Annotated in this window: 55 protein-coding genes, 2 tRNA genes and 1 riboswitch (1 of these 58 running past the window's edge); of the genes, 25 read left to right on the forward strand and 32 right to left on the reverse strand. The window is 56.4% G+C overall.

Going from position 1 to position 56,315, the window contains the following annotated elements; translation table 11 throughout:
- The first annotated feature begins 477 nt into the window (after nt 1-477).
- Nucleotides 478-2,097 carry a GMC family oxidoreductase gene (locus ACR0BK_RS13775; RefSeq protein ID WP_480555070.1) on the forward strand — a complete coding sequence of 540 codons (1,620 nt, stop codon included), beginning with the start codon at nt 478-480 and terminating at the stop codon, nt 2,095-2,097.
- Nucleotides 2,098-2,102: 5 nt separating this feature from the next.
- On the opposite strand, the gene ACR0BK_RS13780 is transcribed toward ACR0BK_RS13775, so the two are convergent.
- On the reverse strand, nt 2,103-2,948 hold the full coding sequence (locus ACR0BK_RS13780; protein ID WP_480519731.1) for an SDR family oxidoreductase: 846 nt from the start codon (nt 2,946-2,948) through the stop codon (nt 2,103-2,105).
- An 87-nt stretch (nt 2,949-3,035) separates the two neighbouring features.
- Between ACR0BK_RS13780 and ACR0BK_RS13785 the strand changes: the two genes are divergently transcribed.
- The gene (locus ACR0BK_RS13785; RefSeq protein ID WP_480474626.1) at nt 3,036-3,668 is read left to right on the forward strand and encodes a class I SAM-dependent DNA methyltransferase; all 633 of its coding nucleotides are present in this window, start codon (nt 3,036-3,038) and stop codon (nt 3,666-3,668) included.
- Between the two features lie 22 nt (nt 3,669-3,690).
- Here the strand turns inward: ACR0BK_RS13785 and ACR0BK_RS13790 are convergent, their stop codons facing one another.
- Nucleotides 3,691-4,680, reverse strand: coding sequence for a sterol desaturase family protein (locus ACR0BK_RS13790; protein ID WP_480555071.1), 990 nt, complete (start codon nt 4,678-4,680; stop codon nt 3,691-3,693).
- 20 nt (nt 4,681-4,700) lie between these two features.
- Nucleotides 4,701-5,456, reverse strand: a complete 756-nt coding sequence (locus ACR0BK_RS13795) for a class II aldolase and adducin N-terminal domain-containing protein (RefSeq protein WP_480474622.1) — start codon at nt 5,454-5,456, stop codon at nt 4,701-4,703.
- Between the two features lie 114 nt (nt 5,457-5,570).
- Between ACR0BK_RS13795 and ACR0BK_RS13800 the strand changes: the two genes are divergently transcribed.
- From ACR0BK_RS13800 to ACR0BK_RS13820, 5 genes are all read left to right on the forward strand, one after another.
- On the forward strand, nt 5,571-6,440 hold the full coding sequence (locus tag ACR0BK_RS13800) for a LysR family transcriptional regulator (RefSeq protein WP_480555072.1): 870 nt from the start codon (nt 5,571-5,573) through the stop codon (nt 6,438-6,440).
- Nucleotides 6,441-6,579: 139 nt separating this feature from the next.
- Nucleotides 6,580-8,382: an adenine deaminase gene (gene ade / locus ACR0BK_RS13805; RefSeq protein WP_480555073.1), complete on the forward strand. Its 1,803-nt coding sequence runs from the start codon at nt 6,580-6,582 to the stop codon at nt 8,380-8,382.
- Nucleotides 8,379-9,842 carry an AMP nucleosidase gene (locus tag ACR0BK_RS13810; RefSeq protein WP_480555074.1) on the forward strand — a complete coding sequence of 488 codons (1,464 nt, stop codon included), beginning with the start codon at nt 8,379-8,381 and terminating at the stop codon, nt 9,840-9,842. Before ade ends, ACR0BK_RS13810 begins: the two co-directional genes overlap by 4 nt.
- Before the next feature lie 130 nt (nt 9,843-9,972).
- Complete coding sequence (locus ACR0BK_RS13815; RefSeq protein WP_117871130.1) at nt 9,973-10,260, forward strand: HU family DNA-binding protein; 288 nt, start codon at nt 9,973-9,975, stop codon at nt 10,258-10,260.
- A 216-nt stretch (nt 10,261-10,476) separates the two neighbouring features.
- A complete protein-coding gene (locus ACR0BK_RS13820; protein WP_480555075.1) occupies nt 10,477-10,950 on the forward strand; it encodes a GNAT family N-acetyltransferase in 474 nt (157 codons plus the stop codon).
- Nucleotides 10,951-11,030: 80 nt separating this feature from the next.
- Here ACR0BK_RS13820 and ACR0BK_RS13825 read toward each other — a convergent pair whose 3' ends face one another.
- Complete coding sequence (locus ACR0BK_RS13825) at nt 11,031-12,233, reverse strand: BCCT family transporter (RefSeq protein ID WP_480555076.1); 1,203 nt, start codon at nt 12,231-12,233, stop codon at nt 11,031-11,033.
- A 176-nt stretch (nt 12,234-12,409) separates the two neighbouring features.
- Here ACR0BK_RS13825 and ACR0BK_RS13830 point away from each other — a divergent pair, with 176 nt between their 5' ends.
- From ACR0BK_RS13830 to msrA, 3 genes are all read left to right on the forward strand, one after another.
- Entirely contained in the window at nt 12,410-13,294 is an 885-nt protein-coding gene (locus ACR0BK_RS13830; RefSeq protein WP_480474612.1) for a DMT family transporter, read from the forward strand.
- A 125-nt stretch (nt 13,295-13,419) separates the two neighbouring features.
- A complete protein-coding gene (msrB, locus tag ACR0BK_RS13835) occupies nt 13,420-13,869 on the forward strand; it encodes a peptide-methionine (R)-S-oxide reductase MsrB (RefSeq protein ID WP_480474611.1) in 450 nt (149 codons plus the stop codon).
- The gene (gene msrA, locus ACR0BK_RS13840; RefSeq protein WP_480474609.1) at nt 13,866-14,378 is read left to right on the forward strand and encodes a peptide-methionine (S)-S-oxide reductase MsrA; all 513 of its coding nucleotides are present in this window, start codon (nt 13,866-13,868) and stop codon (nt 14,376-14,378) included. Before msrB ends, msrA begins: the two co-directional genes overlap by 4 nt.
- A gap of 39 nt (nt 14,379-14,417) precedes the next feature.
- Here the strand turns inward: msrA and ACR0BK_RS13845 are convergent, their stop codons facing one another.
- The 8 genes from ACR0BK_RS13845 to ACR0BK_RS13880 all read right to left on the reverse strand — a co-directional run bounded on the left by ACR0BK_RS13845 (nt 14,418) and on the right by ACR0BK_RS13880 (nt 26,626).
- Nucleotides 14,418-16,421: a hydantoinase/oxoprolinase family protein gene (locus ACR0BK_RS13845; RefSeq protein WP_480555077.1), complete on the reverse strand. Its 2,004-nt coding sequence runs from the start codon at nt 16,419-16,421 to the stop codon at nt 14,418-14,420.
- A 72-nt stretch (nt 16,422-16,493) separates the two neighbouring features.
- Nucleotides 16,494-17,531 (reverse strand): tRNA epoxyqueuosine(34) reductase QueG, encoded by a 1,038-nt coding sequence (queG, locus tag ACR0BK_RS13850; RefSeq protein WP_480519713.1) that lies wholly within the window; start codon nt 17,529-17,531, stop codon nt 16,494-16,496.
- Nucleotides 17,532-17,607: 76 nt separating this feature from the next.
- Nucleotides 17,608-18,273: an FtsZ-binding protein FzlA gene (gene fzlA / locus ACR0BK_RS13855; protein WP_480474603.1), complete on the reverse strand. Its 666-nt coding sequence runs from the start codon at nt 18,271-18,273 to the stop codon at nt 17,608-17,610.
- A 58-nt stretch (nt 18,274-18,331) separates the two neighbouring features.
- Nucleotides 18,332-19,066, reverse strand: coding sequence for a monofunctional biosynthetic peptidoglycan transglycosylase (gene mtgA / locus ACR0BK_RS13860; RefSeq protein ID WP_480474601.1), 735 nt, complete (start codon nt 19,064-19,066; stop codon nt 18,332-18,334).
- 39 nt (nt 19,067-19,105) lie between these two features.
- Nucleotides 19,106-20,020 (reverse strand): Hint domain-containing protein, encoded by a 915-nt coding sequence (locus ACR0BK_RS13865; RefSeq protein ID WP_480519709.1) that lies wholly within the window; start codon nt 20,018-20,020, stop codon nt 19,106-19,108.
- 181 nt (nt 20,021-20,201) lie between these two features.
- Nucleotides 20,202-24,734 carry a glutamate synthase large subunit gene (gene gltB / locus ACR0BK_RS13870; protein ID WP_480555078.1) on the reverse strand — a complete coding sequence of 1,511 codons (4,533 nt, stop codon included), beginning with the start codon at nt 24,732-24,734 and terminating at the stop codon, nt 20,202-20,204.
- Nucleotides 24,731-25,168 carry a GFA family protein gene (locus ACR0BK_RS13875; protein ID WP_480474595.1) on the reverse strand — a complete coding sequence of 146 codons (438 nt, stop codon included), beginning with the start codon at nt 25,166-25,168 and terminating at the stop codon, nt 24,731-24,733. The genes gltB and ACR0BK_RS13875 overlap by 4 nt, the downstream gene beginning before the upstream one ends.
- 24 nt (nt 25,169-25,192) lie before the next feature.
- Entirely contained in the window at nt 25,193-26,626 is a 1,434-nt protein-coding gene (locus tag ACR0BK_RS13880; RefSeq protein WP_480555080.1) for an NAD(P)-dependent oxidoreductase, read from the reverse strand.
- 231 nt (nt 26,627-26,857) lie between these two features.
- On the opposite strand from ACR0BK_RS13880, the gene ACR0BK_RS13885 reads away from it, so the two are divergent.
- Nucleotides 26,858-27,661 carry an undecaprenyl-diphosphate phosphatase gene (locus ACR0BK_RS13885; RefSeq protein WP_480555081.1) on the forward strand — a complete coding sequence of 268 codons (804 nt, stop codon included), beginning with the start codon at nt 26,858-26,860 and terminating at the stop codon, nt 27,659-27,661.
- On the opposite strand, the gene ACR0BK_RS13890 is transcribed toward ACR0BK_RS13885, so the two are convergent.
- Complete coding sequence (locus ACR0BK_RS13890; RefSeq protein WP_480519699.1) at nt 27,662-28,645, reverse strand: complex I NDUFA9 subunit family protein; 984 nt, start codon at nt 28,643-28,645, stop codon at nt 27,662-27,664.
- A gap of 201 nt (nt 28,646-28,846) precedes the next feature.
- On the opposite strand from ACR0BK_RS13890, the gene ACR0BK_RS13895 reads away from it, so the two are divergent.
- Nucleotides 28,847-28,933 (forward strand) — tRNA-Leu (locus ACR0BK_RS13895).
- Nucleotides 28,934-29,161: 228 nt separating this feature from the next.
- Here the strand turns inward: ACR0BK_RS13895 and dxs are convergent.
- From dxs to ACR0BK_RS13925, 6 genes are all read right to left on the reverse strand, one after another.
- Complete coding sequence (gene dxs, locus ACR0BK_RS13900; RefSeq protein ID WP_480555082.1) at nt 29,162-31,090, reverse strand: 1-deoxy-D-xylulose-5-phosphate synthase; 1,929 nt, start codon at nt 31,088-31,090, stop codon at nt 29,162-29,164.
- Between the two features lie 16 nt (nt 31,091-31,106).
- Nucleotides 31,107-31,973 (reverse strand): polyprenyl synthetase family protein, encoded by an 867-nt coding sequence (locus ACR0BK_RS13905; RefSeq protein ID WP_480555083.1) that lies wholly within the window; start codon nt 31,971-31,973, stop codon nt 31,107-31,109.
- Entirely contained in the window at nt 31,974-32,216 is a 243-nt protein-coding gene (locus ACR0BK_RS13910) for an exodeoxyribonuclease VII small subunit (protein WP_120634800.1), read from the reverse strand.
- Nucleotides 32,213-33,139 carry a histone deacetylase family protein gene (locus ACR0BK_RS13915; protein ID WP_480474583.1) on the reverse strand — a complete coding sequence of 309 codons (927 nt, stop codon included), beginning with the start codon at nt 33,137-33,139 and terminating at the stop codon, nt 32,213-32,215. Before ACR0BK_RS13915 ends, ACR0BK_RS13910 begins: the two co-directional genes overlap by 4 nt.
- Before the next feature lie 67 nt (nt 33,140-33,206).
- Entirely contained in the window at nt 33,207-33,908 is a 702-nt protein-coding gene (locus tag ACR0BK_RS13920) for a response regulator (protein WP_480474581.1), read from the reverse strand.
- Nucleotides 33,905-34,417, reverse strand: a complete 513-nt coding sequence (locus tag ACR0BK_RS13925) for a MarR family winged helix-turn-helix transcriptional regulator (protein ID WP_480474579.1) — start codon at nt 34,415-34,417, stop codon at nt 33,905-33,907. The genes ACR0BK_RS13920 and ACR0BK_RS13925 overlap by 4 nt, the downstream gene beginning before the upstream one ends.
- Before the next feature lie 159 nt (nt 34,418-34,576).
- On the opposite strand from ACR0BK_RS13925, the gene ACR0BK_RS13930 reads away from it, so the two are divergent.
- The 4 genes from ACR0BK_RS13930 to ACR0BK_RS13945 all read left to right on the forward strand — a co-directional run bounded on the left by ACR0BK_RS13930 (nt 34,577) and on the right by ACR0BK_RS13945 (nt 37,359).
- Nucleotides 34,577-35,443 (forward strand): branched-chain amino acid aminotransferase, encoded by an 867-nt coding sequence (locus ACR0BK_RS13930; RefSeq protein WP_480474578.1) that lies wholly within the window; start codon nt 34,577-34,579, stop codon nt 35,441-35,443.
- A 109-nt stretch (nt 35,444-35,552) separates the two neighbouring features.
- Entirely contained in the window at nt 35,553-36,503 is a 951-nt protein-coding gene (locus ACR0BK_RS13935) for an AraC family transcriptional regulator (protein WP_480519691.1), read from the forward strand.
- A 111-nt stretch (nt 36,504-36,614) separates the two neighbouring features.
- Nucleotides 36,615-36,980, forward strand: coding sequence for an SPW repeat domain-containing protein (locus ACR0BK_RS13940; RefSeq protein WP_480519689.1), 366 nt, complete (start codon nt 36,615-36,617; stop codon nt 36,978-36,980).
- A gap of 172 nt (nt 36,981-37,152) precedes the next feature.
- Nucleotides 37,153-37,359, forward strand: a complete 207-nt coding sequence (locus ACR0BK_RS13945; protein WP_480519687.1) for a hypothetical protein — start codon at nt 37,153-37,155, stop codon at nt 37,357-37,359.
- Between the two features lie 34 nt (nt 37,360-37,393).
- On the opposite strand, the gene cobO is transcribed toward ACR0BK_RS13945, so the two are convergent.
- The 5 genes from cobO to ACR0BK_RS13970 all read right to left on the reverse strand — a co-directional run bounded on the left by cobO (nt 37,394) and on the right by ACR0BK_RS13970 (nt 41,345).
- Entirely contained in the window at nt 37,394-37,993 is a 600-nt protein-coding gene (gene cobO, locus ACR0BK_RS13950; RefSeq protein ID WP_480519685.1) for a cob(I)yrinic acid a,c-diamide adenosyltransferase, read from the reverse strand.
- 56 nt (nt 37,994-38,049) lie between these two features.
- Nucleotides 38,050-38,985, reverse strand: a complete 936-nt coding sequence (locus ACR0BK_RS13955; protein ID WP_480555084.1) for a DMT family transporter — start codon at nt 38,983-38,985, stop codon at nt 38,050-38,052.
- 45 nt (nt 38,986-39,030) lie between these two features.
- Nucleotides 39,031-39,693, reverse strand: coding sequence for an HD domain-containing protein (locus ACR0BK_RS13960; protein WP_480519682.1), 663 nt, complete (start codon nt 39,691-39,693; stop codon nt 39,031-39,033).
- Nucleotides 39,677-40,777: a chorismate synthase gene (gene aroC, locus ACR0BK_RS13965; protein WP_480474567.1), complete on the reverse strand. Its 1,101-nt coding sequence runs from the start codon at nt 40,775-40,777 to the stop codon at nt 39,677-39,679. Before aroC ends, ACR0BK_RS13960 begins: the two co-directional genes overlap by 17 nt.
- A gap of 127 nt (nt 40,778-40,904) precedes the next feature.
- On the reverse strand, nt 40,905-41,345 hold the full coding sequence (locus tag ACR0BK_RS13970) for a 6,7-dimethyl-8-ribityllumazine synthase (protein ID WP_480555085.1): 441 nt from the start codon (nt 41,343-41,345) through the stop codon (nt 40,905-40,907).
- A 128-nt stretch (nt 41,346-41,473) separates the two neighbouring features.
- A riboswitch (FMN riboswitch) is annotated at nt 41,474-41,621 on the reverse strand.
- A 54-nt stretch (nt 41,622-41,675) separates the two neighbouring features.
- On the opposite strand from ACR0BK_RS13970, the gene ACR0BK_RS13975 reads away from it, so the two are divergent.
- Nucleotides 41,676-42,287, forward strand: coding sequence for an FMN-binding negative transcriptional regulator (locus ACR0BK_RS13975; protein ID WP_480555087.1), 612 nt, complete (start codon nt 41,676-41,678; stop codon nt 42,285-42,287).
- Between the two features lie 19 nt (nt 42,288-42,306).
- Here ACR0BK_RS13975 and ACR0BK_RS13980 read toward each other — a convergent pair whose 3' ends face one another.
- Nucleotides 42,307-42,753 carry a c-type cytochrome gene (locus ACR0BK_RS13980; RefSeq protein ID WP_480474561.1) on the reverse strand — a complete coding sequence of 149 codons (447 nt, stop codon included), beginning with the start codon at nt 42,751-42,753 and terminating at the stop codon, nt 42,307-42,309.
- A gap of 460 nt (nt 42,754-43,213) precedes the next feature.
- On the opposite strand from ACR0BK_RS13980, the gene petA reads away from it, so the two are divergent.
- From petA to ACR0BK_RS14010, 6 genes are all read left to right on the forward strand, one after another.
- Nucleotides 43,214-43,798, forward strand: a complete 585-nt coding sequence (gene petA, locus ACR0BK_RS13985; RefSeq protein ID WP_267363183.1) for a ubiquinol-cytochrome c reductase iron-sulfur subunit — start codon at nt 43,214-43,216, stop codon at nt 43,796-43,798.
- 15 nt (nt 43,799-43,813) lie between these two features.
- Complete coding sequence (gene petB / locus ACR0BK_RS13990; RefSeq protein ID WP_209506969.1) at nt 43,814-45,145, forward strand: cytochrome b; 1,332 nt, start codon at nt 43,814-43,816, stop codon at nt 45,143-45,145.
- A 17-nt stretch (nt 45,146-45,162) separates the two neighbouring features.
- Nucleotides 45,163-45,954, forward strand: coding sequence for a cytochrome c1 (locus ACR0BK_RS13995; protein ID WP_480474560.1), 792 nt, complete (start codon nt 45,163-45,165; stop codon nt 45,952-45,954).
- 199 nt (nt 45,955-46,153) lie between these two features.
- Nucleotides 46,154-46,405 carry a PepSY domain-containing protein gene (locus ACR0BK_RS14000; RefSeq protein ID WP_480519674.1) on the forward strand — a complete coding sequence of 84 codons (252 nt, stop codon included), beginning with the start codon at nt 46,154-46,156 and terminating at the stop codon, nt 46,403-46,405.
- Between the two features lie 5 nt (nt 46,406-46,410).
- Nucleotides 46,411-46,986 carry a cytochrome b/b6 domain-containing protein gene (locus tag ACR0BK_RS14005; RefSeq protein ID WP_480555088.1) on the forward strand — a complete coding sequence of 192 codons (576 nt, stop codon included), beginning with the start codon at nt 46,411-46,413 and terminating at the stop codon, nt 46,984-46,986.
- The gene (locus ACR0BK_RS14010; RefSeq protein ID WP_480519670.1) at nt 46,983-47,528 is read left to right on the forward strand and encodes a helix-turn-helix transcriptional regulator; all 546 of its coding nucleotides are present in this window, start codon (nt 46,983-46,985) and stop codon (nt 47,526-47,528) included. The genes ACR0BK_RS14005 and ACR0BK_RS14010 overlap by 4 nt, the downstream gene beginning before the upstream one ends.
- Here the strand turns inward: ACR0BK_RS14010 and mtaB are convergent.
- Both mtaB and dapF read right to left on the reverse strand, forming a co-directional pair.
- The gene (gene mtaB, locus ACR0BK_RS14015; RefSeq protein ID WP_480555090.1) at nt 47,510-48,766 is read right to left on the reverse strand and encodes a tRNA (N(6)-L-threonylcarbamoyladenosine(37)-C(2))-methylthiotransferase MtaB; all 1,257 of its coding nucleotides are present in this window, start codon (nt 48,764-48,766) and stop codon (nt 47,510-47,512) included. The genes ACR0BK_RS14010 and mtaB overlap by 19 nt on opposite strands.
- Nucleotides 48,763-49,596, reverse strand: a complete 834-nt coding sequence (gene dapF / locus ACR0BK_RS14020; RefSeq protein WP_480555091.1) for a diaminopimelate epimerase — start codon at nt 49,594-49,596, stop codon at nt 48,763-48,765. Before dapF ends, mtaB begins: the two co-directional genes overlap by 4 nt.
- Before the next feature lie 220 nt (nt 49,597-49,816).
- Here dapF and ACR0BK_RS14025 point away from each other — a divergent pair.
- A tRNA-Lys gene (locus tag ACR0BK_RS14025) sits at nt 49,817-49,892 on the forward strand.
- A 159-nt stretch (nt 49,893-50,051) separates the two neighbouring features.
- Here the strand turns inward: ACR0BK_RS14025 and ACR0BK_RS14030 are convergent.
- The 5 genes from ACR0BK_RS14030 to ACR0BK_RS14050 form a co-directional block, all read right to left on the reverse strand.
- Nucleotides 50,052-52,514 carry a DUF4062 domain-containing protein gene (locus tag ACR0BK_RS14030; RefSeq protein ID WP_480555092.1) on the reverse strand — a complete coding sequence of 821 codons (2,463 nt, stop codon included), beginning with the start codon at nt 52,512-52,514 and terminating at the stop codon, nt 50,052-50,054.
- A gap of 152 nt (nt 52,515-52,666) precedes the next feature.
- Nucleotides 52,667-53,818 (reverse strand): hypothetical protein, encoded by a 1,152-nt coding sequence (locus ACR0BK_RS14035; protein WP_480555093.1) that lies wholly within the window; start codon nt 53,816-53,818, stop codon nt 52,667-52,669.
- A 182-nt stretch (nt 53,819-54,000) separates the two neighbouring features.
- On the reverse strand, nt 54,001-54,225 hold the full coding sequence (locus ACR0BK_RS14040; protein ID WP_480555095.1) for a hypothetical protein: 225 nt from the start codon (nt 54,223-54,225) through the stop codon (nt 54,001-54,003).
- A 132-nt stretch (nt 54,226-54,357) separates the two neighbouring features.
- Nucleotides 54,358-54,582 (reverse strand): helix-turn-helix transcriptional regulator, encoded by a 225-nt coding sequence (locus ACR0BK_RS14045; protein ID WP_480494946.1) that lies wholly within the window; start codon nt 54,580-54,582, stop codon nt 54,358-54,360.
- A gap of 114 nt (nt 54,583-54,696) precedes the next feature.
- On the reverse strand, nt 54,697-55,389 hold the full coding sequence (locus tag ACR0BK_RS14050) for a hypothetical protein (RefSeq protein ID WP_480555097.1): 693 nt from the start codon (nt 55,387-55,389) through the stop codon (nt 54,697-54,699).
- A 287-nt stretch (nt 55,390-55,676) separates the two neighbouring features.
- Here ACR0BK_RS14050 and ACR0BK_RS14055 point away from each other — a divergent pair, with 287 nt between their 5' ends.
- Nucleotides 55,677-56,315, forward strand: the 5' portion of a protein-coding gene (locus tag ACR0BK_RS14055) for a thermonuclease family protein (RefSeq protein ID WP_480555098.1). Its footprint extends 39 nt past the window's final position; only the first 639 of its 678 coding nucleotides appear in the window; the start codon lies at nt 55,677-55,679; the stop codon falls past the right edge of the window.

Genomic DNA, 56,315 nt, shown 5'->3' on the forward strand with positions numbered 1-56,315 from the left:
CTCAGATGCCCACCGTCTCTCCGGTGCGTCTCAACCGTCTTTCCAGTCCGTCAGGCCAACCTCAGCTGCGCCGGTGAAGGGGTATTTACGGATTAGACTCCCTACCCGCAACCCCCATTTTGAAAAAACTTTGCTTTTCTCACTAAATTCTAAATTAATTATTATAACTCAAATACTTAAACGTTTATTTTGCGATTTCCGCCAGCCACTTAAGGTGCAGGCTCATCAGAAGAAGTGGGTGAAATCTGCGCTTTGGCTGGAATCGTCGGCCCCGACAGCAAACGACGACATTGATATCCGTCTTGAGTCTTTCGATCGACGCGGGCGTACCGTTTCGCTGAATGTCGAAGAACACTTGGAAACTGACTTCAGGTCACAATTGTTTTTTCACTCAATTGACGCAGTCTCAGGGAAGCCTGGCTCGGATGGCGAACAGCGGACCAGCGCATCAATGGTTCTGATAGTAGGGAAGCCAGCATGCAGTTCGACTATATCATCGTGGGCGGCGGGTCGGCAGGATCCGTTCTTGCAAACCGCCTCAGCGAGAACCCGGCTTCACGCGTTTGCCTGCTCGAAGCAGGCGGGAACGGAAAGGGCCTGACTGTCAGGGTGCCGGCAGCTGTCGTGGCAACCCTTCCGGGACGCCCCAAGATCAACAACTGGGCTTTTGAAACCATACCGCAACTCGGGTTGAACGGACGCCGGGGGTATCAACCCCGCGGTAAAGCACTGGGTGGTTCGAGCGCGATCAACGCGATGCTTTATGTCAGAGGTCAGCGGCAGGATTATGATGGGTGGGCCGATCTGGGCTGCGACGGCTGGGATTGGGACAGCGTATTGCCGTATTTCAAACGGTCCGAGAACAATGAGCTTGGTGCAGACAGCTGGCATGGTGACAAAGGCCCGTTACAGGTGTCACAGCAAAAAGAACCTCGCCCGATCACCCGCGCGTTCATTGAAGCCGCGCAGCAACTCCAACATCGCCACACTGAAGATTTCAACCGAGGCGATAACGAAGGTGTCGGGGTGTACCAGGTAACGCAGTATCATGACCCTTCAAAGAATGGAGAGCGGTGCTCAGCGGCTGCGGGTTACCTGTTCCCGATTGCCAACCGCCCGAACCTGACGGTCATTACACATGCCTATGCGAAAAGGCTGGTCTTTCAGGGTAAGCGCGCAACTGGCGTTGTTTTCAGGGTCAAAGGCAAAAAGGCAGACACCACCGTTACCGCCACGCGCGAGATTCTCCTGTGCGCGGGAGCATTAAAAACACCTCAACTGCTGCAAGTCTCAGGGATTGGAGCAAGCGCTGATCTTGAAACGCACGGGATCGCTGTTCTGCATGAACTGCCGGGTGTGGGGCAGAATTTGCAGGACCACCTCGACTTTACGCTGACCTACCGAACCAAAGACACGAACAACTTTGGGATCGGCGCGACAGCAGCGGTGCGACTGCTGAAGCACATCCGTCAGTGGCGCAAGACCGGTGTGTCAATGGCGGCCACACCGTTTGCCGAAGGGGCGGCGTTTCTGAAGACCTCACCCGAGTTGAAACGCCCGGATATCCAGCTGCATTTCACCATCGCAATGGTCGATGATCACGCCCGCAAGCTGCATTACGGTTACGGGTACAGCTGTCATATCTGCAAGCTTCGCCCGGAAAGTCGGGGAACCGTTGGCCTGAGCAGCGCGGACCCAATGGCAATGCCTGTCATCGATCCGGGGTTTCTTTCAGATGCACGAGATCTGGACACCATGATCAAAGGCGCGCGAATGACGCGAGACATCCTGCAAGCGCCGGCTTTAGCCAAATATCGGCACAAAGAGATGTTCGGAACCGATACGGCGAAATCCGACGCCGATTGGGAGGGGCATATCCGCGCCCGTGCCGACACGATCTATCACCCGGCTGGCACCTGTAAGATGGGCACCGACGATCTGGCGGTTGTGGATCCTGAACTCCGGGTGCGGGGGATCGAGGGGCTGCGTGTGGTTGATGCGTCGGTAATGCCAACGCTGGTATCGGGAAACACAAACGCGCCAACAATAATGATCGCGGAAAAAGCCTCGGATATGATTAAAGCAGCCGCGCAGTAAAGAACCTATCGGTCCTTCATCAGCGCCTCCAACCCCACCCGGTAGTTTGGATAGATCAATTCGACACCCAACTCATCCTTGATCCGGTCGTTTCGGACGCGTTTGTTCTCGTTATAAAAACTGCGCGCCATCGGTGTCAGGTCAGCCTTGTCAAATGAAACCGCCGGGGGCAGAGGAAGCCCCTGCAATTCGGCGGCATACCCGATGACATCCTGTGGCGGGACAGGTTCATCGTCGCATACGTTGTAAACACTGCCCGGATTCGGCCTTGTCATCGAGGCTTGCAGAACCTGCGCAATGTCATCCACGTGGATACGCGAAAACACTTGCCCCGGCTTGATGATGCGCCGCAGCCCACCGCGTGTGAGCTTGGAGAACGGCCCACGACCTGGGCCGTATATCCCTGCCAGACGGAAGATGTGAACAGGCAGGCCCGGCACAGCCGCCCATTGCTCTTCAGCCAGCATGCGCCACTTTCCACGCTTGGCGGTCGGTGTTGGCGGGGTGTCTTCGTCAACCCAGCCGCCCTGATGATCGCCATAAACAGCCGTTGTCGATAAATAGCCCACCCATGTGAACTGACTTGCCCGTTTTCGGATCTCATCGCCCAGCGCCGCCAGTACCGGATCGCCCGCCTCGCCCGGTGCCGTTGAGATCAGCAAATGCGTCACCCCATCCAGATTTGGGACCTCACCGGGCCAGATCAGCGGGTCCGCGCCAGAGGCACGTATCGCATCTGCGCCTTCGCCATCTCGTGTGGTGCCAAAAATCTGCCAGCCTTTCGGGGCAAGAATTCGGGAAAGGGCCTGCGCAGAATAGCCGTGGCCAAATGAGAAGAGTGTCTTGGTCATGCCCCGTTGATGGGCTTCAGCGCATCGGGATGCAAGCGCCGCATGGACGCACTTGAATCGAATCTTCTGATGCGCCTTTCTGTGGATATGAGCAAAAAGAAACCAGACCTGCATTCTGCCTACGCGCTGAGCTCTCCGGACGAAAACAAACGCCTTTATGCGGAATGGGCCGGGGATTATGACGACAGCTTTGCCGCGCGTGAGGATTATCAGCTTCATATCCATACCGCACGGGCGTTTGTGGGCGCGGGCGGTCAGGGGCCGGTTCTGGATGTCGGTGCGGGAACGGGCCTATGCGGCGCGGTGTTGTCTGGGCTTGGCGTTGGGCCGATTGATGCCACGGATATCAGTTCGGAAATGCTGGAACAGGCTATGCGCAAGGATATCTACCGGGACGCGATCGAGGCTGACCTGACCCATGGCATCCCGGTTCCGCCTGACAGCTACTCCGGCATCGTGTCATCTGGCACGTTCACGCATGGCCATCTGGGTCCCGAAGTATTACCCGCCCTGCTTCGCGTCGCACGGTCAGGCGCGACGTTCGCCCTGTCAATAAACGCCCACCATTTCGAAAAGATGGGCTTCAAGGGCAAGCTGCACGAACTGGAACAGGATCAGATTCGCAACCTGACCCTGCCCGAGGTTCGCATCTACGGTGATCTTGCCGCGGGTCCAAACAAGGATGACACGGCCTTCATTGCATTGTTCGAACGGGTTTAGGCCCCGGACAGGTCCAGCCGCGTCAAGTATACATCTGCTTTTTGTAAGCGCGCGTGCGCGTCGTCGCCTCGGCCGAGCCATCGTGATAGGTGCCAAACCACTTGTCGAAAGGAATTTCGGATGTGCCGTAGTTGCACTCGAAATACCGGTGGTGGAGCTGGTGAAAAAAGTCGCCCGCCCGCGCGGCTTCGGTCTCACCGGCCTTTATCTTCTCGAACCCAGAATGGGACAGTATCGGGCTGACCTGCTGGAACGAGCTGTGAAACAACACATGCAGCGGATGGGATGGCACGATCAGGTGGATGAAATACGTCGTGAAATACAGCATGTTTTCATACCAGTGATTCGAAATCCCTGACCACGGCCCGGTATTGACATTGCGGTGATGGACCGCGTGCACATGTTTATAAAGCCTGGGATGATGTTCCAGCCGGTGCACCCAGTAAAAATGCAGGCCGGACCACATGGGAATGAACAGCATCCAAACCACAAACCACACCGGCGCGCTGGCCCAGGTAATCGTCGGAACCCAGCCATTTGCCATCGCCCAAAAGATGACCCACTGGTAAATGGTCGCCACCGTCATGGCGCTGCCCAGCGTCCACCAGATATTATCCCAGACCTGATTGCGGAATGTGAATGTTCCGTTGTCCCGCGTCAGGTCTCTTCGATCGAACTTTTTGTGCATCCCCTGCCCTTTGCGCATGTACAGCCACCAGTGCAGGCTTCCTGCTATCAGAGTTTGCGGCACCATGTTCAGCAACCAAATCCTGAACATCCAGCCGGGTGCAAAGCTCTTCGTCGTCTCTAACTCAGGGAAAAAGAACGCATAGGCGATGACGGCCAAAGTCATGCACAGGGTCAGGGCGGTGATTTGCAACCACGCTCCGCCGTACCATTTCAGCACGGCGGATGGGCGCGGCGGCCAACTGAACAGCGGATTGAGGCCTACTGGCCCGTCGGGGTGGTAATGCCAGCGGGCGGCTTCGGGGTCCTGCGCGGTATCTCGCATGTCGGTCACTCTGTCTTGCATCAGGTTGCGTAATCCGAGCCTTCTGCATCGAGTATTGCCTTGATCTCTCGCAGATGCGCTTCGGCCTGATCGGGGTAGTCGTCCAGTTCCTGCGCTGTTTTCTCGGCAATCTCATCCGACAGCACCCGCAGGGGCAGACCTGTTTGCAGTGCCCGGATGTATGTTTCGGCAGCGCGCTCGAAATAGTAGAGCCTGTTAAAGGTATCCGCCGGGTCACTGCCCGTAATTAGAACCCCGTGGTTGCCCATGATCATGACCTTCTTTTTCGGATCAGCCAGCATCCCGGCGCACCGCTCTCCTTCGCTTTCAAAAGCCAACCCGCCAAATTCTTCGTCAACAACGTAGCGATTGTAGAAGGTCGCAGTGTTCTGATCGATTGGCGGAAGCGTACTGTCGGCCAGTGAGGCCAGAACAGTTGCAAAGATCGAATGCACATGCATGACGCAGCGCGCGTGTGGGCAATGGCGATGGATCGAGCCGTGCAGGCCCCAGGCCGTGGGATCAGGTGCACCGGGCTGTGACATCACATCCGGATCGTTGGCGTTCAACAGCAACAGATCAGACGCGCGAATACGCGAGAAATGCGCCTGATTGGGGTTCATAAGGAACTGCGTCCCGTCTTTGTTCACAGCAAGACTGAAATGGTTGGCAACGGCTTCATGCATATTCAGCCGGGCTGTCCAGCGAAAGGTTGCGGCCATGTCCACACGTTCTGACCAATGGTCGATATTGGGGCGAAGGCTAGTGAGGCTCATGTGTGGAGTCCTTTGACAACTGCGAATGACCAAAGCCTGCATTTGGTCCGGCAATTTGACCAACGAAAAAAACGCAACTATCCCATTAGCTGAACTTATGCCGGAGTTATGTCGATGCAAAACAGGCTTCCCCCGCTGGGCTGGCTGCGCACATTCGAAGCCGCAGCCCGCCATCTGTCATTCACCGACGCGGCACGGGATCTGAACATGACGCAAAGTGCGGTCAGTCAGCAGATCAAATCGCTGGAAGGTCATCTGGGTCAGCCATTGTTCCTGCGACGCCCGAAGGCGCTTGAGCTGACAGAGGCCGGGATCACCTATTTGCCGGTGGTGCGCGAGGCGTTTCGGACGCTGATACGGGGCACTCAGGCGGTTACTGGCGCGCAACAGAACGCGGTACAGGTGCAGTGCAACATCAGTTTCGCCGTGAACTGGCTGGCCCCGCGCCTTCCGTTATTTCGGGCGGAACACCCGGATGTTCAGCTGAACATCTTCACCGAGTTGTGGGAGCCGCGCGAGATGGCCGAAGGCGCAGCGGTCGAGATCAGGTTTTCCCTTCGACCTTCGGATACGACCAGAACAGAAATGCTGCGCTCTGAATATTACTATCCCGTCTGCGCGCCGGGATATCAGGTGTGTCTGCAAGACCTTCAGGAAAAACCCCTGTTCGACTGTTCCAACCTTTTGATCAACTGGGCGACATGGGCGGAAGATCAGGGTCTGAATTGGCAGAATCCTTCTATTACCTACGCAACAACCTATTTGGTTTGTTTGTCAGCCGCGATGGCCGGAGGTGGCCTGTGCCTGGCCCATGACACCATCGCGGGTCACCTGATCGATCAGGGGCGGCTGATCGCACCATTTGAGCATCGCGCCCCGATGCCCGAGGCGTATTATCTGCTGCTCTCCCCTCAGGCTGAGGATACGCCCGGGGCCGTCACCTTTGCGAACTGGATACGGCGAGAATTCGGGTCCGAAACGTAAACTCGACGGGTTCCTGGGCGCTGTCGGCACCTATGTCAGCTTTCGATGGCCGGGTTGGGCAGATTTGCAGGATTGTGATCCGTCGGCAGTAGTGAAGAACCGGGGTTGCACCCGCGCGCGCATTCGTGAAAGTTGAGCCATGGAAAACACACCCTTCCCAACTTGGCCCGATGTCGCCCCCAAATTGATCGCAGTTGCTGCCGGACGTGAGGCAGCAGATACGGTAATAACGGGTGGGACTTGGGTAAATGTGCACAGCCGCGAACTGCTGCCGAACCATTCTGTTGCAATCGCCGCAGGCCGGATTGCATTTGTCGGTCCAGACGCCTCGCATTGTACCGGACCAGAGACACAGGTTATCGACGCGCAAGGCCGCTATATCCTGCCCGGCTTATGCGACGCGCATATGCACATCGAATCGGGGATGCTGACCCCCGCCGAGTTTGCTCGCGCGGTGATCCCTCATGGCACAACCAGTATGTTCACCGACCCGCACGAGATCGCCAATGTGTTGGGGCTGGATGGTGTGCGCATGATGCATGACGAAGCAATGATGCAGCCGGTCAACATCTTCACTCAGATGCCCTCCTGCGCGCCGTCTGCACCGGGGTTAGAGACGACAGGCTATGAAATCACCCCCGAAGACGTCGCCGAGGCGATGAAATGGCCCGGGATCATCGGCTTGGGTGAAATGATGAACTTCCCCGGCGTGATTCACGGCGATCCCAAGATGCTGGCCGAGATTGCGGCCACGCAGCGGGCAGGAAAGATTGTTGGCGGGCATTACGCATCCCCTGATTTAGGGCCTGATTTTGCGGCTTACGTGGCTGGCGGACCTGCCGATGACCACGAAGGCACCTGCGAAGCGGATGCCATCGCACGGGTTCGTCAAGGAATGCGTTCGATGATGCGGTTGGGCTCGGCCTGGTATGACGTTGAAAGCCAGATTACCGCAGTAACCGAGAAAGGCCTGGATGCGCGCAATTTCATCCTGTGCACGGATGACTGCCACTCTGCAACGCTGGTCAATGAAGGGCATATGAATCGCGTCGTGCGCCACGCCATTGCCTGCGGCTGTGACCCGCTTGTTGCCGTGCAGATGGCGACGATCAACACCGCCACGCATTTCGGTCTGGAACGCGAGATTGGATCGGTCACGCCGGGACGACGGGCGGATATCATCCTCAGCTCTGACCTGACCGAATTGCCGGTCGAACTGGTCATAGCGCGCGGGCAGGTTGTCGCGGAAAACGGGGTGATCAAGGTTGATTGCCCCCATCTAAACTGGCCCGACAAGGCACGTCGCACGGTTCATCTGAAGCATGCGCTGACCTCGACCGATTTTGAGATCACGGCGCCGAAGGGCGCAAACAAGGTAAGGGCCAACGTCATTGGCGTGGTAGAAAACCAGGCCCCCACTAAAGCGCTGAAAGCCGAATTGCCGATTATCGGCGGGCTTGTTGAAGGTGAGGGTGACGTATGTCAGATCTCACTGGTCGAACGACACCGGGCGACAGGGGGCGTCACCAATGCCTTTGTCTCGGGGTTTGGATATCAGGGAAAAATGGCCATGGCCTCGACCGTGGCACATGACAGTCACCACATGATCGTCGTCGGCACGGACCGTGAACAGATGGCGCTGGCCGCGAATCGACTGGCCGAGGTGGGTGGCGGCATCACGATCTTCCGGGACGGCCAGGAACTGGCGATGGTCGAACTTCCCATTGCCGGTCTGATGTCCGACAGCCCGGCCGCTGAAGTTGCGGCCAAGGCGGACAGGATGGTTCAAGCCATGCAGGAATGTGGCTGCAATCTGAACAACGCATATATGCAACATTCGCTGCTGGCGTTGGTCGTCATACCGGAACTCAGGATCTCTGATCTCGGGCTGGTTGACGTGCGCACATTCAAAAAAATTGATCTTCTGGAACCCTTGGCATGACGACACTCCTGACACCTGAGGCCCTTTCGCCAGAACAGTTCACCGATCCCGCAGCCGCAGTTGCGCGACTGGAGGAGCTTTACACTCAAGCAACAGAATTTCTGTGCGACAGCTTCTCGAAGGTACTGCAAAATGGAGCACCAACCGCCAGATACAGGGCCTATTACCCCGAGATTCGCATAATGACGTCGACCTATGCTCAAGTCGACAGCCGCCTGAGTTTTGGGCATGTGGCGGAACCCGGTGTTCACGCTACAACCGTAACGCGCCCGGATTTATTCCGGTCCTACCTGACCCAGCAGATTGCCCTGTTGATCAAGAATCACGACCAACCGGTGACGATTGCAGCGTCGGACACACCTATTCCGGTGCATTTTGCCGTGGCGAATACGTCAGGTCTGGTTGTGCCGCATCAGGGGGCGGCTGCTTTCACCCTGCGCGATGTGTTTGACGTGCCGGATCTGACCACCACGAATGACGACATCGTTAACGGCGTGCACGATCATGAAGACGCCGTCGGGCCCTTGTCATTGTTTACTGCCCAGCGCGTCGATTATTCACTTGCGCGACTGGCACATTACACAGCGACAGATGCCCGGCATTTTCAGAACCACGTTCTGTTCACGAACTATCAGTTCTATGTTTCGGAATTCGAGAACTACGCCCGTGAGCAGTTGGCTGATCCCAGCAGCGGGTATACCAGCTTTGTCTCGACCGGGAATGTTGAGATCACGGAGCCGGACGCAGAAATCGAGCAACCGCTGAAACTGCCGCAAATGCCAACCTATCATCTGAAGCGTGAAGATGGTTCGGGTCTTACTTTGGTGAACATCGGTGTTGGCCCCTCGAATGCGAAAACTGCGACCGACCATATCGCGGTTCTGCGCCCCCACGCGTGGTTGATGGTTGGCCATTGCGCCGGATTGCGCAACACGCAGGCATTGGGTGATTTCGTTCTGGCCCATGCATATCTACGTGATGACAAGGTTCTGGATGATGACCTGCCGGTCTGGGTGCCCATCCCGCCCCTGGCCGAGGTTCAGGTCGCGCTGGAACGCGCCGTGGCCGAAGTGACCGAGCTGGAAGGGTATGAACTGAAGCGGATCATGCGGACGGGAACAGTTGCATCGGTCGACAATCGCAACTGGGAACTGCGCGATCAATCCGGACCGGTTCAGCGCCTCAGCCAGTCGCGGGCCATCGCGTTGGATATGGAAAGCGCCACAATCGCCGCGAACGGCTATCGCTTTCGCGTTCCTTACGGCACTTTGCTGTGCGTGTCGGACAAGCCCCTGCACGGCGAACTAAAGCTGCCGGGCATGGCCTCGTCCTTTTATACCACTCAGGTGGGGCGTCATTTGATGATCGGGATACGCGCTATGGAGCACCTGCGCGGCATGCCGTTGGAGCGTCTGCACAGCCGGAAATTGCGTTCCTTCGACGAAACTGCCTTCCTCTGACGCAAAAAAGCAACGTTTTCCCCATATTTTTAGGGGTTTCTGCGCTACTATTCGTTGTGTTTGGCCACAATATCCCGTTACAGTTACGCGGTGAGGCCCTATAGATCGGGCACGTTAAGGAGACCAAGAAATGGCAAAACCTATGACAAAGACTCAGCTGGTTGCTGCTCTCGCTGAGGAAATGGGAACCGATAAGAAATCCGCGAACTCTGCGCTTGAGGCCATCACCGGCCTGATCACGCGCGAAGTTTCCGCAGGTGGTGCAGTGACCCTGCCTGGCGTCGGCAAAATCTACTGCCGCGAACGCCCTGAGCGTCAGGTCCGCAACCCGGCAACCGGTGAAACCTTCACCAAAGAAGCCGACAAGGTTGTGAAAATGACCATCGCGAAAGCACTGAAAGACAGCGTGAACGGCTGATCTCAAGCGCTTGGAACCATACAAAGGGGTGGCGGTTACGCGGCCCCTTTTTTGTGCCTGAGCTTCACAATTTAAAGCCTGCGCACATGTGTCCTAAGGCATCAGCGTTCTTATTCAGACTGTAAATATGGGCTACAATCCAACACCGGATGTCCTTGGCACGTTTTTTACGGACAACCCTTTGATTTCCTGCTTGGCCCGCTAAATCCCAGTTCTATGGAACAGGATATTACATTCACGCGACTGCCCCTCGTCTCAGCACCTGAGATACTGGCGCATATGAGAAATCCAATTCTTGCCGAACACATGCCTCTCCTGACGCAGGATTGGGATGAGGAAACAGTCGCCAGTTTCGTTCATGCGAAAGAGTCGTGTTGGGCGCGGGACGGCCTTGGTCATTGGGCAATTCTGCACCGCGGACAATATGTGGGATGGGGCGGTTTTCAAAAAGAAGGTGAAGAGTGGGATTTCGGGCTGGTCCTGAAGCCCAGTGCATTTGGACTGGGTGCCAAAATAGCGCGTCAGGCCATCGCATTCGCAAAGCAGGACAATCGTATTCCGTTCGTGACATTCTTGCTGCCGCCTTCACGCACGAAACTGCGCGCAATGACTAAACTCGGCGCGTATTTTGTTGGGCAAGTAGACTACTCTGGCCACAGCTTCCTCAAATATCGTCTCGACACGGAATGAGGCGCGAACCGGGCAGCGCCAAAACACGGCTGCGGGCCCCGATGTCGAGGCCCGCTTTTGTTTTGGTAGGTTAGAAACAATCAGTGAATCGTCTCAACCTTGTGGAAGTCCAGATCACGATCTTCCGGCATGGCGTCGATACTCATCACCTCTTTGCGCTTGGTTACAAGGATATAGACCACGCAAGCCAGGTAGAGACCGACTACGACGGCTCCGATCCATTGGATTTGCAGCCACTGGCTCTGGAACAGCAGGGTCAGGACAAACAGCAGCGCGACGTTGCCGGCGACATAGGTCGCCTTGCCAAACCGCTCGGCGGTCATGTTCAGGTTGTCCGTATAGAGCCTAATCAGAGAGTCCAGCGAGTTGATCACAAAGGTCACGCCCACGATTACCATCGCGATATTGGTGATCCCTGCGGTGCTGATACCGTTCAGATGATAGTAGTAGAGAACGGTGAACCAGATCCCCAGCGGGATCGACGGGAAGATCAGCAACGCCGCCAGCAACTGCCAGGTCTTCAACCCGCCCACAAAGCGCGAAGTAAACTGGCCAATCATGATTGACCACGCAAACCACCAGAACAGGTAGAAGGCATGGTAGTCAGTCAGCGGCAGGACAAATTTGTGCATATTGGTGAAATAGGCGCCAATGTTACTGCCGGTTTCGACAAACCCGGTCATTCCCATACCAGCGGCCGCCCACATTCCCAGGATCAGGGCCATGAACAGGAAGGTCGAGCCCACCGACAGGATCCGCACATATTTCAGGTCGGTCGACGAGTATGCCGCCGCCAATATGACCACAAACACGATGACGTAGAAGGTGGTAACGACAGATTCGCCATCTCCGACCTCTGGCAGGTAGCCAGGCAGGTAGATCAGGAACAGGCTGGCGGTAAAGGCGCAGGTGCCAATAATGACCACGTTGTTGATCAGTTTGACCAGCGGGATCTCAAAGAATTTCACGCGCGGTTCGATCACGCAGAAATAGAAGGCTGTCAGGAAGTAAAACGCCCAGATCAGAAAACCCCAGAAACCGAATTCGATCGCCAGTGGATTAGCAAAGGCATATGCCGGATCTTCGGCATACCCACCAAATTCTGTCAACGGGAACATGATCAGGCCAACATCCAGACCGGACGTAAACAGGATCGCGATGAATGTGAAAAGGTGAACAGGTGTCACGCCAACGCAGCGCAGGTTCCACCATTTCACGACGAAGAACGCGACCAGGCCCAACGCCAGTAGGACGCCAAAAGGTAGAATGTATTCCAGAAGCACCGACAACCCTCCCTTGATATGTCAGATCCCGGAGCTGATAGCTTTAATTGGTCAGTCAATCAACGAAAACATAAGGGCGACTTTCCTGTCATCACATATGCGTCTTTTATGACGCGCAGCGCTTGCGACCGATCACAAAATCGGGGACAGTCCGCGCATAGTGACAGGGGGTCTCCATGGATCTGCGCGCCATAGCCATGGGGCTGACATTTGCCCTGATCTGGTCGTCCGCCTTTACCTCGGCGCGGATCATAGTGGCAGACGCCTCTCCTTTGTTTTCGCTGGCTCTGCGGTTTTTGATCTCAGGGGTTCTGGGGGTTCTGATTGCCCGGGCGATGGGGCAAAGCTGGCACCTGACTCGGAACCAATGGCGGGCGACAATTCTGTTCGGTATCTGCCAAAATGCCCTGTATTTGGGTCTGAATTTTTACGCGATGCAAACGGTCGAGGCTTCGGTTGCGGCGATTATCGCGTCCACAATGCCCTTGCTGGTGGCACTGGCAGGGTGGCTTATTTTTGGCGAGAAACTGCGCCCTCTCGGTATTTTGGGTTTGTTTGCCGGATTCACCGGCGTCGCCCTGATCATGAGCAGCCGGATCAGTTCTGGTGTCGACATGTTCGGCGTCGCGCTATGCGGCATCGGAGCTTTGGCGCTGACCTTTGCCACCCTCGCGGTTCGCGGCGCAACCTCAGGCGGCAATTTCATGATGGTCGTGGGCCTGCAGATGCTTGTAGGTTCCGCCACTTTGTTCGTGGCCGCTCCGATCTTTGAGACCATTTACATCCACCCGACGCTGCCACTGGCATTGGCGTTCACTTACACAACCCTGTTTCCTGGGCTGCTGGCCACGCTGATCTGGTTCCTTCTTCTGGATCGCATCGGCGCGATCCGCGCAGCCACGTTCCACTTTTTGAACCCGGTATTTGGTGTCACGATTGCGGCCATATTATTGGGCGAAAAACTGGGCGCGATGGACGCAATTGGCGTTACCGTCACGACGCTGGGTATTCTTGCGGTTCAGCTGTCACGCCAACCTTCTGGCAAAACGGCTTCGGCCTAAAGCAAGGACCCAAATGTTTGCGTCTGACCGACTGCACGACTGTGAGAGCTGTTTGAAATATCGCTTTGCTTTCTACCCTGCAGCCCCCAGATAATGGCTCAAACGTCAAATCAGCCGGAGGATCCATGACACGCTACACCAAAGACCCCACGGTTATCGCGGCGCTTTCGCCCGAAGAATTTCATGTCACCCAACGCAACGGCACCGAACGACCGGGGACAGGCAAGTATTTGGGGAACAAGGAACCGGGCATCTACGTGGACATCGTGTCAGGCGAGCCGCTGTTTGCTTCGACCCACAAATACGAATCCGGATGTGGCTGGCCCAGCTTCACCAAGCCGATCCTCCATGAGCATGTGGAGGAGTTTCGCGATACGACGTATGGTATGATCCGGACCGAGGTTCGCTCGAAACACGGCGACAGCCATCTGGGGCATGTCTTCCCCGACGGCCCGCGAGAACATGGTGGCCTGCGGTATTGCATCAACTCGGCCTCGCTCAGGTTCATCCATCGGGATGAGATGGAGGCTGAAGGTTACGCCGAATTCCTGATCCACGTGGAGGAAATCCAATGACTGAACAACGTGCTGTACTGGCCGGAGGCTGCTTTTGGGGTATGCAGGACCTGATCCGCAAGCTGCCGGGCGTCTTGCGAACCCGGGTGGGCTACACCGGAGGCGATGTGCCCAACGCAACCTATCGCAACCATGGCACCCACGCCGAAGGGATCGAGATCTGGTTTGACCCGTCGCAGATCAGTTACCGCGACCTGCTGGAATTTTTCTTCCAGATTCACGACCCGACCACGGTGAACCGGCAAGGCAACGACCGAGGCATGAGCTATCGTTCCGCGATTTACCACGTCGATGAAGCCCAAAGAGCAACTGCGCTGGATACTATCGCAGATGTGAATGCCAGCGGCATGTGGCCGGGAAAAGTCGTAACCGAAGTCGAACCCGTCGGCGATTTCTGGGAGGCCGAACCCGAGCATCAGGATTATCTTGAGCGCATCCCGAACGGATATACCTGCCACTTCCCGCGCCAGGGCTGGGTTCTTCCCAAACGTGCCAGCGCCGCAGAATAATGCACCACCTGCCATGCCCCTCTGTACAAGTCAGAGGGGCTAGCCCGTCGCAACCCGCGGTCGCCCGCTTGCCTCGACCGTGATCATTGCCTCGACAAACACATCATTGGCCTCGACCCGCGCGGTTTTGATGTCGCGATCCACGATCACGCGGATATCTTCTGCACCGGCTTCGCGCACCGCGCCTTCAGCTTCCGACCTCAGAACATTTTCCAGCAAAGCCAACGCGTCTTCTGATGCGGAAAAATCCTTGGGCCCGCCCTCGAGATGTACACGGTACCGCCCTTCGGCAGGGCTTGTCACCGTGCCCGATCGCCGTAAGGTCAACCGTCCCACGACGGCGCCAATCGCATTGGCTACGCCCGCATGTTCCGGCAGGATCATCCGGCAGTGCAGCCGTTCACCAACCGCCGGGTAATAGCTGGGGGCTGATGCCCCAAGCCCCACAACATCAACGTTTAGAGCTGCGGTCAGCGACAACAAACCGCGATGCCGCGCCAATCCGCGCTGTGTCAGGACATGCCGCGCCAACTCCTGTGGCGGCAGCCCGAAACTGTCCGGTTCCTCATCAAAAGCAGCCTCTAACAAAATCAAACTGGTCTGTTCCGTCAACTGGTCCACGATCATTTGCGCCAGCGCCTCGGCGGAACTTGCCAACATATCTCCGGACCCGACCCGTTTGCGCGCGACCAATTCAAGTGCCTTACGGGCGGCGTCCGAATCCCAGGCATCCACCCGCCCCAGTACATGGCTGGCATCCGACGGCGTCACGCCCGAGATCTGAACGATCCCGCGATCCACCAACCGGGTCAATGCGCCGCTCTCCATTCGGGACCTAAGCAAGGAACCAATCGGCAGAACCTGATCTCCCAACCGCTCCAACAGGGCTTCTTCGCGCACATCTATACCGTCGTCACGTATTCCCGGCACGCGTCGGGCAAAGCGCGTATCGTGCTCACCCACCGTCGTGGCCCGCAATTGCTCGTCCAGAACGGCATGAACGATCTCGGGCGCTTCCGAGGCGATCAGGGACACCGGAAGAACGCGGCGCGGCCCCAGAAAAACACCGCCCTGCAACCCCTCGGTCACGACATGCACCTGACTGTCACCTCCAAGGCCATGGGTGCGCATCGCAACTGCCTCGACCATTGTGCGGAACCCGCCCACCTGTGCCCCTGCCGTGTCGATCGCGGGCTTACCGTCACGGATCAACGCCACGTCAGTTGTCGTACCGCCAATATCCGACACCAACGCATTCTCTGCGCCAGTCAACCAGCGCGCGCCGACAATTGACGCGGCAGGTCCGCTCAGGATCGTTTCAATGGGGCGTTCACGCGCCTGTTCAGCACTCATCAACGCCCCATCACCGCGAACAACCATCATCGGGGCCATAATCCCCAACTCGCGCAGCCGGTCCTGCGCCCGCTCGATCAAACGGTCGATCATCCCGATCAGCCGCGCGTTCAACACTGCCGTCACGGCGCGTTTCGGCCCATTCAGCTTTGCCGACAAGTGATGCGAACATGTTACCGGAGCCCCGGTTCTTTCCGAAACGATTCGCGCGGCTTCAAGTTCATGCGCGGGATTACGGGTGGCAAACTGAGCGGCTATGGCAAAGCCTGAAATCCCCTTGTGAGTGTCTAAAAACTGCTCCAGCGCGGCAACATCCAATGGTGCAGCTTCGCTGCCAGAATGGGAATGCCCACCAGACATAACCAGGGCCGGGTCCCCTTTTAACGCGTCCTTCAAACCGTGCTTTTCAAGGTCGCTGTCTTTGAACCCGATATAGATCAATGCAACGCGCCCGCCCTGCCCTTCGACCAAGGCATTTGTCGCCAATGTAGTGGACAAAGAGGCCATTGAAATCTGATCCGGCGCAACTTTTGCCTGCTCCAAAACGGCAGAAATCGCCTTGCCTACACCAATTGCCAGATCCGCACGTGTGGTCAGGGACTTGGCCGAGGCTATTACCTCTTTTTCATCCCGGATCAGTACCGCATCGGTATAGGTTCCACCCGTATCCACCCCCAAAGCCAGCGCCATCGGGTTCTCCTTACTGTTCGCTGCAGATTGGTGTAGCGATTGGGGCCGACACGTCCAGCCTGTTTGCGGCAATTATGAAAGTTGTTCCACCGCCCAGCGCGCTGCGTCGGCCACGGTTTCATCTGGGTCATCTGTCAAACTTTGGGCCGCGGCCCTCAGTTTCGACTGCCCCGAGTTTCCAATGGCATAAAGCACGTTGCGCACAAACCGGTCGCGCCCGATCCGTTTGATGGGTGAGCCCGAGAATTTCGCTCGGAACGAAGTATCATCAAGCGCCACCAGCTCTTCCAGCGCAGGCGCCGCCAGATCTTCGCGCGCTGCATAGCGCAGGTCGCTTGCGGCAACCGCAAACTTGTTCCACGGGCAAGCCGCAAGGCAATCGTCACAGCCGTAGATTCGATTGCCCAGCTTTCTGCGAAGCTCAGGCTTCACAGGGCCTTTATGCTCGATGGTCAGGTAGGAAATGCACCGCCGTGCGTCCAACTGATACGGGCCCGGAAAGGCGTCCGTGGGGCAGCTGTCCAAACAGGCCCGACAAGACCCGCAGCGATCAATCTCAGCGGGATCCGCGGGTATATCCAAAGTTGAAAAAACAGACCCTATAAAGGCCCAATTACCCCACTCCCTGCTGACCAGATTCGTGTGTTTCCCCTGCCAGCCCAACCCGGCGGCCTGCCCCAAGGCTTTCTCCGGCACGGGTGCAGTGTCAACAAACACCTTAACCTCGCCGCCCGCCTCGGCAATCAGCCACCGCGCCAGGCGCTTCAGTCGCTTTTTGACCAGATCATGATAGTCTTTGTTCTGCGCATAGACAGAAATCGCCCCGTGGGCGCGTTGCTTCAAGACGTCTGTAGGATCATGTTCCGGCGTGTAACTCTCGGCCAGCATGATCACTGATCGCGCCTCGGGCCAAAGGGCCGCAGGATCACCGCGCCAATGCGTCCGCTCGGCCATCCATCCCATCTGCCCATGATACCCTGCGTCCAGGAACGCTGCCAAACGCTCGGGAACTTTTGGAACATCCCAGGGGCGGCAGACACGGCACGCAACAAACCCCTCTTCAAGGGCCTGCTGTACCAGCTTTTCCTTCAAATCTGATCCGCTCTTCATCTGGCCAAAAATATCCTCGGGGGGAATCGCGCAGATGCGCGATGGGGGGGGCAGACAGCCCCCCTGGCACACCCTATCAGAAATCCAGATCCGCGTAATGGGGCGGCGGCCGGAAACCCGGCACCTGATCCGCCAGAATAGAGCGAAAAGCAGGGCGCGATTTGATTTTTGCATACCAGTCCTTGACCACCTGACTGCGGTTCCAATCCACATCCGAGATATAGTCCAGCGACGACAGGTGCGCCGCTGCCGCGAAATCAGCCAGTGTCATCTGATCACCGGCCAACCACCGGCGGTGATCCAACAGCCATGCCATATAATCCAGATGGTACTTGATCGCTTTGGCACCCTGTTTGACGTTCTTGCTGTCAGGATAGCCCTGACCCGTCACTTTTTTGTTCACCCGTTCGTACAGCAGCTTCGACGTCACCTCATGATGGAATTTGTCGTCAAACCAGCCGACAAGGCGCCGTACTTCGTATCGGGCTTCGGGACTTTTTGGCATTAATGATGGTTCGGGGCGGGTTTCCTCAATATATTCGCAGATCGCCGCGCTTTCCGACATCATTTGTCCGTCCAGACGCAATACTGGTACTTTACCCGCAGGGTTTCGGCGCAAAAAGTCGGGATCCTGCTCCCAGTATCGCTCTTCGACAAGCTCAACCTCGATCTTCTTTTCCGCCAAAGACAGCCGAACCTTGCGGCAATACGGAGAGAGGGGAACATGAAACAAACGCGCCATGGGCTTCCAATCGAACCAGTGAGTACCCGACAGATTTAGCCTTGGCAGGCGACGGGTTTCAATCCTCGAAACAATCTGCGCGACCATCTGCGCGGATGGTGGCCGCCCCATCCAGAATAGATGCCGCCCGTCTGCGCGTACGCGCCGTCGGATCTGTGACTGACCTGTTGCGCGGTGACGGCAGAATGGCGGCAATCCGCGCTGCCTGAACTGGGGTCAGTTTCGATGCGCTGGTGTTGAAATACTGTTGCGCGGCAGCCTCGACCCCAAAAACGCCATTCCCGGTTTCGGCAACGTTCAGATAGACCTCAAGGATGCGCCGCTTGCTCCAGAAAATCTCGACCACAGGTGTGATCGAAGTTTCCAGCGCCTTGCGTATCCAACTGCGCCCCTGCCAAAGGAATACGTTCTTTACCACTTGCTGTGTAATGGTCGAGGCACCGCGATTTCCGCCATCCTCAAGCGCATCTCGAATGGCCTCTACATCAAATCCCCAATGCAGGCAGAAATTCGCATCCTCTGCTGCCACAACCGATCGCGCCATGATCGGGGCCATGTCCTCGATCGGTACCCATTCACGCTCAACCTTTCCCAATCGGCGCCATTCTGACCAGATCGTATGGGTTACAGGTGGGTTCACAACCGAATACAACAGGATTATCGCAAGCAAAGCTCCTGCAATTGCCGCAACCGCACGAGTCAGCCAACGGCGTATCTGACGCACCGTTGGTGATTTCCTGCTGGATGCCTTGTTTTTCTTACCGCTTGATTTGCGGGCTGCTTTCTTCGCCATACTTCAGCTATACGACGCGCGGTCCGGGTTTGAAACGGCCTAAATTGCGAAGGCGCGCGCTTCGCGCGGGTGAACAACCGGGCGTGCGGTTTCTACCGACATCGGATCATGACCTGCCAGTTCAGGGAACAGATGCAGGACCTCGCTCTGCGTTTCGCGGTCCGAGGCCGACAACGCATGCCCCGGATAATAGCTTTCGCTTTTGGCGCCATTGGCGATGACGATCTCGTGCTGCTTGAACAAAAGGTGGAAATACTCCACCTCACCGCCTTCCACGCGGGTCACCGTTTTTCCATTGACCAGAGCATGTGCCGGAATCAGCGCTTCAGCGTGCCCGGACAGATACGAGGCTCGCCAGTCTTCAATCAGCATCCTATGCTGAGGCGAAACAAGCAGCGGACGATCCAGGTCGAACACTCCGGCCTCAAACCGGATCGGGGCCAGCTTTCCTTCGGCGGCTACCACTGTACGCCCAACCCAGATCAAAGGCTGAGGGCCATGATCCACGGTCGTGACCAGATCACCGACCTTAAGATCTTCCACCGTGCGTTCCCCATCCGGGGTCATTATCATGGTGCCCGGCGTGAAACAGGGCGGACCCAAATTGCCGACATTCAGCGGCCCCTGTGTGTTGACGAAGGTGGCTGAAACAAACGTTCCCGGCTGCAAGACCTGGCCGTCTGTCGGTGTAAAAACCCGAGATCCATCAGCCAGATAAAACGTGGTGCCGGTATAGGTTACATTCCCGACGCCCGCGACGTTGATGGTAACAGTGTCTCCCGGCCAGGAATTCGTAACGTCCTGGCCATTGACTGTATCACCACTCGGTGCATCAATTTCGTTGTCATCATCTGCATCGATCAAAGTGAAACTGCTAACCGCGACAGCCGTTCCCGCAGGCGGCGGGTTTGCTGGATCGAAAGTATAAAACTGATCCTGATACGGTGTTGGCATCCGGTTGCCCCTGTCTGCTTATCATCTGGTGCCTAGATCGGCCCATGATTATCGCCTGAGTGTGAAGAAAGATTGGCGATTTTCGGATAAACGGGCAAGACCAGCACTGAAACGTCGTTAATATACGAACCCCGCGTGGTGCAAATGACACGCGGGGTTTCGCGAGGTAAAAAGTTTCGGCTTATTCCGCCGGAACTGCTTTGGCTTCAACACTCAGTGGGTGGCTAAGTTTGTTCAGCATTTCCTTCGGGCAAACCTGCAGGAAGTTGCCTTTTTCCACATCCCAATGCTGAAGAATATCAGCAGCCTTGCGGCTTTGTGATTCAGAAGCGTGACGCATGATAAGTGTTTTTAACTGCTCTTCCCAGTGGTCCACAGTGACCGGGCAAGTGACTAGCGTTTCCCTGTTCATCAGCGCCTCTGCCTTGCCTTCGGGATCATACAGATAGGCCATTCCGCCTGTCATGCCCGCACCAAAGTTGGCTCCGATCGTTCCAAGGATAACAGCGACACCGCCGGTCATGTATTCACACCCGTTGGAACCGCACCCCTCGACAACAACCTTGGCGCCAGAGTTCCGCACCGCGAACCGTTCACCGGCGCGACCGGCGGCAAACAGATACCCATCAGTGGCCCCATAGAGAACCGTATTGCCAATGATCGTATTGTCATCTGCTTTCAGCGGGCTGACCTGCGGTGGGCGCACGACGATCATACCCCCGGACAGGCCCTTACCAACATAGTCATTGGCATCGCCCGACACTTCCAGCTTCAGACCCGGGGCCGCAAAAGCTCCCAGCGATTGCCCGGCAGAGCCTTGCAACTTCACATGCAGATGGTCGTCCTGAAAGGTGTTCCGCATCCCGAAATTCTGCACAATATGGCTGGACACACGGGTTCCAACGGTCCGGTGCGTGTTCTGCACGGCATAAGACAGCTGCATCTTTTCACCATCCTTCAGGAACCGGGCCGCATCACGAACGATTTCGGCGTCCAGCGTATCCGGCACCGCGTTGCGCTCTTTGTCGCGGTTGTAGACGATGTTATGTGCCCCATCGACAGTGATCAGCAGCGGATTGAGGTCCAGATCGTCCAGATTCGCCGATCCCCGGCTGACCTGAGCCAACAGGTCGGCTCGGCCGATGATCTCGTCAACCGAGCGCGCACCGAGGCTGGCCAGCAACTCTCGCACTTCCTGGGCATAGAAAGTGATCAGGTTCACCACTTTATCCGCATTGCCGGTGAACTTGGCGCGCAGGGATTCATCCTGCGTACACACGCCCACCGGACAAGTGTTCGACTGACACTGACGCACCATGATACAACCCATGGCGATCAGCGCGGCGGTACCGATGCCGTATTCCTCGGCCCCCATCATCGCGGCCATGACAATGTCGCGACCGGTACGCAGACCACCGTCGGTCCGCAGGGTGACGCGATCCCGCAGGTTGTTCATCGCAAGAACCTGATGCGCCTCGGTCAGGCCCATCTCCCACGGCAAACCGGCATATTTGATCGAGGTCGCAGGCGACGCGCCTGTACCGCCATTGTGACCCGAAATAAGGATAATATCCGCTTTCGCTTTGGCTACACCGGCAGCAATCGTGCCAACGCCCGAGGACGCTACCAGCTTGACCGTCACCTTGCAGCGCGGGTTGATCTGCTTCAGATCGTAGATCAGCTGCGCCAGATCCTCGATCGAATAGATATCGTGGTGCGGCGGCGGCGAGATCAGCGTCACGCCCTTGGTCGAATGGCGCAGGCGCGCGATCAGGTCGGTGACCTTCATACCTGGCAACTGACCACCTTCGCCGGGTTTTGCACCCTGAGCGACCTTGATCTCAAGCTCTTCACACTGGTTGAGGTATTCCGCAGTCACGCCAAACCGGCCCGAAGCCACCTGTTTGATCTTGGCCGAAGGGTTGTCGCCATTGGGTTCAGGCACGAAATGTGCCGGATCTTCGCCACCTTCGCCACTGTCGGATTTCGCACCGATCCGGTTCATCGCCACGTTCAGTGTTTTATGCGCTTCGGGCGACAATGCACCCAGCGACATACCTGGCGTGACAAAGCGTTTGCGGATCGAGGTGATCGATTCCACCTCTTCGATCGGCACCGGCTTGCCCAACGGTTTGAAATCCATCAGATCGCGCAAATGAATTGGCGGGTTCGACTGCATCTTGGCCGAATACTGTTTCCACAGCTCATACGAAGCCTTGTTGCAGGCCATCTGCATCATGTGCATCGAGGTCGCTTCCCACGCGTGGGTCTCACCTGACTTACGCGCCTTGTAGAAACCACCGATGGGCAGCACATCCAGACCGCTGTTCCAACCCTTGGCATGGATTTCTTCGGCCTTGGCCTGAATACCTTTGATACCGATACCGGAAATCCGGCTGGTCATACCGGGGAAATACTCGGCCACCATGGCACGGCTGAGGCCGACGGCCTCAAAGTTCAGACCACCGCGATAGGACGAAATGACCGAGATGCCCATCTTGGCCATGATCTTCAACAGGCCCTGATCGATCGCCTCGCGATAGCGCGCGACGTTTTCTGTCAGGGTTCCGTCCAGCAAACCGCGGTCGATGCGGTCGGCCAAAGAATCTTCGGCCAGGTAGGCGTTCACCACAGTCGCACCACATCCGATCAGAACGGCAAAGTAATGCGGGTCCACACATTCGGCCGAACGAACGTTCAACGAACAGAAGGTCCGCAAACCCTGACGCGTCAAATGGGAATGCACAGCGCTGGTCGCGAGAATCATTGGTATCGCAATCCGATCCTCGCCCGACCGCATATCAGACAGGACAATATGCCCGGCACCAGATCGCACCGCCTCTTCGGATTCGGCTCTGATACGGGCCAAAGCTTCGCTCAATGCGCCTTGACCAGCCTCGAAGCTACAGTCGATTTCCGCCAGCGGCGCATCAAAGTTCTCAACCAGTTTGTCCCATTGCGCGTTGCCGACAAAGGGGCTTTCCAGAACCACGATCTCGGTCTGGCTGCTGTCTTCGTCCAGCACGTTCTTGAGGTTGGCAAACCGGGTTTTCAGCGACATCACGCGGTATTCACGCAGGCTGTCGATCGGCGGGTTGGTCACCTGGCTGAAGTTCTGACGGAAAAAATGGCTCAGCGGGCGGTATTGTTTTGACAAAACAGCCGAGGGCGTATCATCACCCATGGATGCCAAGGCTTCCTTGCCATCCTCCGCCATCGGAGCAAGGATTTGCTCCAACTCTTCTACCGAGTATCCCGCGGCAATCTGGCGCTTGCGCAACTCGCCACCCACAAAGATCGGAGCTTCGGTCACACCAGCAAGCGTTTCGTCCAGGTCGTTTATCTTGCCCACCCATTCGCCGAATGGAAGCGCGCTGGCCAGTTTGTTCTTGATTTGGGTGTCGCGGTACAGCTTGCCTTTTTTCATGTCGACCGCCAGCATCTGACCCGGCCCCAATGCGCCTTTTTCGGTCACGGTGGCTTCGTTGATCGGCACCATTCCTGCCTCCGACCCTGCGATGACAAGGCCATCGCCAGTCACGACGTACCGCATGGGGCGCAGCCCGTTCCGGTCCAGACCAGCGCAAACCCAGCGTCCATCGGTCATCGCCAGCGCGGCCGGACCATCCCATGGCTCCATCACCGAGTTGCAGTAGGAATACATGTCGCACCACGCTTGCGGCAGCTCGACCGCCTGCTTGGACCAGCTTTCCGGAACCAGCATGGTTTTCGCCATCGGGGCCGACCGCCCCGCACGCACCAACACCTCGAAAACGGAGTCTAATGCGGCGGAATCTGACGAACCACCAGCGATGATCGGCTTGATGTCTTCGGCATAGTCACCAAAAGTTCCGCTAGCCATCCGGATTTCATGGCTTTTCATCCAGTTGACGTTGCCCTTGAGGGTGTTGATCTCGCCGTTATGGGCCAGCATGCGGAATGGTTGTGCCAGCCACCATTGCGGGAAGGTGTTCGTGGAATACCGCTGGTGGTAAATCGCAAACGCCGATTCAAAGCGGTCATCCATCAGATCGGGATAGAATACAGCGACCTGTTCAGCCAGCATCATGCCCTTGTAGATGATCGACCGGCAGGACAGCGACGCAAGATAAAGGCCCGAAATGCCCGACGCCAAGGCCGCTTTTTCGATGCGACGACGGATGACATAGAGTTCGCGCTCAAAAGTTTCTTCGTCCACACCCTTGGAGTTCGAGATCAGGATCTGCTCAATCTCGGGGCGGGTCGCGTTGGCCTTTTCCCCCAGGCAAGTCACATCGACAGGCACGTGTCGCCAGCCATAGATGTAATACCCCATACGCAGAACTTCGCTTTCGACGATGGTCCGGCACCGCTCCTGTGCGCCAAAATCGGTGCGGGGCAGGAAGACCTGACCAACTGCAATCAGTTCATTCAGCTTGGGTTCGTGGCCTGTGCGGCGGATCTGATCATAGAAGAAGGGAACTGGAATCTGCACATGGATGCCCGCGCCGTCGCCGGTCTTGCCATCCGCGTCCACGGCTCCGCGATGCCAGATCGCTTTCAGGGCATCAATCCCGGCATCCACCACCTTGCGAGACCGTTTGCCATCAACGGACACAACAAGGCCCACACCGCACGAAGAATGCTCTTCTGCCTCGGAGTAGAGACCATTTTCGGCCATCCACTTGCGTTTTGCTTCTTCCGCCCGCACCCAATCGGCATCATATTTGGTCATTGGCTGTCTCCTTCGTCAGAGAGGGAATACATGGCTTCGACCTCGGCTTTGGTCATTTGCCGACGTTCGCCTGCGAACGCGTATCCCTCGGGCTTTTTGTCGATATAAAGTTCAAGTTTCAGCGGGTTGCCTGTTGCATTTTCAAACAGGCCAGCCGCCATTTGTGTCTGTCCGTGCATCTCACCCGGTAGCGTGATCCGGTACCAGAGCGAGGATCCGCATTCGTCGCAAAAGGCACGTTCTGCCCAGTCGGACGAGGTAAATGTCTTGACCGGGCCTAGCGCGGCATAGCCTTCTTTCGCCTGAAACGTCACCAGCATCGAACTGGTCCACCGACGGCATTGGTCACAGTGACACGCCCCCAGCGCATCCCGCGCCGGTGTAGCAGTTACAGTGACCGCACCACACATGCATTGGCCTTGAAGTTCCGACATTTCGAACCCTCCTGAAAGCTGGGGTTATTCCGCTGCGACGGCAGTCTTGGCATTAAACCGGTCGATGATCGCGTCGGCGCAGTCGCGCCCGTCACGGATCGCCCATACAACCAGCGAAGCACCGCGCACGATGTCGCCAATTGCGTACACACCTTCCATTTCGGTTTCCCCGGTCTGGAATGCTGCCCGGACCGTTCCCCATCGGGTGACGGGCAAGTCGGGCTGCCCGAACAGCGTTGGCAGGTCTTCGGGCTCAAAACCCAGCGCCTTGATCACCAGATCGGCGTCCTCGACATAATCCGCGCCTTCGATCACTTCGGGGGCCTGGCGACCAGATGCATCGGGTTGCCCCAGGCGCATTTTCTGCACCATCACGCCGGAAACCTTGTCGTCGCCCGTGAACCCCTTGGGTGCACTGAGCCATTCGAATACCACGCCTTCTTCCTCGGCATTCTGTGTCTCGCGCTGCGAACCCGGCATGTTTGCCCGGTCACGACGGTACAGGCATTTGACTGACGTCGCGCCCTGGCGGATCGACGTGCGCACACAATCCATCGCAGTGTCGCCACCACCGATCACGACAACCTTCTTGCCCTCGGCATTCAGCCGTCCGTTGTCGAAATCCTCAACAACGTCACCAAAGCTTTTACGGTTTGATGCGGTCAGGAAATCGATTGCCTTCTCGATCCCGGCAAGACCACTGCCCGGCATGGACAGATCCCGCGACTTGTAAACGCCCGTCGCGATGATGACCGCGTCATGCTTGGCGTGAATTTCCGCGAATTTGGCAGCGTCCACGTCGCAGTTCAAAACGAACTCGACACCGCCGTCAGCCAACAGGTCGTTGCGCCGCTGGACGACTTCTTTTTCAAGCTTGAAGCCCGGAATGCCATACATCAGCAACCCACCCGCACGGTCGTAGCGATCATAGACCGTGACCTGAATACCGGCCCGACGCAGCATGTCTGCCGCGGCAAGACCGCCCGGCCCGCCACCGATGATGCCGACGCTTTCACGGCGCTCTGCCGCAGGGACCACTGGCTTGACCCAGCCTTTTTCCCACGCCGTGTCGGTAATGTACTTTTCGATCGTTCCGATGGTGACCGTTCCATGACCGGATTGTTCGATCACGCAATTTCCTTCGCACAAACGGTCCTGCGGGCAGATGCGGCCGCAAATCTCGGGGAAGGTGTTTGTCGCCTGGCTGGTTTCGTAAGCTTCTTCCAACCGTCCGGTTGCAGTCAGCCGCAACCAGTCGGGAATGTTGTTATGCAGCGGGCAGTGCGATTGGCAGTAAGGCACACCGCACTGACTGCAACGGCTGGCCTGTTCTGCTGCTTTCTCGGCAGCGAATTCTGCATAAATCTCGTTAAAGTCTTCTCTGCGGTCATTGGCGGCACGCTTTTCCGGCATGACGCGGTCGATCTGCACAAATTTCAGCATCGGTTGCTTGGCCACGGGTCAGACTCCATGAATTGGCTTGGTTCGATTTCTTTATGCGATGCGCAAACGGATGAAAAGTCATATATGCTGACCTAATATGAGAATTTTTCGCCCTCCCGCTCGAAATCGACAAATTATGGAGGGAATTTTAGGTACGATCCGGACCTATATGAAGACTTTCCTTTTCCCCACTGCCCTTATAGCCATACACCACAAGAAAATCGTGGCGACAGCACGGCAGGGCAGATGAGTCTTTTCCACCTGATTCTCGTGGCAATCATTCAGGGAATAACTGAGTTTTTGCCCATTTCGTCTTCGGGTCACCTGATCCTGCTGCCGAATTTGTCAGGCCTTCAGGATCAGGGTCAAGCCATAGACATCGCGGTGCACGTCGGAACCCTCGGAGCGGTCGTTCTGTATTTCTGGACGGATGTGAAGCAGGCCCTTGCCGGGTTGCCGCGCGCCTTGACCGGCCGGACAGATACGCCGCAGGCCCGTTTGGCTCTGGGCCTCATCATTGCAACAATTCCAACCGTGATTGCAGGTCTGATCCTGCATCTGACCGGGTTAAGCGAGGCCATGCGTTCGATCGCTGTAATCGGATGGACAATGCTGGGCTTTGGCCTGCTGCTTTATTGGATTGACCAGAAAGGCCCCCAGACGAAAGGGGCGGCCGATTGGGGTGTGCGCGATGCTTTCATCATGGGGCTGTGGCAGGTTCTTGCGCTGATCCCCGGAACATCGCGATCCGGGATCACCATTACAGGAGCACGTCAACTGGGCTATACCCGAGCAGACGGCGCACGGATTGCCATGCTTATGTCAATCCCAACCATTCTGGCCTCAGGCACACTGCTGGCACTGGATGTGATACGCGACGCTGATGCGCAACTGGCACGGGACGGGGCCATTGCCGCGGCATTTGCTTTTGTCTCGGCACTTCTGGCGCTTAGCCTTATGATGCGACTGCTGCGCAGTGTCAGCTTCACGCCCTATGTGATCTACCGCGTCATACTGGGCGCGGCATTGTTGTTCATGGCCTACAGCTGATCAGATACGCAGGTTCTTCGCCGAGTTCTGAATGTCGTCATACTGCCCCGATGGGCGGAATTTCCAAAGATATTCCGGCAGCACCGATTCCAGAGTGGTCGGCGCAATGCCAAGATCCGCAAAGGACTTGGCCCCGTCAGATACCACGTTGTCATGACGCAGATTCCTGACCTGGTCGCGGGTCAGAATGTTGTTCGGGAACAGCTGGAAGCTGACGAATTTCGCAATATCCAGCACGCCCGCCATAATCCGGGCAGCAAAAAACGGAAGACCGACAATGATGCGCCGCCGGTGGATCACTTCAAGCATCTGTTGCATCAGGGCGCGGAAGGTTTTCACTTCCGGCCCGCCAAGCTCGTACACGCCCGGCTCAGCCTGCCCCAGAATACCTTTGACCGCTGCCTGGGCCACGTCGTCCACGTAGACGGGTTGGAATTTGGTCTCAGCACCAACCACCGGCAGGAACGGACCCATGCGGGTCATCCCGGCAAATCGGTTAAAGAACTGATCCTCGGTACCGAAGATCACAGATGGGCGAAGGATCACTACATCCGGCATGTGCTTCAGCACACCCGCCTCGCCCAGCGCTTTGGTCCGGGCATAATCGCTGGCCGCGTTTGCATCTGCACCTATAGCCGAGATATGCACCATTCGACCAATGCCCTGCTGTGCGGCCAAGCGCGCAATACGCTCGGCCCCTTCGGTCTGAACGGCATCAAACGCGTTCTTGCCCAGTTCATTCAGCACACCCACACAGTTCACCACGACATCGGCGCTCTGCATTGCCAGCGCGACCGAGGCGTCATCGCGGATATTGCACAGCACAGGCTCAACCTGTCCCACGGCGCCGTAGGGTTTCACGAACATGGCTTCGTTCGGGCGTCGTACAGCCACCCGCACACGCCACCCCTCTCTCGCCATGCGCCGCGCGATGTAGCGACCGACAAATCCCGATCCGCCATAAATCGTCACCAGTTTCGACATGAGAGGGCTCCTGCTGAGAAATTGCGCCCTAGAACTAACGCCCGCAGGCCAGCCAAACAAGGCACTAATTCGCCGCGCCGGTCATGAAATAATAAGGCCAAAACTTCAGTTCGAAAACCGAACTTAAAAAACTTTCAAAATTCATTCAGAATCCGGTTGACGCCCCACGCCAGTCAGCTTAAACGCCGCTCCACGACACCTGCCCAGGTGGCGGAATTGGTAGACGCGCTAGCTTCAGGTGCTAGTGTCCGTATGGACGTGGAGGTTCGAGTCCTCTCCTGGGCACCATTTCTTCCCAAAGAAAATATGGAAGCAGCCGCCTAATGAGCTGGTGATGTCTGAATCGGTGTCTTATCGCTTCAAATCATCTTTGAAACAGCGGCGATTCTGTCATGACAAGATAAACCGCAATAAAGGTTCTCGTGGCGCTATGTATACCCGCTTGGTTCTGGGTCGCCTATCGCCTCCTGCTTTTGGTAAGCGGCAAAACCAAAGAAGGGTAAAGCAGCGCCGGTATTACGCGCGCTTTTCACTGATCGAGGTTACGCCCAGAACATCCAGCACCCTGGCTTCGATCTGCTCGGCATTCATACCCGCAACGGCATACATATCCGCAGGGCTGGCCTGATTGATGAAGATGTCAGGCAAGACCATCGAGCGGTATTTCAAGCCCCGGTCAAAAACACCCTCATCCGCCAGAAGCTGTGCTACATGGCTGCCAAATCCGCCAACAGCGCCTTCTTCGATGGTGATCAACGCCTCATGATCCGCAGCCAGATCCAGGATAAGGTCCCGATCCAGCGGCTTGGCAAAGCGGGCGTCGGCGATGGTTGGGTTGATGCCTTTGGCGGTCAGAGACTCGGCTGCTTTCTGAACTTCAGCCAGCCGCGTGCCAAAAGACAAAAGTGCGACGCGCGCGCCTTTTCGGATCATGCGGCCTTTGCCGATCTCCAGTACCTCACCGCGTTCGGGCAAGTCCACTCCAACACCTTCGCCGCGCGGATAGCGGAAGGCGATCGGCCCTTCATCATGCGCAACAGCGGTTGCCACCATGTGCATCAATTCCGCCTCATCCGCAGCGGCCATGACGACCATGCCCGGTAGATTGGCCAAATAAGCAATATCGAACGACCCGGCATGGGTGGCACCGTCAGCGCCCACCAAACCTGCGCGATCAATGGCAAACCGAACGGGCAAGCGCTGAATTGCGACGTCATGCACAACCTGGTCGTACCCCCGCTGCAAAAAGGTCGAATACATGGCGCAGAATGGTTTCATCCCCCCTGCCGCCAGCGCCGCTGAGAAGGTCACGCCGTGCTGCTCGGCAATCGCAACATCGAAACAGCGCGACGGGTACCGTTCGGCAAACAGGCCCAACCCGGTGCCATCGGGCATCGCGGCAGTCACTGCGACGATCTTGTCATCGTGCGTGGCCGCATCCACCAGAGCCTTGCCAAAGACAGACGTGTAAGAAGGCGCGTTTGACGGAGCCTTTTTCTGCTCACCCGTGACCACATCGAATTTGGCAGTCGCGTGGCCTTTGTCGCGGGCCTGTTCGGCTGGTGCGTACCCTTTGCCCTTCTTGGTCAAGACGTGGATCAGGATCGGCCCGGTTGCCCGCGCCTTGACGGTGCGCAGAACCGGCAGCAGCTGATCCAGGTCATGCCCATCAATGGGCCCGAGATAGGAAAACCCAAGCTCTTCAAACAGGGTTCCGCCCACGGCCATACCCTTGAGCATTTCCTTGGCGCGCTTGGCCCCTTCGCGGAACGGTTCGGGCAACAGTGAAACAGCGCCTTTGGCGGCCGCCTTCAGATCGTGGAATGGTGCCTCGGCGTAGATTCGGGACAAATAGCTGGACAAGGCACCAACCGGGGGGGCGATGCTCATTTCATTGTCATTCAGAATGACGATCAGGCGTTTCTTCAGGTGACCGGCATTGTTCATCGCCTCAAAGGCCATGCCTGCGGACATCGATCCATCACCGATCACGGCAATCGCGTCGCCCAACCCTTCCGGAGTCACACCGCCCAGATCACGCGCAACGGCAAAACCCAAAGCGGCGCTGATGGACGTACTGGAATGCGCGGCGCCAAACGGGTCATAGGGGCTTTCGCTGCGCTTGGTGAAACCGCTCAAGCCGTCTTTCATACGCAACGTGCGAATGCGGTCGCGCCGTTCGGTCAGGATTTTATGCGGATAGCACTGATGGCCAACATCCCAGATAATCTTGTCGCGCGGCGTGTCGAAAACTGCGTGCAGCGCGGTCGTCAGTTCCACAACGCCCAGACCCGCGCCCAGATGCCCCCCGGTGACAGAAACCGCCGAAATCGTCTCGGCCCGCAATTCCTGCGCGACCTGATGCAGTTGCGCGTCCGAGAACCGCTTGAGATCAGCGGGGCGGTTCACAAGGTCCAGCAGGGGCGTTTTGGGGCGGTCAGACATTTGGCGCGTTCCTGGCTTAGCTGTCCCGGGCAATAACGAAGCGAGCGGCTTCCTTCAAGGTTTCTGCCGTCGGGCCATACCCGTCCAGTGCGGCACAGGCCTGATCAACAAGTTCACTGGCGCGGGTTCTGGCAGCATCCAAACCCAGAAGAGATACGAAAGTGGCCTTTCCCGCATCCGCATCCTTCTGAAGACGTTTGCCTGCCTTTGACGCATCACCTTCAACATCAAGGATGTCGTCTGCAATCTGAAAAGCAAGACCAAGGGCCCGGGCATATTGGCGCAAGGGCTCTGGATCCGCTTTTGCCAGACGCGCACCCGCACAGGCGGACCATTCGATCAAAGCGCCCGTTTTGCCGCCCTGAAGCAGTGTTATCGCATTCAGCGTCAAAGGTTCAGAAGCGGTTTCCGCTGCGATATCAAGCGCCTGCCCCAAAACCATACCTTGCGCACCGCTTGCCCTGGCCAGTGTCAGTGCCAGATCAGCGCGAACGTCTGCATCTCCAACCTCGGGCCGGGTGCACAGTTCAAAGGCCAGTGTCTGCAGCGCGTCCCCGGCAAGTACGGCCGTGCCTTCGTCCCATTTCACATGAACCGTGGGGCGTCCGCGCCGAAGATCGTCGTCATCCATACAAGGCAGATCGTCGTGAACTAGAGAATAGGCGTGAAGGGCCTCGATTGCGGTCGCGGGCCAGATCGCGCGGGACTCGTTGATTTGGTGCAGGCGCGCACTTTCCAGAACCAGAAAGCCGCGCAGCCGTTTACCGCCACGGGTGGCATAGGCCATTGCCCGTGTCACATCCAGATCGGCCAGCGCGCCCATTGTCAGGTCAAAATGATCCTGAAGACACGCCGCGTCCTGCGCCAGTCTTTCCTGAAACATCTACTGACCTTCGACAGGTGTTGTCCCGGTCGGTTGGCCATTCGCGTCCAGAGTGATCGCGGCCACTTTTTCCTCGGCCCGCTTCAACTCGTCCTCGCAACGCTTTTTCAAAGCGGCCCCGCGTTCATACAGCGCAATCGACTGATCCAGCGCCACGTCGCCGCGCTCAAGCTGGCCAACCACGGCCTCAAGCTCTTTCATGGCCTGCTCGAATGTCATCTGTTCAACTGGGGTATCGGTCATCGTGCTGCCTTCATCAGTTCTTCCACATGGGCGCGTGCCGCCTCGGCCAGTGCGTTCAGATCATACCCGCCCTCCAGAGTCGAGACGATACGGCCCTGACACACCTCATCGGCTATCCCGCACAGCTCTGCCGTGATCCAAGCAAAATCGCCGGTCGACCAGTTCAGGTTGGCCAGAGGGTCGTCCTGATGCGCATCGAACCCGGCCGAGATGATGATCAGTTCCGGCCGGAACGCCCGCAAGCGTGGAAAGGCCTGCGTTTCATAGGCGGATCGCATCTCAGCCCCGCCGGTGCCCGGGGCAAGCGGGATGTTCAGAACGTTATCGTAAGCGCCTGTCTCGTCCGGGCGGCCCGATCCTGGCCATAACGGCATCTGCTGGCTCGTGATTACCAGGGCCCGATCTTCATCCCACAGCAGGTCCTGCGTGCCGTTGCCATGATGAACGTCGAAATCGACCACTGCGACCCGCTTCAGCCCGTGGTAATCCAGCGCATGTTTCGCAGCCAGCGCCGCATTGCCAAACAGGCAGAACCCCATAGCTTTCTCGGCTTCGGCGTGGTGCCCCGGTGGGCGAATGGCACAAAAGGCGTTCGGCGCCTCACCGCCCAAAACCAGATCAACGGCCCGTACCGCCGCACCAGCCGCACGATAGGCCGCATCCACGGAACCCGGTGACATGAAGGTGTCCCCGTCGATTTGCGCAAACCCGTCAGTAGGGCGTGACGATCTGATGTCTCGGATATGGCTTTCGGGATGAACACGCAGCAAATCATCGTCTGCCGCCAGTGGAGCGGTCACGCGCTTCAGGTCAAGTCCTTCAAGCGCGTGCAGGATATGCTCCAGCCGCGCCACCTGTTCCGGATGACCTTGCGGTGTGACATGTCCAAGGCAATCGGCATGTGTCAAAAGGGCGGTTTTCATCGGGATCCCATCTTCATCTGGCTAAAATATCCTCGCCGAAGGCTTAAATCGCCGCACAGCGGCTCATTCAATCGGGCGCCAGCATATAGCCCGCGCCCCGGACTGTCTGCAGATACCGGGGCTGTTTCGGGTCCTGTTCGATCTTCCGGCGCAGGCGGGTGATCTGCACGTCCACCGCACGTTCCTGTGCCTGTCCTTTATCCCGGCCCAGATCTTCCACCAGTTTTGCGCGGCTGATTGGCTCACCAGGTTGGGCCGAAAAGATTTTCATCAGCTGGCTTTCGGTCGCGGTCAGGCGGACTGGCCTTTCGCCCTGCCACATTTCACCGCGTTCAATGTCATACCGGATGGGGCCGAGATGCAGGATCTTCGCCGCTGTTTCCTCGGCCGGGGTTTCCGGCATCCGGCGCAGAATCGCATTGATCCGCAGTAGCAGCTCTTTCGGCTCGAAAGGTTTGGCGAGATAATCATCCGCCCCGGCTTCAAGCCCTGCAATCCGATGCTCGGTCTCGCCCTTGGCGGTTAGTAACAGGATCGGCGTCGTATGAGTGTCACGCAGCGACCTGGTCAGACTGACGCCATCTTCGCCCGGCATCATCACATCCATGACGATCATGTCGAAATCCAACCCCGACAGAACCCGCCGCGCATGGGCCGCATCCCGTGCCGCCGTCACCAGAAACCCGTTTCGCATCAGGAACTTCTTGAGTAGATCGCGAATGCGTTCGTCATCATCAACAATCAGCAAATGTGCATCTATTTCGCTCATGATGTCGTATCCCGCAATTTCGTATAGGCATGACGCATATCAGCATCCATCATTGCTTCAAGCACTTTGCGAAACCCGGCCACGGCCTCGGGACCGGCATCCTTGAAGGCCGCGCGCATTCTTGTTCGTTGCGCATCTGACAACGTGGCCTCCAACGTTTCGCCCTTTTCCGTCAGAAATAGATGCCGTTCGCGTTTGTCCACGGTTCCGACCCGGCTTTCCACCAGACCATCCTCGATCAACGTCCGAAGGACCCTGTTCAGAGACTGTTTTGTAACCCCGAGGATCGCCAGCAAGTTGTTCACCGTGGTGCCCGGGGCGCGATTGATAAAATGGATCGCGCGGTGATGGGCGCGGCCATAGGCCATTTCGGACAGGATACGATCGGGATCCGCGGTAAAGCCGCGATAGGCGAAGAACATTGCCTCGATCCCCTGCCGCAATTGTTCATCCGTCAAAAACAACAGGCTTTCGCCCCCATATCGCGGGGCCGGGCGGATTTCGGACATATCATGCCTCATTCGTTACTCGGGTTCGACTTTATGTCAGCGTTATTGACATTCCAAGGGCAGAGAGGTATCGAATCGCAGTTTTTGCGCAACATTGTGTCCGCATCGGACCTAAGTAGCGCAACAATCGGAAATTTAACCCGGTTCAGGAGGTTTCGCATGGCAGGGTATGATGATCGTGACGGTGTCATCTGGATGGATGGCAAGCTGGTGCCCTGGCGCGATGCCAATGTGCATATTCTGACCCACGCGATGCACTATGCCTCATCCGTGTTCGAGGGGGAACGCGCTTATAGCGGCAAGATCTTCAAAAGCCGCGAACATTCCGAACGTCTTATCGCCAGCGCCGAGGCACTGGACATGCCGATGCCTTATTCTGTCGATCAGATTGAAGCAGCCAAGGAAGAGACCCTGAAAGCCAGTGGCCTTCAGGATGCCTATGTCCGCGCATTGGTCTGGCGCGGGTCTGGCGAAGACATGGGCGTGGCGTCGGCCCGCAACCCGGTACGGATGGCCGTCGCGGTCTGGCCTTGGGGTGCCTACTATGGCGACGCCAAGATGCAGGGCGCAAAACTGGACATCGCCGAATGGAAACGCCCCAGCCCGGAAACCATCCCGGTTCACGCCAAGGCTGCGGGCCTTTACATGATCTGCACCATTTCCAAGCACAAGGCCGAAGCCAAGGGATGCTCGGACGCGCTGTTCATGGACTGGCGTGGTTATGTGGCCGAAGCAACAGGTGCCAACGTGTTCTTCGTCAAGGATGGAGAGGTTCACACCCCGCTGGCGGATTGCTTCCTGAACGGTATCACCCGCCAAACCGTCATTCAGATGCTGAAGGATAAAGGCATCACTGTGCATGAGCGACGCATCAAGCCCGAAGAAATGGCTGATTTCGAACAGTGCTGGCTGACCGGAACCGCGGCCGAGGTCACTCCGGTCGGGCAAATCGGCGATTACACTTTCGAAGTCGGCGACCTGACCCGCGAAATCGCAGAAGATTACGAAAAGCTGGTCCGCTCGTAATAACTTGCAAAACCCCGCTTCGGCGGGGTTTTTGTTGCAGATCGTGCAAATTGTCGTGCAAAGCGTTCCGTGATCTGGACGATCGGGTCAATTCCCGTATCTTCGACACATGTTGGATTTACTCAGCGATATTCTCACCCGTCTGTCCCTGCGTGGCACGTTCTACTTCCGCACCTCGTTCACACCACCATTTGGTATTCAGGTGCCGGAATTCGAAAACGTCGCGCGGTTTCATTTTGTCCAACGGGGTGAACTCAAGGTCCATGTCTCATCCACCGGGGAAACGTTGCGGTTGCGGCAGGGGGACCTGATCCTGATCCCTCATGGGGCGCCACATGCGTTGTTGTGTGCCGAGGTCAGGCCACTGGATGCGCTTCCTCTGGAACAGGTACTTGAGATTGCCGGCTACAAGGGCGACGGCGTTCTTGTCTATGGCGGTGCAGACGAGGACCGGGACACACAACTGATCTGCGGTCATTTTTCTTTCACCGGCCCAGCAGGACGAAAAGGCTCCGGGCATATGCTGATCGACCGCCTGCCGCCCTACATTCTGATCGAGAATTATGGCGAAGAGGCCGGATCGTGGATGGAATCGACCCTGCGCATGATCGGATCCGAAGTGTCCGGGGCCCGTATTGGCGGCGATCTGATTGCCCTGAAGCTGTCCGAAGTTCTGTTTGCGCAGGCGATCCGAACCTACCTGGAACGGCAAAGCCCTCAGGACACCGCCCTTGCGGGCTTTGCGGATACACGCATCTCACGCGCATTGACGGCGTTCCACCAAGCGCCAGCGCAAGACTGGAGTGTTGCGACACTGGCGCGTGAATCCGGCATGTCGCGCACGGCCTTTTCTCAGTTGTTTGCCCAGAAGATGGGCACGACGCCGATGCAATACCTCACCGACTGGCGCATGCAGATTGCGTGCCATGGCCTTACAGAGGCACGATGGAACGTCGCAGATGCAGCAGCCGAAGTTGGATATGCCTCTGAGGCCGCGTTTTCCCGCGTTTTCAAGAAGCAGGTCGGCTTGTCACCAGCCGCATACAGGTCCATGCACTAAAACGCCGAATATTCTGTACGATCTGCAAGATTTTTGAAACGATCAAGAATTCAGCGTTCGGGTCAGGCTTTCTATCTTTCTTTCATCACTGATTGAAAAGAGGAAAATCTTATGTCCGTGCGTTTCGTTACCCGCTCTGTCCACGCGTATCTGGACTACCCGGTTGCCATTGCCCTGATGACACTGCCATTCCTGCTGGGATTGGGTCAGTCCAACCCGCTGGCGCTGTGGCTTTCGGTTGTCACTGGCGTCGCCGCCTTTGTCCTGACGGTTCTGACCGACCATCACTTGGGAATTTGGCGCGTTCTACCCTACAAATTTCACTTGGCCGTGGACCTTATTGTCGGCATCACCTTTCTGTTTGCACCTAGTGTACTGGGGTTTTCAGGATTGGATGCGGCGTTCTACTGGCTGAACGGTGCGGCTGTGGTTCTCGTCATCTCGCTCAGCGCGCCCGAGCAGGAAGTCGCTGCCTGAGCGCTGTGCCTCTGCATTGGCAACTTTGTCCAAATACTGCCGAAAAAGCTGAGCTGCCTGTTTTAGAAATCGGCGGCTCAGAGCAGAGAAGTGTATCGACCGGTCGGGCGAATTTACTTGAAAAAGCTGACTGAATTCATCAGATTTATCCCAGTGCGGGGTGAGGTCACAGATGACAGACACGCTTGACGAAATCATGGCCCGACATGATGCGCTGGTTGCGTGCGGGTGCAACTGTTGCGAAGGCGACTATTGCGCCTATGCTGATCGCCAGAACCGGGACACCGCAACCGCTGAAGAAGCCCGGGCACAAGACACCGTCCACCAACGCAAGTCGTTGCGATATATCTTTGAAACTGTGCTAAGCGGCAGAGGATAACTGCGCAGCAATACGGGCTGCGCTGTTGCAAGGTTCAGAAATCCACCCCGCGCTGGGCCTTGATTCTCGCCTGGAACGGATGCTTTTCTTCGGTCATCTCGGTGACCAGATCTGCATAATCACGCAGCGCCAGCGGTGCGTCGCGGCCTGTCAGGAACACACTCGTCTTGTCCGAACGCGCGTTCAGCCCGTCTATCACCTGCTCGACCGAGAGATATTCATAGCGAAGCGCGATGTTGATCTCGTCCAGAACCACCAGATCGTATTCGCCACTTGCCATAAGGGCGCAAGCCTTGTCGAAGGCGGCATTGGCGGCTGCAATGTCACGCTCGCGGTCCTGTGTATCCCAGGTAAACCCCTCGCCCATCGTGTGCCAGGTGACCAGATCACGTTCTTCGAAGAAACGACGCTCGCCGGTTTTCCACTTGCCCTTGATGAACTGAACCACGGCAACCTTCTGACCCCAACCAAGCGCGCGGATGACCACGCCAAAGGCCGCAGACGACTTGCCTTTGCCCTTCCCGGTATTGATCAGAACAAGGCCGCGTTCGGGATCAACGGCCTCGGACACTTTCTTGCGGTGCTGGGCCTGCACCTTTTGCATCTTTTCCTTGTGATCCTGTGCGTCGCTCATTGGGGAACCTCATTGATTGTCCGGCCCAACCTAGGGAAAGAATGCAAAAGGTAAAGTCACGCTTTGGGGTCTGTGACAGAACGCGCCTTGCCACGCTCAAGCCCCAGCTGGTGTTCGCGCCAGATCACAACAACATTGCCTGCGATCACCAATGCGGCCCCGATCAGGATCGCAACGGTAGGCAATTCATCAAACACGAAATAACCGATCACAATCGCAAAGAGCATTGTTGCATAGTCATAAGGTGCCAGCATCGATGCCTGTCCAAAGCGATACGAGGACGTGACCAAAATCTGCGCAACTCCGCCAATTAACCCCATGGTGATCAGTATTAGAGCCTGAATCAGAGTTGGCATTGTCCATCCCCAGATCGCCGTCAGGGCCGAAAGCAGCGTCGCGGTCAGCGAGAAATAGAACACGATTGCAGCAGGGTGATCGACCTTGACCAGTTGGCGGATGTGGATCTGCACAAAGGCCCGGGCAAAAGTCGCGCCCAGTACACACAGAGCTCCGATAGTTGCAGCCGTTTCCATCTGAGTGCTGCCAAGCCGGGGCCAGATCATGATCATCACGCCCAGCAGCCCAAGTGCCACGGCACCGATGCGAATCATGCGGATGCGCTCGCCCAGCATCACGGCGGCCAAAATCAGGGTGAAGATCGGGGTGGCATAACCGATTGCGGTGACTTCTGGCAGCGGCAACAGGCTAAGGCCGGTGAATGTCAGCCCCATGGCGCTAGTCCCCAGAACACCGCGCCAGAAATGACCCATGGGTTTCTTGACGACAAAGCCTTGCGCCAGCTCTCGGCGCGCGGTCAGCCACAGAATGATGACCGGAATAGCAAATAGGGACCGGAAGAACACCAATTGGCCCGGTGGGAATTCGTCAGATAAGGCTTTGACTAAGGCTGACATCGACGTGAACAGGAACAGCGCGCCAAGCTTCAGCGCTACAGCCAGCAAAGGTCGATGCGATGTTAAGGGTTTTGTCATCGGCGCGACCCTGCGCCTTTGCAGAAAAAAGATCAACGGGGTGGATCAGGTGATGGTCCACGAGTTCGGTACCGATGCGCCGATTTCCGCTGCAAAAGCCTCAAGGAACTGAAACATTCGGCCCGCCCTTGCTTGCGCGATCTGCTTGCCTGCATCCGTCAGCATGTCGTCCGGCAGGGTCAGCAGCTTAACCTTCCAGTGATCAATTGAATACCGCAGATCGTCCAGCGGGCGCGCCTCTGCGAATGGATCAGCCGGATCATAGAGAACACGCCCCAAAGCACCCGATACAGAAAATGTGCGCGCAATCCCGATGGCACCCAAGGCGTCAAGGCGATCCGCATCCCGCAGAATCCGGGCCTCCAGCGTTTCGGGTGGGATGTTGGCCGAGAAGCTATGGGCCGCGATCGCATGTTGCGCGGCCTGAACCTGATCGTCGGAAAAGCCCAGTTTTGCCAGAATAGGCCCTGATTCAGTCGCTGACTGACGTGAGGCAAACTGTCGTTTCGGGTCATTCTTGGGTAGGTTGACCAGATCATGAAGATAACAGGCTGCCAACAGGACGGGGATGTCCGCCTGAGCGCCTGCAATGGCCTGAGCATTGGTCCAAACACGATCCAGATGGGCCAGGTCATGGGCCGGATCAGTTTCCATGCGTTGCGCGACAACAGCACGCAAACGCGCGCGCAGATCAGCCGATCCGTCCACGGTTTTCTCCGATCTGACCACGGTGCAGCAGCAAGTGATCTAGGATAACACAGGCCATCATCGCCTCACCGACAGGGACAGCGCGGATGCCAACACAGGGGTCATGACGGCCCTTTGTGATGATCTCGGTCTCTTCACCGGATTTTGTAATGGTCTTGCGGGTGGTCAGGATCGAAGAGGTCGGCTTGACCGCAAAGCGCACGACAATGTCCTGCCCGGTCGAGATGCCGCCCAGAATCCCGCCTGCGTGGTTTGAACTGTATTGCGGGCCATCCTGACCCATGAAGATTTCGTCGGCATTGGCTTCACCAGTCAGTTCGGCGGCAGCCATGCCTTCGCCGATCTCGACGCCTTTGACAGCGTTGATCGACATCATCGCGGCCGCAAGATCAGTGTCCAACTTGGCGTATATCGGCGCCCCAAGCCCTGCCGGGACACCGCGTGCCACAACCTCGACCACGGCACCGACCGAGTTGCCGGATTTGCGCAGATCATCCAGATAGATGGCCCAATCCCCGGCCGCCTGTTCATCAGGCGTCCAGAACGGGTTCTGTTCAATCTGCGCCCAGTCGAATTTGGAGCGGTCGATCTTGTGCGGACCGATCTGGGTCATGTAGCCGGTGATCTGCACATTGGGCGCAATCTGTTTGATGGCCTCGCGCGCCAGTCCACCCGCGGCCACACGCGACGCGGTTTCCCGGGCTGAACTGCGCCCACCCCCGCGATAATCGCGGATGCCGTATTTCTGCCAGTAGGTGATATCGGCATGGCCCGGACGGAACTTGTCCATGATGTCGCCGTAATCTTTCGAGCGCTGATCGGTGTTTTCGATCATCAGTTGCACGGGCGTGCCTGTAGTTTGGCCTTCGAACACGCCAGAAAGGATCTTGACCTGATCCGGTTCGCGCCGCTGCGTTGTGAACTTGTTTTGCCCCGGTTTGCGCTTGTCCAGCCAGTGCTGGATCATCGCCTCGTCAATCGCAACGCCCGGCGGGCAACCGTCGACAGTGGCGCCCAAGGCGGGCCCATGGCTTTCACCCCAGGTGGTGACGCGGAAAAGATGGCCAAAGCTGTTCATCGACATGGGGCGTGCTCCTTTGCGGATCGTGATTAGCGGGCAAGGCCCCCGGCCTCAAGCGGATTTGGCCGTTGATGGTTTGAACGCCGCCCGTCGGGCGGCGCATTTTTGAGTATTTTCGAAAAGATGAAGATCAGGCGGCCTGCGCGATTTTCGCACGGATTTCCGAGATCATCAGCGCGGCCTGAGCCGCTTCGCGCCCTTTTTGTACGAAATGGTCGCGATAGATCGAATTGTGATGTTTGGTTTCCTGATATTGGTGCGGGGTCAGCGAGACCGACAGGACAGGAACCCCTGTATCAAGCCCGGCGCGCATCAGACCATCGACCACGGCCTGCGCAACGAAGTCGTGCCTGTAGATGCCGCCATCAACGACAAAGGCAGCGCAGGCGACGGCGGCATAGCGCCCGGTCCGGGCCAGATCACGGGCCAGCAGGGGCATCTCGAACGCGCCGGGAACGTCATAGACATCGACTTGTTCCGAGGGGACGAGTTCGAGGAAGCCGTCGAGCGCGCGGTCAACAATATCGGAATGCCAGTTGGCTTTGACAAAAGCATAGCGGGTGTGTGTCATCATGATCTCCTTTCAGTTTGGTGGCCTGCCGGCAGTCGCGAGAACCAGATCCCATTTCGCTGCCAGCCCGGCATGACACGTCACCCAAGGCGATCACGAGCAGGCGCGCCGGTTCACCGGCGCGGCTTGCACGTTCTCTTTCATCCGGACTGTAACCGTCGGCTCTGGTATCTCACCAGATCTGCTGACACCCCGAAAGCCGGGGCCGCTCGCGGGCTTGCGGGCCGTGGCCTGCATACCGCCGGTGGGGAATTCCGCCCCGCCCTGAGAACGAGGCGGACCTTGCCAAGAACTGTCCGACGCTGCAAGAGAATTGACAGGAGGACATTCATGCACCCTAACCCCGCTTTTCGCGCCGAGGATCGAGCCCGGCATGTTGAATTCGCCCGCGACCGGGCGTTCGGCGTTCTGGCACTCTCTGCCGAAGAGGCCCCGCTATTAAGCCACGTCCCGTTTCTGCTGTCCGAAGACGGTTCACTGGCTGACCTGCATCTTGTGCGCTCGAACCCTATTGTACGAGCGCTGCGCGAGCCGCAGCACGCGAAGATCGCGGTGCAGGGGCCGGATGCTTATATTTCGCCGGATTGGTACGGTGTCGAAGATCAGGTTCCGACTTGGAATTATGTCGCCGTGCACCTGATCGGAAAACTTGAGCTGCGCCCGCAGGACGAGTTACGTGACGTGCTTGACCGCCAATCGGCGTTCTACGAAAAGCGGCTGCTGCCCAAGGCCCCATGGGTCACGGGAAAAATGTCCTCTGACGCGCTGAACAAGATGATGCGCATGATCGTACCGTGCCGCATGCGTGTTGAAGATATTCAGGGCACCTGGAAGCTTGGTCAGAACAAACCCGAGGGTGCGCGAAATGCTGCTGCTGATCAGGTATCCACTGGCTTTGGCAGTGAAATCGCCCGGCTGGCCGCCTTGATGCACAAGGCGTAGCCAGCACCGGGCGCCGGGTTTACTGGGGGCTGAAAGTCGCCAGATAGGCGGCAATATCGTCCGCACCGCTCTTGAGTTTGACGCTCATGTTCGGACGGGCAGTTTCGTCATCCAGAAATTCCTTGATGAAGCCGATAGGATCCTGCGCATAGGCAACGATGTTTTCCTCGGTCCAGACCAGACCTTCCTCGCCGGCACGGATCATGTCGTCCGTGAACATACCAATCGGCAGGCGCTCGCTTCCATAGCGATAATCGTTTTCGGACCCGGCCACGCGGCCGATGACGCCGTACAGATTCGGGCCGGTGATTCCACCCTTGACCAGAACTTCACCATCCTTGATGATCGCATGACACGAAGAACAACGGTTATATATCGCCTCACCTTTTGCGGGATCGCCCGCGGCAAGGGTCTGAGTGGGAAGGGCCATTGTGCACAAGGCAGCGGCCAGAACGATCTTTGACATTGGGGTCTCCTTGCGGGAGTTCGCACGCCTTTTGCGCTGTCCTTTATTCGCGCGGAAAGTGCAACAGGTGGGGCGCGTGCAATTTATAATTTAAATCATCTATTTAGCGAGTATGTTTTTGCTGAAAACAATCCCCGTTTCGAAGTCTTGATTATGTACTTTGGGGCGCAAATCAGCGGTCCACGAGACAGGCTCCAGATACCTGATCCAGGTGACGGAAGACAGGGTGGGTAAGCGAATCAATGGCGCATGAATCGAAGTTGCCAACAAAGTCGCACGCGAGATTCACCAAAAAACACCGTCCGCAGCTGCTGGAAACGACACATGCGGCGTATTGCGCGTTTATGAACGCTGGACGAACACTATTCTCCCCGATAGTAAGCGCGGTTAAGACACCGCATTCGTGCGGTGCGCGAGCTATTTGCCCGTCCGCGGGCGCCAGACAATCGGAGATAACCTCGTGTCCCACGCAGAAGACCACGAAGGCACCCGCAGAGATTTCCTGTACTACGTCGCTGGCGGCGCAGGTGTCGTTGCAACGGGTGCAGCCGTATGGCCCCTGATCAACCAAATGAACCCATCGGCAGACGTTCAGGCGCTGTCCTCGATCCGTGTGGATGTGAGCGGTGTTGAGCCGGGTACGCAGCTGACCGTCAAATGGTTGGGAAAACCCGTCTTTGTCCGTCACCGCACCGGTGCAGAGATCCAGGAAGCTCAGAAACAGGACGCCGAAGGTGTTGATGCGCTGCCCGATCCGCTGGCCCGCAACTTTAACCTGAGCGCCGATGCCCCTGCGACCGACGCAAACCGGGTGATGCCGTCGCCGGAAGGCGAAGCGCCGGGTGCATGGGTCGTCCAGATGGGTGTTTGTACCCACCTCGGTTGTGTGCCTCTGGGTGATGCAGGCGACTTTGGTGGCTGGTTCTGCCCCTGCCACGGTTCACACTACGACCTTGCCGGTCGTATCCGCAAAGGCCCCGCGCCTGAGAACTTGCCCATTCCGCCCGCAGAGTGGGTGGACAACGGCACAATCAAACTCGGCTAAGGGAGACCCAAACTTATGTCCGGAATTCCCCACGATCATTACGAGCCGAAGACAAACGGCGAGAAATGGCTGAACAGCCGCCTGCCTATTGTTGGCCTGCTGTATGACACCCTCATGATCCCAACCCCCAAGAACCTGAACTGGTGGTGGATCTGGGGCATCGTTCTGGCGTTCTGCCTGGCGCTGCAAATTGTCACCGGTATCATTCTGGTGATGCACTATACGCCGCATGTTGATCTGGCGTTTGCCAGCATCGAACACATCATGCGTAACGTAAATGGCGGTTACTTCATCCGTTACCTGCACATGAACGGCGCATCGCTGTTCTTTGTTGCGGTCTACATCCACATCTTCCGCGGCTTGTTCTATGGCTCATACAAAGCCCCGCGCGAGATCACGTGGATCGTCGGTATGCTGATCTACCTGATGATGATGGGCACGGCCTTTATGGGCTATGTTCTGCCATGGGGTCAGATGTCTTTCTGGGGTGCGACTGTGATCACCGGCCTGTTTGGCGCCATTCCGTTTGTGGGCGATGCCATCCAGACCTGGCTGCTGGGCGGACCTGCGGTGGACAACGCCACGCTGAACCGCTTCTTCTCGCTGCACTATTTGCTGCCGTTCATCATCGCGGCTCTGGTCGTGGTGCACATCTGGGCGTTCCACACTACCGGCAACAACAACCCCACAGGTGTTGAAGTGCGTCGCGGCTCGAAAGACGAGGCGAAGAAAGACACGCTGCCGTTCTGGCCGTATTTCGTGATCAAGGACCTGTTCGCGCTGGCCGTGATCCTGGTCGTGTTCTGGGCTGTTGTCGGTTTCATGCCGAACTATCTGGGTCACCCGGACAACTATATCGAAGCCAACCCGCTGGTTACGCCTGCTCACATCGTGCCTGAATGGTACTTCCTGCCGTTCTACGCGATCCTGCGTGCCTTTACCGGTGAGGTCTGGGTTGTACAGTTCGCGAGCTTCATCACCGGTGGCATCGTTGACGCCAAGTTCTTTGGTGTTCTGGCGATGTTTGGCGCGATCCTGGCCATGGCGCTGGCACCATGGCTGGACACATCAAGCGTGCGTTCCGGCAAGTACCGTCCGATGTTGAAATGGTGGTTCTACCTGCTGATCATCGACTTCTTTGCCCTGATGTGGCTGGGTGCGATGCCTGCGGAAGAACCCTATGCGACCTTCTCGCTGATCGCATCGGCCTACTGGTTCGCCTATTTCTTCGTGATCCTGCCGATCCTCGGCGTGATCGAAAAACCTCTGGCCCAGCCCGAGACCATCGAAGAAGACTTCAACGCGCATTATGGCAAGGCTGACGCCGACGCCACGCCGGCCGAGTAAGAAGAGGGACCGGAAACATGTTCAAGAAACTTGCAATCGGCGCCGCGTTTGCTCTGGCCCTGACCCCTGCTGCATCCATTGCAGCAGGTGGTGGTGAGCAGCATATCGAAGATTTCGCCTTTTCGTTCGAAGGCCCGTTCGGCACCTGGGACCAGCATCAGCTGCAACGTGGCCTGCAGATCTATACCGAGGTCTGCGCGGCTTGCCACGGTCTGCAATATGTGCCGCTGCGCGATCTGAAAGCGCTGGGTTACTCGGAAGAAGAAGTCATCGCATACGCGGCTGGCAACTTCGAAGTCTTCGACCCCGAGCTGGACGATTTCCGTCCGGCGATCCCCACCGACCACTTCCCGGCCAATACCGGTGTTGGCGCACCTGACCTGAGCCTGATGGCCAAGGCCCGTGCCGGATTCCATGGGCCTTATGGCCTGGGCATCAACCAGCTGGTCAAAGGCATGGGTGGACCGGAATACATCGCGTCTTTGCTGCATGGCTACACCGGCCACGAAAAAGAAGAGGCGGGTGCGGTGCTCTATGAAAACACTGCCTTCCCCGGCGGCTGGATTTCCATGGCGCCTCCGCTGGCTGACGAGCAGGTCGAGTTCGCAGACGGGCACTCGAACACGGTCGAGCATATGGCCGAGGACGTTGCCGCATTCCTGATGTGGGCAGCCGAGCCAAAGCTGACAGATCGCAAGAACGCAGGCTTTGTCGGTGTGATCTTCCTGACCGTTCTGTCGGTGCTGCTGTACCTGGTCAACAAGCGTCTATGGGCGCCGCACAAGGGCAAACTCCGCAAGGAAGATTGATCCGATCCATCCTACCGGATTTTACTAAATCAGCCCCCGCGCCGTCAGGTTGCGGGGGTTTTCTTTTGCCAAGCCGCCATCAGCGCGCGCTTATTTGGTCGAAATAAGCGCCGGGTCAATGGATTGGACAGCTTCACAGGCGCACATCAGCCACAACGGCTGATCAATTGCCGTTTGTCTGAAACACGGAGTCACGACAATGAAACTTCCTATTCTTTTTGCCTCAATTCTATTTGCAACGCCGGTATTGGCGCTGGATCTTGCACCCAATGCGGAACTTGGAAAATCCGAGGCCGAAATTCGGCAAACGCTGACGGGCATGGGATTCGATGTCCGCAAAATCGAGACGGAAGATGGCAAGATCGAAGCCTATGTCGTCAAGGATGGTCAATTGGCCGAGGTTTATGTCGACCCCGCAAGCGGCAAAGTCGTCAAGATTGAGGACCAGTAACCGGAATGTCTGAAACAGAATTGATGCATCGTGGGCGCAAAGGCGCCCACGAAGTTCAGGTTTGGGATCCACTGGTCCGGCTGGTTCACTGGATCGTAGCCCTGTGCGTTCTGATCAATGGGGCGATTTCCAATCCCGAGGGCGCGTTCCACGAGTATGTGGGCTATGTTGTCCTGGCTTTGGTCTTGTTGCGGTTGCTTTGGGGGTTAACGGGTCCGGCTTTTGCCAGGTTCACCGCCTTTCCTTTCAGCCCCCGTGCGGCCCTTAATCACCTGCGGGACATGGGGCGGGGTGATCAAAGCGTGCACCTTTCACACAACCCTCTGGGGGCCCTTATGGTCTATAACCTCTGGGCGACGCTGCTGGCTTTGTGTGTGACAGGAATCATGATGGGAACAGTTCGATTCTTTGGCGTCGAATGGGTCGAAGACCTGCACGAACTGGCCTTCAACTGGCTGATGCTATCTGTTCTGCTGCATGTTGCCGGGGTTGTCATCGATCAGTGGCGAACAGGTGTCGCTTTGGCAAAGGCTATGATAACAGGGCGGAAGAATATACCTGAGGACTGGTCAATCAAATGATCAAATGGATCAGAAGCTATTGGCGGCCCGGCGATGCAGACGCTCACCGGGCTGTACTTATGTCGATAATGATCGTTGTTCAGGTACTTTGCGTGGTGTTTTACCTTGGCGACGTCGCCCTGGATTTGAAGGAAGGCGAGGGACCTTCTCATGTAAGTCTTGAGGCTTTTGTCGCATTTGTTCTGCTTGCCGGAATTGTTTTTTTCATGATTGAACTTCGACGCCTGCTGGCAAGGGTGGAACAGACCAAGCTTGGCCTACAGGCCGCGCAGGGTGAAATGAGCGTGGTCATCAACACGTTTTTCGACCGTTGGGGGCTCACCGCTGCCGAGCGAGACGTGGGTCTTTTGGTTCTGAAAGGGCTGGATAACGAAAACATCGCGCGCATCCGGGGGCGGGCCGTAGGAACCGTGCGCGCGCAGACCGCCTCGATCTATGCCAAAGCCGGGGTTGATGGGCGTGCGCAACTGATAAGCGTATTCATGGAAGAATTGTTTGCCGCAGATGGTGAGGCTGCAGACCTTCAGACAACCAAACTGTGATCATTCGCCCCGATGGCTCGGGCGGTTACGATCTGACCTTCGGGCTGAGGTGTATTGAACGTAACTTCGGTGAATTGTTCGGTCCGCCCCATATGCGGGTTCTCCATCAGGATCCGATGGGTTTTGCCGATCTGTTCTGACAGGTGTTTCCTGACCTGAACGTCCCCAGCCGCACGCAGGCGGGCGGCGCGATCCTTGATTAGATTCCCGTTCACCTGCTGCGGGATGCGGGCTGCTGGAGTGCCTTCGCGTTTCGAATATGGGAAGACATGCAGCCAGGTCAGTTCGCAATCGGTAACCAGTTTCAGCGAGTTCTCGAACTGCGCTTCGGTCTCGGTCGGGAAACCTGCGATGATGTCGGCACCAAAGGTCATGTCGGGGCGCAGTTTCCGGGCCTCTTCGGTAAATCGAATGGCATCGTCGCGCAGGTGGCGACGTTTCATGCGCTTCAGGATCAGATCGTCGCCATGCTGAAGCGACAGGTGTAGATGCGGCATCAGGCGTGGTTCGGTTGCTATGGCCTGCATCAGATTCTCGTCCACTTCGATCGAGTCGATCGAACTGATCCTCAGGCGAGCCAAGTCCGGCACCAGTTTTAGAATACGCATCACCAGATCGCCCAGTTTCGGCTGCGCAGGCAGATCGGTCCCCCATGAGGTCAGGTCAACGCCGGTTAGCACCACCTCATGATAGCCCCGATCCACCAGCCGCTTGATCTGATCCACCACAACACCGGCAGGCACGCTGCGCGAATTGCCCCGGCCATAGGGAATGATGCAGAAGGTGCAGCGATGGTCACACCCGTTCTGGACCTGCACATAGGCGCGTGAGCGTGTGCCGAACCCGTCGATCAGGTGCCCGGCCGTTTCGGTGACAGACATGATGTCATCGACCTGAACGGCCTCGGTCTCGCCGATAAAGTCGGCGGCCATGCCTTTCCAGGTTTCTGGCCGCATCTTTTCCGTGTTGCCGATCACCGCATCGACCTCGGCCATCTGCGCGAAGGTGTCGGGTTCTGTCTGGGCAGCGCACCCGGTAACAATCAGCCGGGCGTTCGGATTTTCACGTCGAAGTTTCCGGATCTCCTGCCGTGCCTTGCGCACAGCCTCAGCCGTGACGGCACAGGTGTTTATCACCACGGCATCCGTCAGTCCGGCTTGTTGCGACAGCTCTTTCATCGCCTCGGTTTCATAGGCGTTCAGGCGGCAACCCAATGTAGCGAATTTGGGCGGGTTCATCCCAGTGTCCCTAGAAACTCGGGCGACAACGTGCCCGAGAAGACGTGGCAGGTTGGCCCGGTCATCCAGACGCCATCCTCGCGCCAGTCAACCCAAAGGGTTCCGCCATCAAGATCAATCTGCACCTTTCGCCCTGTCAGCCCACGCCGCGCCGCAGCCACCGCGGTTGCACAGGATGACGACCCTGATGCCAGGGTTATGCCCACGCCACGTTCCCACACCCGCATGCGGATGTGATCCGGACCCACGACCTGAGCCACCTGCACATTGGTGCGCTCGGGATACAAAGGATGGTGTTCATAGCGGGCGCCGAACTCGGCCAGCGGAATCGCCGCGGCGTTTTCAACAAAGAACGTGCAGTGCGGATTGCCCATACCTGTCGCTGTCGGGGCACCCTCGATTGGCAGTTCCAACGTGTCCATCTCTTCAGCCAACGGAATTTCGTGCCATTCCAACTGAGGAAGACCCATATTGACCGAGGTCAGCCCATCACCTGCGTCCTGCGCAACAAGCGTTCCACGTTCGGTTGTCAGCGTCAGTTGGGTTTTGCCCGTCTCATCCATCAACATTCGCGCGATGCATCTTGTGGCGTTGCCACACGCCGCCGAAGTTGATCCATCCGAATTGTAGAACACCAGATGCGCGTCAGCCGCACCGTTTTCGATTACGGCCAGCTGATCGAATCCCACACCAAAATGCCGATGTCCGATTCCTCGGGCCAGTGCCGGGGTAATCAGAGCATCCCGCGCACGCGCATCAATAATGACGAAGTCATTGCCCAACCCGTGCATCTTAACAAATGGCAAACTGATATCGCGTTTCTGTTGCATGGCGGCGATATAACGTCGGTCGGAACATGAATCCACCCTGTCGCGTAGAATCGTGAAAAAAGGGGTTGACCCCCCTGCGCTACCTGCCTAATTAGGCCGCCTATCGGGTCGCTGGAAACACAGATTGTTTCAGCGAAACGAGGCGCAAAATAAGGGCTTGAACCCGGTTGGGAAATTGCCGTAAAGAGCGCCACGGATCGAGAAGATCCAACAAAAGAGTGGGCCGTTAGCTCAGTTGGTAGAGCAACTGACTTTTAATCAGTGGGTCGCAGGTTCGAATCCTGCACGGCTCACCACTTTTTTAAAGAAAAACAAATGCTTGCACGGACTTATGTAAGGGGCGCTTCGTGGTGCGCGGCTTGCCGGAAGCAATACGGAAGCGTAGTGACATGAAATCATTGTTGCTGACGCGCCACAGCTTGTCCAATTGTCTAAGGTCACCGGGCATCTTTGCCTCAATGTGAGAAAAGAACTCTTTGAGCGATCCTTTTCACTAATGGCTGCGGCAACGACACACCTAGATCAAGCCAATGCACACTGTTGTAGAAACGGTGAGAGTTGCTATCGACATATGCATCTAAAAGAGATTTTACCCGCGATTTTGAAAGCGACTGAACGGCCTTTAAGGCGAAGATTATACGGTAGTCGTCATCCTCACGATTCATTTCTCTCATCAAGACTTCATCTGTTAATGCCGCGATAGTACTCTTCGGAAGTTGTTTCACTATTGATCTCTTTATTGAGTTTTCGAGATCGAGCTCTAAGACGTCGGCGATACGCTTCTTGCCTATCGTCAAGATGGCTCGTGCTTTCTGTGTCGGAAGCTTAGTGATGCTAATACTGAGGAGGCCACCTCTACCGCTGGGATAGTCACCAAGTTTTCCGATGCGCTCAATGTCAGACCAATTTCCGTTACGCGCCAAGAAGTTGAGTATGCTTTCGGTGGCTTCAATTTCGTTTTTGTCTAGTGTTGTACGGACGAGATCAAGGTCTTGAGCTTTTCCTAAACCACAAAGGGCGTTCAAGGCATGGTTGCAAAGCTGTTTTCTTTGAAAATCCTCCAGCTTCCGGACCCGTTCAACTGTGTCTGGATCTAAGTGTCCGGCTTCCACGCCCCTATTCATTGCCGTTTCAAAATGAGCCTTAAATCCATCTCTGAGGTTTTCTCTAATTTCATTCTGCGTTTTGGCGGCAAATTTAGAGTAAAGCGCAGCAATTTCTCTGTGATCGAAAACGCCAGCTTCGGATATCTTCTTTCTAAGATCTCCAAAACTCAGTTCACCCAGTCGGTTCGAAAGGTATCGCTCGTATTGAGTTGCGTCGGTTTCTGTTCGCTGAAAGAAACTGAAACCAAAACCCGAGGGTTTCTTCACAAGAGTCAACGCCTTTTTGGCAACTTCATCATCAAGTTCTAAGCCACATTTCTGCAAGGTCTCAGCGGCAATCAAACGGATCTCAAAATTGCTATCGGTCAATAAAGTTTCCGCGACGTCCTGCGCGATCTCTTCTCGTTCAAACAGAATCTGAGCGGCTTTCAGCCGTACGATATCTGGTTTGGCCGAGAGACTGAGCGCTATTGTATCCGTGGATAGTGATTGAGGGCTTTCGAACAACTCATTGACCACGGTTTCTTCAATTGCATCAACGTTTCTCGCTACTAGCCGCTCTAAGGCCGAATTCACGCTACTTCGCGACATAATGCCAATTATTGCCGCCTCGACTTTATCGCGACGATGACTAGAGCAATCTGCAGCTATGCCTTCGAGCAGTGGAATGTCGTCACTAGTGGCTTGGGACGTCAAAAACGATACCGCTGCATCGAAAACTTGGCCGTCGCTTTCATCTGATAGCCAGAGTTCCAATACTTCCTTTTTGTTGAAAAAATCATCAATTATGGGGATCGGTTGTCCGGCAACTTTGAGCACCCTTATTGCATTTGGCTTTTCTTGGTCATTCCCGAAAACGGCCAAGACATTGGTGCGGGCGAATAGTTTGCCTTCGATTTCTTCTCTCGCTATCCAGCGCCACAAAGGAACGTTCTGGTGGTGAAAGCCAACAACGCCACAGTCGATAAGAGCTTTCACTTCCTGTGAGGAAAGACTCTTGTCCCGCATGTTCTGGAAAACTTTGTTGGCATCGTGGTTTCCAAGATATGCGTCATCGTTGCCGGATCGGGTTAACGATGAGGCAATGAGACGAATTCGTGCGATCTCATGGGGTGTAGTTGCTTCCCAATCTGACGTCCTCTGTAGTATGTCAGATAGAAACTCACGGGCTCCATCTTCAACTAACCATTCGTCAGTGGAAGGCGGCTCCTCCGCCCTTTCCTGACGCTCCGGGTTTTTTTCGGATTGGTCTTTTCTCCGATTAATCTGCCGAGCAATTTCAGTTTCGCGCCACCCAATCTCCTCGAGTTTTGCGCGCACAACGTCTTTGAAATCATGTACGTCAGAAAATCCCTTGAAGAAAACTCTCTTCTCATCAATGCACTTCTGTCTGAATGTGAGGACTTTCTTGATTTCTTCGCCCGGCTCCATTCCATGTGGAACTTCCACTTGTTTGAAGTAAATGGCCATATCAGTCATTTGACCACGCTCTATCCGATTGGTTGCGCGGACGAATTCTTCTTCAAAACCGGATGTAAAGCCGTCGGATTCGTTAGATGGCCTTGAGCCCCACCTGTCCCAAAGAACACCTATGAAGTAGTCACATCTGTCTAAGTCTTCGTTGATCTTGCTTTGAGGACGCACGAAGCCGGGGATAGCACTTTCCCAGCCCAGCAACTTCAAGTGACAACCCCACCGCTCGGAGTGGCTGTCATTTACGCTTCTTACCACTTCGTGCGCAGCCGCGCGCTCGGCGTCTAATCCACCGGGTGATCCAATGAAAATTCGAATGATCTTTAACGTATCGGACAAAAGAGACCTCTTCTTAAATTTTCGGCAAACTTAAGTGTTTGAACTTATGGCAACCAGCACAAATTGTGAAAGCATCGAAGTTCTGGGAGGACGTGGCCTGCAGGGCGCAAACTGTGCGCTTTGGCGTCCATTGGCAATTCATGGCGAGAGCACTACGCAATAAACCGATAGCGGTTCTTAGCTTCAAGCAGCTTGGTTGCGGCGCGCTCAGGATCAGCCTTTATGTTCTCTGCAAGCCTGCCTCCAATACTATCCATAAAATCACTCAACTCGCTTTCCTGAGTGTCTTCCAACGCAGCCAGAGTGATCCCAAGTCCCGCCGCCTGTGCCAAGATCATTCGCCGATGTTCATCACGATGCACATGTTTGATTTTGGTCGCGTCGACGTGACTGCGCATTTCCAACAAGTCGTCATCTGACGATTTCGTAACCAAGCCCCAGATTTCATGGTTCGACCAACGAGCGCGGTTGCTGTCATCAGGATCAGGTTTGCAGTAGCGTATCTTTTGAACCGCTTCAGCGATGACATCCCCGAACATCGCGTCGAACTGGGGCCAAGTTCTGATCTGCCAGCGGTCCTTTAGCAAATCCTTCCCAGCCCGTATCTCAACGCGCCACACGCGGCTCCGAGACGCATCAGAAGGGTCCAATGGGCGTAATCCTTCCCGCTCTAGGTTGGTGTTCCAGATATCCCACCAGATCGGCTTTTTCTTATCAATCACTTCACGACGCTTGTCATAGATGATGACCTGCCGTCCCGGCATTTTACCGACCGTGACAGATGTGAACCGACCAGATTGACCGTTGCTGCGCATGTCATCTTGAGTAGTGAGATAGTCTGCGCGGTTCGTGTGGCTGTGAATCACGAAGTTTTCTGGAACCAGTTCGAATTCCGGTGCGAGGATATCAACACAGAAATCAGCGCGACTGATACTGACTTGATGCGATTCAAATCGGATTCCAAGCCTTGTTAGGGTCTTGTCGATGTAGGATCGTGCATATCCAAGCCCTTGTGTAGCAAGAAGCGTTGAACCTACCGAGACCCGAATGCCCCACGGGTCGCGGGCATTTGGTTTCTTAAACGACCAATGCACATCCAGAGGCCCACCTTTGAGGATAAAGCGATACCCGTTGCCGCCATGGGGTAACAAGTCAAAGTCTGCACCGCCATAGCTGAAAGGAACAGGGTGCCGCTCTTCTTCGGCCCTTTCTCGTTCGGCGTTTAGCAGGTCGAACAGCTCCTGAGAGATATTCGCCTGAATCGAAAGTGCGATAGTGTCAAATCCGCGATGAACAACTTGCATTTTTGGGCTCTCCTTGGGTTCTGGTATTTCCAGAGGGGGGTGCTACAATCACCCCCCTCTTTCGGCGAACGCCGCGCGATTTGGTTGAGGTTTGGAAAAGGGGCGGGCGCTAAAGCGCCCTTCGATAGTGCCTCCGGCGGGGCAGCTATTGTTTTGGGGCCGGGCTGGACGCCCGGCGGATATCATTGGCTGGCTGCTGCCTGCTTGCGTGAAATCCAATTCTCCGCACGTTCCGCGCATTTGGCGACGTTCAGAAGGTCATTGTGAGAGTAGGCGGTAGTAGTGCGCCAGTCACCTTCCCCGTTCTTGTAGGACCGCGAGATATCGACGGAAAAGAACCCGTCATTGTCCCAGATCGTCGCGGTAATGAGCCCGATTTTGAATTTGAAGGCTGGTTGCTGTGTCATGGTGAACTCCTTGTTTGAACCGTTTGGCAGGTACAGATAGGGCGCGGGGTGGCGTCACCCCGCGCCCCTGAGAGCCATCCGGCCCCAAAATCCCGCTCAGCGCTGCCAACTCTGAACGGGCAAAATCGTGTGTTAGGAAGGTGCTGCGCTCGTATTGGCGACCCGTTTGTCAGCAATCCATTTCTGCAGGTCACGACGCGTGTAGCGAATAGAGCGACCAGACACTTTTATGAAAAACGGTCCGCCGCCGCGCACACGCCAGTTTTGCAGTGCACGCACGGAATAGCACAGGTAATCCGCTGCCACTTTTTCGTCGATTAGCTGGTCAAGGTAATCTGGGTTAGTTTGTGTCTGCATCTTCGCCTCACTGTTCCGAAATGTGTTGAAAACAAGATGCAGCGTTTTCGGATCAATGTGTAACAACACTAAGGACTTATTTTTAACCCTTAGTGTTGGGTCCAGAGAAGCCTTTCAAATTAATCTCAAAATACGAATGCCTAGCGCCGCCGATGTATCGTAGCTACCCGGATCGATCTCATCCAAGAGAGTCTTGGTCATATTAAAGAACTTACCGTTGTACCCGTCCCCTGAGGTTTCGTCTCGATAGCAGTTCGAGACTGCTGGTTGTTCAGTTTCGGCTTCGAAAAGTTCGACCAAATCAATCAACAGCTGGTCAAGTGATGGTTTGCGGCTACCTCTTTTGTCGCTCTTGCTTTCGTCCAGCAAATTCAGCTCAAAATGGCAAGCTTCAATAATGTTACGGGTCAATGATTGCATTTGATCTAAGCTATCATCGTGGCTCGGTATCGGCTGCTCGAGATCGAAAACATCGAAACCTTCCCATCTTTCGTCCAGAGTTTGCGCGTCTAAAACGGTTTCCAAAGATTGCCTGACCTCTGGATGCAATGCGTCCACTGCGATTAGAAAGCCCTGCGCTTTGCTAAGAAGTGTCGAAAACTGTTTTCGTCGTTCTTTGCGCATCACCGTCTTGGCTACTGCAAGATACCGGCGATATCGCGTCAGGATGTTAACAAGCCGGTCTCGAAAAATTTCTTCATCCCTAAGTGGGCCTATCAGGTTTCGCAGCCTTTCTACCAACTCACTGGATAGATTGTCGTTAACTTCTTCCCGCAAAGTCAGACCGCACTTTATGTCTTGCTGCACAATCTCCGCTCCGTATATAGCCATCCGCTCAAAGCGTTTCGTATACGTAGAAATGTCACTTGGGAATGCTGACTGTATATACATAGGCAGGACTATTTTCCTATGTATATAAGTATGTAGGGAACAGCGCCTTTTTATCACTTAATCAAGTACAGTTTGTGCGGCGTAGCTGTACTCGCGGGTGGCATGTTAGACGGGTAACTCCCGTAGTTGGAGCAAGCGCCGCCTCAATTTTGGCGAAGAAAATAAGCAACAAAGATCAGAATGGTACTTAAGGAGAAGTTTGATTGAACTTTCTGGACACGAATTTTTTGCTGTCGCCTGAGGAAAAGGTCGCACTTGGACTAGTCGCGCTTCTTGCGCTTTTTTCCTTCGCGGCGTTGGGAATATTTGCAGGTCGAATAATTCAGCGGAAACGACAGATACGGGACGCCCGCAACATCATCATGTTCGGAAGCCCCCGCCGTCGCGGCTTGAGCAAATTAAGATTGCCGAAAGTGCACCCACTAGTTTGGTTGATAGCGGTTGGCGTGGCGGCGAATGCGTATGTTGTGCTCGAAAAAAACGGTCTGCTGTCTCTTCGTGACGACGCGTCCGCAAATTCCGTCATTGTAAACAGGCTGCCCCACATCGGATCGGGACCGAGTAGAACTGCCAACAAATCTAACGGCACATATTCCGGAGCCAGAGTTATTGAAGGCAGGGTTACCCATGTGAGAGACGGAGACACGATTGAGGTGTCTGGTACTCCGGTCCGATTTTCCAAACTTGATTGTGATGAACTCGGGACAGCGTCAGGGGAAAAGGCCAAACGCCGTATGGCCCAATTGGTTTCAGGAGAACAGTTACGTTGCGCTTTGTCCGGTCGGCGAAGCTATGACCGGATGATCGGTGAATGTACGCTTTCGAATGGACGGGACCTTGGC

The organism is Ruegeria sp. AF1 (assembly GCF_056542125.1).

Excerpts from the sequence above, each read along its gene's own strand:
- ACR0BK_RS13785 (WP_480474626.1), top strand. The coding sequence starts at position 3,036 with ATGAGCAAAAAGAAACCAGACCTGCATTCTGCCTACGCGCTGAGCTCT.
- ACR0BK_RS13995 (WP_480474560.1), top strand. The coding sequence starts at position 45,163 with ATGTTCAAGAAACTTGCAATCGGCGCCGCGTTTGCTCTGGCCCTGACC.
- ACR0BK_RS13915 (WP_480474583.1), bottom strand. The coding sequence starts at position 33,139 with ATGAAAACCGCCCTTTTGACACATGCCGATTGCCTTGGACATGTCACA.
- mtaB (WP_480555090.1), bottom strand. The coding sequence starts at position 48,766 with ATGAACCCGCCCAAATTCGCTACATTGGGTTGCCGCCTGAACGCCTAT.
- ACR0BK_RS14000 (WP_480519674.1), top strand. The coding sequence starts at position 46,154 with ATGAAACTTCCTATTCTTTTTGCCTCAATTCTATTTGCAACGCCGGTA.
- ade (WP_480555073.1), top strand. The coding sequence starts at position 6,580 with ATGGAAAACACACCCTTCCCAACTTGGCCCGATGTCGCCCCCAAATTG.
- ACR0BK_RS14040 (WP_480555095.1), bottom strand. The coding sequence starts at position 54,225 with ATGACACAGCAACCAGCCTTCAAATTCAAAATCGGGCTCATTACCGCG.
- ACR0BK_RS13775 (WP_480555070.1), top strand. The coding sequence starts at position 478 with ATGCAGTTCGACTATATCATCGTGGGCGGCGGGTCGGCAGGATCCGTT.
- ACR0BK_RS13795 (WP_480474622.1), bottom strand. The coding sequence starts at position 5,456 with ATGAGCCTCACTAGCCTTCGCCCCAATATCGACCATTGGTCAGAACGT.
- dxs (WP_480555082.1), bottom strand. The coding sequence starts at position 31,090 with ATGTCTGACCGCCCCAAAACGCCCCTGCTGGACCTTGTGAACCGCCCC.
- ACR0BK_RS13930 (WP_480474578.1), top strand. The coding sequence starts at position 34,577 with ATGGCAGGGTATGATGATCGTGACGGTGTCATCTGGATGGATGGCAAG.
- fzlA (WP_480474603.1), bottom strand. The coding sequence starts at position 18,273 with ATGGCGCGTTTGTTTCATGTTCCCCTCTCTCCGTATTGCCGCAAGGTT.
- ACR0BK_RS13910 (WP_120634800.1), bottom strand. The coding sequence starts at position 32,216 with ATGACCGATACCCCAGTTGAACAGATGACATTCGAGCAGGCCATGAAA.
- gltB (WP_480555078.1), bottom strand. The coding sequence starts at position 24,734 with ATGACCAAATATGATGCCGATTGGGTGCGGGCGGAAGAAGCAAAACGC.
- ACR0BK_RS13935 (WP_480519691.1), top strand. The coding sequence starts at position 35,553 with ATGTTGGATTTACTCAGCGATATTCTCACCCGTCTGTCCCTGCGTGGC.
- petB (WP_209506969.1), top strand. The coding sequence starts at position 43,814 with ATGTCCGGAATTCCCCACGATCATTACGAGCCGAAGACAAACGGCGAG.
- ACR0BK_RS13980 (WP_480474561.1), bottom strand. The coding sequence starts at position 42,753 with ATGTCAAAGATCGTTCTGGCCGCTGCCTTGTGCACAATGGCCCTTCCC.
- ACR0BK_RS13800 (WP_480555072.1), top strand. The coding sequence starts at position 5,571 with ATGCAAAACAGGCTTCCCCCGCTGGGCTGGCTGCGCACATTCGAAGCC.
- ACR0BK_RS13925 (WP_480474579.1), bottom strand. The coding sequence starts at position 34,417 with ATGTCCGAAATCCGCCCGGCCCCGCGATATGGGGGCGAAAGCCTGTTG.
- ACR0BK_RS13905 (WP_480555083.1), bottom strand. The coding sequence starts at position 31,973 with ATGTTTCAGGAAAGACTGGCGCAGGACGCGGCGTGTCTTCAGGATCAT.
- ACR0BK_RS13940 (WP_480519689.1), top strand. The coding sequence starts at position 36,615 with ATGTCCGTGCGTTTCGTTACCCGCTCTGTCCACGCGTATCTGGACTAC.
- dapF (WP_480555091.1), bottom strand. The coding sequence starts at position 49,596 with ATGCAACAGAAACGCGATATCAGTTTGCCATTTGTTAAGATGCACGGG.
- aroC (WP_480474567.1), bottom strand. The coding sequence starts at position 40,777 with ATGTCGATGAACAGCTTTGGCCATCTTTTCCGCGTCACCACCTGGGGT.
- ACR0BK_RS13945 (WP_480519687.1), top strand. The coding sequence starts at position 37,153 with ATGACAGACACGCTTGACGAAATCATGGCCCGACATGATGCGCTGGTT.
- msrB (WP_480474611.1), top strand. The coding sequence starts at position 13,420 with ATGACACGCTACACCAAAGACCCCACGGTTATCGCGGCGCTTTCGCCC.
- ACR0BK_RS14035 (WP_480555093.1), bottom strand. The coding sequence starts at position 53,818 with ATGCAAGTTGTTCATCGCGGATTTGACACTATCGCACTTTCGATTCAG.
- ACR0BK_RS13955 (WP_480555084.1), bottom strand. The coding sequence starts at position 38,985 with ATGACAAAACCCTTAACATCGCATCGACCTTTGCTGGCTGTAGCGCTG.
- ACR0BK_RS13830 (WP_480474612.1), top strand. The coding sequence starts at position 12,410 with ATGGATCTGCGCGCCATAGCCATGGGGCTGACATTTGCCCTGATCTGG.
- ACR0BK_RS14010 (WP_480519670.1), top strand. The coding sequence starts at position 46,983 with ATGATCAAATGGATCAGAAGCTATTGGCGGCCCGGCGATGCAGACGCT.
- ACR0BK_RS13865 (WP_480519709.1), bottom strand. The coding sequence starts at position 20,020 with ATGCCAACACCGTATCAGGATCAGTTTTATACTTTCGATCCAGCAAAC.
- ACR0BK_RS13890 (WP_480519699.1), bottom strand. The coding sequence starts at position 28,645 with ATGTCGAAACTGGTGACGATTTATGGCGGATCGGGATTTGTCGGTCGC.
- ACR0BK_RS13885 (WP_480555081.1), top strand. The coding sequence starts at position 26,858 with ATGAGTCTTTTCCACCTGATTCTCGTGGCAATCATTCAGGGAATAACT.
- ACR0BK_RS13875 (WP_480474595.1), bottom strand. The coding sequence starts at position 25,168 with ATGTCGGAACTTCAAGGCCAATGCATGTGTGGTGCGGTCACTGTAACT.
- ACR0BK_RS13820 (WP_480555075.1), top strand. The coding sequence starts at position 10,477 with ATGGAACAGGATATTACATTCACGCGACTGCCCCTCGTCTCAGCACCT.
- ACR0BK_RS13975 (WP_480555087.1), top strand. The coding sequence starts at position 41,676 with ATGCACCCTAACCCCGCTTTTCGCGCCGAGGATCGAGCCCGGCATGTT.
- ACR0BK_RS13810 (WP_480555074.1), top strand. The coding sequence starts at position 8,379 with ATGACGACACTCCTGACACCTGAGGCCCTTTCGCCAGAACAGTTCACC.
- queG (WP_480519713.1), bottom strand. The coding sequence starts at position 17,531 with ATGAAGAGCGGATCAGATTTGAAGGAAAAGCTGGTACAGCAGGCCCTT.
- msrA (WP_480474609.1), top strand. The coding sequence starts at position 13,866 with ATGACTGAACAACGTGCTGTACTGGCCGGAGGCTGCTTTTGGGGTATG.
- ACR0BK_RS13790 (WP_480555071.1), bottom strand. The coding sequence starts at position 4,680 with ATGCGAGATACCGCGCAGGACCCCGAAGCCGCCCGCTGGCATTACCAC.
- ACR0BK_RS13845 (WP_480555077.1), bottom strand. The coding sequence starts at position 16,421 with ATGGCGCTGGCTTTGGGGGTGGATACGGGTGGAACCTATACCGATGCG.
- mtgA (WP_480474601.1), bottom strand. The coding sequence starts at position 19,066 with ATGGCGAAGAAAGCAGCCCGCAAATCAAGCGGTAAGAAAAACAAGGCA.
- ACR0BK_RS13780 (WP_480519731.1), bottom strand. The coding sequence starts at position 2,948 with ATGACCAAGACACTCTTCTCATTTGGCCACGGCTATTCTGCGCAGGCC.
- ACR0BK_RS13815 (WP_117871130.1), top strand. The coding sequence starts at position 9,973 with ATGGCAAAACCTATGACAAAGACTCAGCTGGTTGCTGCTCTCGCTGAG.
- ACR0BK_RS13970 (WP_480555085.1), bottom strand. The coding sequence starts at position 41,345 with ATGACACACACCCGCTATGCTTTTGTCAAAGCCAACTGGCATTCCGAT.
- ACR0BK_RS13920 (WP_480474581.1), bottom strand. The coding sequence starts at position 33,908 with ATGAGCGAAATAGATGCACATTTGCTGATTGTTGATGATGACGAACGC.
- ACR0BK_RS14005 (WP_480555088.1), top strand. The coding sequence starts at position 46,411 with ATGTCTGAAACAGAATTGATGCATCGTGGGCGCAAAGGCGCCCACGAA.
- cobO (WP_480519685.1), bottom strand. The coding sequence starts at position 37,993 with ATGAGCGACGCACAGGATCACAAGGAAAAGATGCAAAAGGTGCAGGCC.
- ACR0BK_RS14045 (WP_480494946.1), bottom strand. The coding sequence starts at position 54,582 with ATGCAGACACAAACTAACCCAGATTACCTTGACCAGCTAATCGACGAA.